Raw genomic sequence first — 56,225 nt, 5'->3', positions numbered from 1 at the left:
CATCTAACACCCGCGACTTCAATAACTTCGAAAAGTTTAAAAAATCCGACGAATAAATTTCACCATTCACAAACAATGACTTACGAAACACGGCCATTATCAGCGGATGAAAGGCAGTCTTTTTGACTGTTATTAATTGACAGCTTGCAAAGACTGGCCGATAACTTAGCACTACCCGAAGAGCTCGCGCCGCCGCGCACTTTTCTGCTCTCCGGCTACTTATGTAATTGGATCCTGAAGGTCGCAACTGCGAACCGTGCGGTAGCTTTGCCTGAATGAAAGCGCGCCGATTCGTTATAGCCAAGACGGCCACGGATATAACAATAACCAACAAGTTGATTCATTTTTGAAACACTTCTTCTGCCAATAAACATTGATGCATCTGGCTCGGCACTTTGCCTTGATCAGCCTACTACCTACTAGCAAGCATGACGGCTCGTCCCACGCTATCGGCCGTCCTGCTTAAACGATCGCTATGTATGGAGTACTCCAGCATGCTAACGGTTTGCCGCAACGGCTCTAACTGGTATTTATTGCAGTGCAAGCCCCGCCAGGATGAACGGGCACAACTCAATCTGCAGCAACAGAACTATTCGACCTTCCGGCCGCAGCTGATGAGCGAGCGCAGTATTCGTGGCAAACGCCAACGAACACTGGAATCGCTGTTCCCCGGCTACGTGTTCATTCAACTGAGCCGCGACGACAACTGGGCACCGATTCGCTCGACCCGTGGTGTCAGCCGCATCGTCGAATTCAACCATGTGCCCGCCCGGGTCGATGAAGACGTGATCGCGCAATTGCGTGAGCGCAGTCAGGAGTCAATCGGCTTTCCTGCGGAACCGACACTCAAGCCCGGCGAACCTCTGCAAATCGTCCAGGGTCCACTGTCCCCGCTCGAAGGCGTGTTCCTGTCCATGCAGGGCGATGAGCGGGTAATGATCCTGCTCAATTTCCTCAACCGCCAACAGCACGTCAGCGTCCCGCTGAGTTACCTCGAACGCCAGCGACAATAGTCCGGATCCGCTTTGCCCTGACCCCGACCCCCTTAATCAGGAGCGTGATCCATGGCTCTGAAGCCTCGCTGTTCCCTGGTTTTAGTCGTCGCCTGCTGTGCCCCCGAAGCTGCCTGGAGCGTTGAGCCGCAAGCGATCAATGTGTACGGCTTCGATTTCACCCCGACCTTTGCCTTGTCGGAAAGCTACGACGACAACTTTCGTGAAGTCGAACACGATGTCGAATCGACCATGGTCACCCGCCTGGCGCCGGCCTTCGAGCTCAAAGCCGAGGACCGCAACAGTGCCACGCGGGTGATCTGGGAGCCGACCCGCTACATCTATCACAGCGCCTCGGACGCTTCGAACACCGCCCAGCGTCTGCGCGCCGACAGCATCATGGAGTTCACCGACCGGCATCGGCTGAAACTCGAAGCCGAGGCACGCAAGTACGAGCGCACCACCTCGACCGCCGTCGACGGCATCAACGACAAGATCGAGAGCCAGCGCGTCGGCGGCGTCTACACCTTCGGCGCGCGCAGTGCGCTGAACCAGATCGACCTCGGCGCCAGTTACGCACAACTGCGCTATGACAACTCCGACGGCATCAACGATGACAAGGAGCGCAACACCAGCAATCTGTCCAGCACTTGGTATCACCGCCTCGGCAGCAAGACCCGTGGCCTGCTCGAATACGACCACACCCGCTTCGATTACCTGCAATCGAACAGCCCGCGCAGCAGTCGCTCCGATGCAGTGCTGGCCGGAGCCGAGTGGGACATGACAGCGAAAACCACCGGCAAGCTGCGCGTCGGTTATGAGCGAAAGAATTTCGACCAGAGTGGTTCCGACGACCTGAGCAACCCCTACCGGCAAGTGGATCTGGCGTGGAAACCGCGCACCTACTCGACCTTCACCTTTCTCGCGCGCCAGGCCATGGCCGAAGGCGACGATGGCTCCGACGCGGTGAAAGCCACCTTCACCCAGATCGGTTGGCGTCACGGCTGGACCGAACGCATCACCAGCGTTGCCGAAGTCGGCATGGGCCATTACGTCTACGAAGGCCAGGACCGTAGCGACGATTTGCAGGACTACAAACTCGGCGTGAATTACGCAATGCGCCGCTGGCTGGACGTCGAAGTCGCCTACCGCCACCGCGACAACGACTCCGATGCCGACAACGAAAGCTTCACCCGCAATGTTTTCCAGATCACGTTCGACGTCAGTCTTTAGGAGGGTTGGGCCATGCACACGCGCCTGATTTTATTGTTGTTGCTGCTCTGGACAGTGCCCACGGTCGAGGCGGCGGACACCGACACCCATTACCGCCTGGCCGCTGGCGATGTCTTGCGCATCATCGTGTTCGGCGAGCCGGAACTGAGCTTCAAGAAGATCCGCCTCAACGATGCCGGCACCTTTTCCTACCCGTTTCTCGGCGAAATCGTCGCCAAGGGCCTGACGCCCAATCAGGTCGAACAGAAAATTGTCGATGGCCTCAAGCAAGGCTATCTGGTCGATCCGAAAGTCAGCCTCAGCCAGATCGAGTACCGCCCGTTCTACATCAACGGCGAGGTGCAAAAGCCCGGCAGCTATCCGTTTCAGCCCGGCCTGACCCTGGAGAAAGCCATCGCCCTGGGTGGCGGCCTGACCGAACGCGCCTCGATGAAACGCGTGACGATCCTGCGCGGCAGTGGCGGCCCGCCGGTCACTGAAAACGTCTCGCGCACCACTGTCATCGCCCCCGGCGACACCATTTCCATTGCACAAGGCTTTTTCTGATCATGGACAACAGCCCAAGCACCTACCTCGAACGTCCGCTCCAGGGCCACTTGCCAACGCAAGCCGCCGACGAGTCGGACACCCTTGATCTGCTGCATCTGTGGCGGGTGATCTGGTCGGCGAAGTGGAACATCGCCTGGCTGGTGCTGCTCAGTTGCGCGCTGGCCGTGGTGGCGCTGTCGTTCATCACGCCGCAATACGTCGGCAGTGCGACGTTGCTGATCAAGGACAAGACGCCACCGGTGTTGAGTTTTCAGCAGGCCGCCGAATCCGGCGGCGCCACCACCACTGATTACTTGCAGACCCAGCAAGCCCTGCTGCAATCGAGGGAACTGGCCGAGCGCGCCGTGCGCAAACTTGGCCTGACTACTAACCCGATCACCGATCCACGCCAGCAGGCGCAGAGTTGGTTCACCCCGCGCCAATGGCTGGCGGAGCTAAATCGCGACCAATGGCTGCCATGGCTGGATCTGCTGCCGCCGCCGAAGCCGCCAGCGACCGAAGAGCAAGTGTTCAACGACGTCACGCAAAACCTGATGCTGCACACCAGCGTCAAGTTTGTCGGCAAGAGTCAATTGCTGGAGATCGACGTCGAACTGCCCGACCCGGCACTCGCTGCGGCGGTGGCCAACGCCCTCGCGCAAGGCTTCATCGACAGCCAGCAGGACACCAGCCTGAAGTCTTCGCAAAACAACACCAGCTGGATGAACACCCGCCTGGTCGAACTGCGTGACAACCTGCGCGTGGCCGAAAACAAGTTGCAGGCCTATCGCGAGGAACAGGGTCTGGTCGATGTCGACGGCGTCGCCACCATCAGTGCCAACGAGCTGCAAATGACCGGCAATCGCATGATCGACGCGCGCCGCGACCGTGCTGAAGCGGAGAGCCAGTTCCGTCAGGCGCAAGCCTTGAGCAACGGCGACATCAGTCGTTTGTCCAGCGTGCCGGCAGTGCTGAGCAATCCGCTGATTCAGCAGTTCCAGGCTGATCTGGCCAAGGCTCAGGCCAAAGTCGAAGAGTTGTCCGGCCGTTATGGGCCGAAGCACCCGGCGCTGATCTCCGCCCGATCCGAGCAACGTACGGCGGCCAACAGCCTGCGCCTGCAAGTGCAGCAAGTGGTTGCCGGTATCGAGCGCCAGTATCAACTGGCAGTGGCCAGCGAAGACGCGCTGCGCAAATCCTTCAACAGCAACAAGGCGCAGATTCAGGACATTTCGCGCAAGGAATTCCAGCTGCGCGAATTCCAGCGTGAAGTCGACAGCACCCGCGCGCTCTATGAAACCTTCGTCACCCGCCTCAAGGAAACCGCCGCCACTTCGGACATGGATTCGGCCAAGGCGCGCATCGTCGACCCGGCGATCGCACCGCTGGAAGCGAGCAAACCGCGCAAGAATCTGATTCTCGCGATTGTCGCGCTGGTCGCAGCGATCGTCGGCGTTGCCCTCGCCTTCCTCTTCGATACGCTCAGCAACACCTTCAAGACCGACGACACCGTCGAGAGTCTGCTCAATGTGCCGTTGCTCAGCGTCGTGCCGCTGGTGATGAAGAAGAGCCGGCGACAGTTGGCGCGGCTGTTCGAAGACAACGACCACCCGCGTTTCTGTGAAACCATCCGTAATCTGCGCACCTGGCTGATGCTGCAGAACAACGAACGCCCGGCGCAGGTGGTGCTCGTCACTTCCTCGGTGTCCGGCGAAGGCAAAAGTACCATCGCCAACAACCTTGCCTCGTCACTCGCGCCACTGGAACGGGTGCTGCTGATCGATGCCGACATGCGTCAGCCGACACTGTCGCTGAACTTCGATTTCCCGCCGCAGAGCCCCGGCCTCGCCAACCTCATGGCCGGCAGCGCACGGCTGGAAGACTGCATTCGCAGTGTCGGTAATCTGGACATGCTCCCGGCCGGCTGCCTGACGCCCGCAGCGCTGGACCCGTTCGAGGCACCACGCTTGAAAGCCTCGAGCAGTTCGAGCAACGCCGTGGCCCCCGCGCAGGACTTGCTCAGCTCACCGCGCCTCGGTCGGCTGTTGCAGATTCTCAAGTCGCGCTACCGGCACATCATCATCGATTCGCCGCCAGCGGAAATCGTCAGTGACGCGCTGTTGCTGGCGCAGCATTCCGATGCGGTGATCTACGTGGTCAAGGCGCAGAGCACGCCGGTCGGCCAGGTGCGCAAGAGCATTGCCGTGTTGCAGCAGAGCCAAGCGCCGGTGTTCGGCGTGGTGCTCAATCAGGTCGATCTGCGCAAGGCGCGCAAGTACGGCCATGGCCATTCCCGTTCCTTCTACGACTACGACTTCGCCCCGCGCTGATCCTTCGGGCCGTGCCGCCCGGCCGCAGCCTGTCCTTCCCTGTTCGACGAATCGGAGATCGCGCCGATGACCTCGCAATATTCCGCGCAAATGGCACACCGTCGCGGCCTCACCTTCTGGGGGCAATGGTTGTGCGCAATGACCCTGGTCAATCTGTTGCTGATTGTTCTGGTGCACTGGCGCATCGGCGCCTTGCCCAGTGAATACCGGCTACTGATCATCCTCACGGTGCTCGGCTCGATGCCGGTCTACAGCCTCGTTCAGGTCTACCACAAACGTCATGGCCTGCTGGTCGGGCTCGGCCGTTTGCTGGCCGGCTGGCTGATTCTGCTCGGACTGCTGATGAGCATCGCCTTCGTCACCCAGACCAGCGCGTTGTTCTCCCGGCAGGTGGTGATTGTCTGGGCGGTGGTCGGTTTTCTCGCCCAGGCGGCGACGTTTCTGCCGCTGCATCTGTTCGTGCGCATGTACACCAAAATGATTTGCAACGAGCGCCGCGCGGTGATCATCGGCACCTGCCCGACCGCCCATGAACTGGCGCGCAAACTCCTCGACCCGGATCGCGCGTTACTGCTCGGGTTTGTCGCTGCGAAAGCCGACAGCGGCCCGGCGCCGAGCATCCTGCCGCTGCTCGGCGAGGTCGAGGACATTCGCGAAATCATCATGCGTTTGCAGGCGCGGCGGGTGTACATCGTGCTGCCGATGGCCGAGGCGGCGACGATCGAAGCGCTGTACATCAACCTCCTCGACATGAACGTCGACGTGGTGTGGATTCCGGACCTGGGCAGCATGGTCCTGCTCAATCATTCGATCTCCGAAATCGAGCGGATGCCGGCGATCTATCTCAACGAAAGCCTGCTTACCTCGCACCCCGGCAGCCTGTTCTGCAAGGAACTGTTCGAACGCAGCGTCGCAGCGGTGGCGCTGATTCTGCTCAGCCCGCTGCTGCTCGGCGTGGCCATTGCGGTCAAGCTGACGTCGCCGGGGCCGGTGCTGTTCAAGCAGAACCGCCATGGCTGCGACGGCGAAGTGATTCGCGTGTGGAAGTTTCGCTCGATGCGCGTGCACAACGATCAGCAAGTGCGTCAGGCCACCCGCGACGACGACCGCGTCACACCGCTGGGACGCTTTCTGCGACGCAGCTCCATCGACGAATTGCCGCAACTGTTCAACGTGCTGTTCGGCCACATGGCGCTGGTCGGGCCGCGTCCGCACGCGGTCACCCACAACATCTATTACACCGGCAAGGTGCGCGCCTACATGGCACGGCATCGGCTCAAGCCTGGCATCACTGGTCTGGCGCAGATCACCGGGCATCGCGGCGAAACCGAGACCGTGGAAAAGATGCAGCGCCGGGTCGCTCAAGACCTCAATTACATCAATCAATGGTCGCTGTGGCTGGACATCAAGATCCTGCTGAAGACGCCCTTCACCCTGTTCTCGAAAAACATCTACTGACAGCGGCCAGCGCTCTGGCCCACCCCGCCACGCATGAGGTTTTCCCATGAATGTGAGTGTATTCGGTATCGGTTATGTCGGACTGGTCCAGGGCGCCGCGCTGGCCGAGGTCGGCCACAACGTGCTGTGTGTGGATGTCGACGCGGCCAAGGTGCAGGCCTTGAATGACGGCACTCTGCCCATCTACGAGCCGGGTCTGAAAAGCCTGGTGCGGGACAATCATCACAGCGGCCGTCTGCAATTCGGCAGTGATCTGGCCGCTGCGGTAAAGCACGGCGATGTGTTGCTGATCGCGGTCGGCACGCCGCCGGACGAGGACGGCTCGGCGGATCTCAAACATGTCCTCAGCGTCGCCCGTACCATCGGCGAACACCTGCGCGGCGAGCAGATCATCGTCGACAAATCCACGGTGCCGGTGGGCACGGCGGACCGGGTGCGCGAATGCATCAGCGCCATCCTCGGCGAAAGCGGGCGTGGTGCACTGACCTTCGATGTGGTTTCCAACCCGGAATTTCTCAAGGAAGGTTGCGCGGTCGACGACTGCATGCGCCCCGACCGGATCATCATCGGCACCGACAGCCCGCGTGCCGAAGCTGTGATGCGCGAGCTGTACGAACCGTTCAATCGCAACCGCGAAAAAATCATCGTCATGGATGTGCGCAGCGCCGAGCTGACCAAGTACGCCGCCAACTGCATGCTGGCAACCAAGATCAGCTTCATGAACGAGATGGCCGGGCTTGCCGAAAAGCTTGGCGCCGACATCGAAATGGTTCGCCATGGCATCGGCTCGGATCCGCGCATCGGCTACCAGTTCATCTACCCCGGTATCGGTTACGGCGGTTCGTGTTTTCCCAAGGATGTGCGCGCGCTGATCCACGCCGCCCACGGCGTCGACATCGATGCGCGCCTGCTTCGCGCAGTCGAGTCGCGCAACAACGAGCAGAAAAGCACGCTGTTCCACAAGATCACCGAGCACTTCAACGGCGCGCTGGAAGGCAAAACCTTCGCGCTGTGGGGCCTGAGCTTCAAGCCCAATACCGACGACATGCGCGAGGCCCCCAGCCGCGTGTTGATGGAAGCGTTGTGGCGAGCCGGCGCCAGCGTGCAGGCATTCGACCCGAAAGCCATGGAACAGGCGCAGCAGCTTTATGGCCCGCGCGATGACCTGACGCTGGCCGGCACCAAAGAGGCGGCGCTGAAAAATGCCGACGCGCTGGTGATCGTCACCGAGTGGCAAGCGTTTCGCGCGCCGGACTTCGAACTGCTCGCCCGCCAGCTTAAAAATCCGCTGATCTTCGATGGCCGCAATTTGTTCGATCCGCAACGCCTCAGCGCACGCGGTTTCACCTACATCAGCGTCGGCCGGCCAACCTGCGCCGCTGAAGCACAGGATCTCGCGTCATGATCCGCCTGGAATTGCTCGACCGTTATTCGCCGGCCCTGCTGGAATCCAACCGGGCCTTCTCCTTTCTCAACTTCGCCTCGATCGGCAGTTTCATCCGCCAGCCGCCGTCGTCGCTGGCGTATTTTTGCGACGGCATGCTGATGTCCGGGTTCATGTCGCGCATCACCGGGCGCGCGGTGCAGCGGGTCAGTTTCGATTTCACCTCGATTGCCGATCCTGTGTTGCGTCAATCCGAGCAGCGCGGCAAACGCGTCTACGTGGTCGGTGCGCGGCAGGCGGAGCTTGATCGTTTCGTGGAAAAGCTCGGCACGCAGTACCCGCGCCTGCAACTGGTCGGCGCGCACAACGGGTACTTCGATGCCGAGCAAGGCGCCGCGCTTCAGGCTGATATCCGTCGGCAGCGGACCAACCTGTTGCTGGTCGGCCTCGGCGCCGGCCTGCAGGAGCGCTTTGTCCTCGATGCGCTGCGCGGTGGCTTCAGCGGCGTGGCGTTCACCTGCGGCGGTTTCATTCGTCAGGAAGCCAATGCCGGCGAGCGTTACTACCCCGACGCGATCAATCGCCTGCACCTGCGCGCCTTTTACCGCATGTATCGCGAGCCGCACACGATCAAGCGCTACCTGCTCGACTACCCGAGCAATGCCCTGCGCCTGACCGAACTGATTCTGCGCCAGCAAGTGGCGATCAATGTCACCGCCCCATGAGGATTGTGCCGATGCATATTCTGTTCACGCTCAAGGATTACCAGACTGGCGGCGGCGTCGAGTGCGTGCAGCAGCGCCTCGCCGAGCAGTTTCTGGCGGACGGCCGGCGGGTGAGTTTTTTCGTCATGAACGGCGACTCGCCCAACGTCGACGGCGCGCCGAGCATGGCCGGTGGCGGCAGTGGGCTCGCGGGCTGGCTGAAGTCGATCGTGCTGTTGCGCCGGCTGATTCGCCGCGAAAGCGTGACGCATCTGATTGGCGCCAAGGAGCAGGCCAACCTCTGCACCTGGTTCGCCACCCTGGGCAGTGCCTGCAAAGTCATCTACACCCGCCACGCCGCGCTGGATTGCGCCGAGCAGAACACCGGGCGCGCCAGCCTGCGCCTGTTGTACGCGCTGTACCTGTGCGGCAGCGGCAAGGTAGTCGCGGTGTCCCACGGTCTGCGCCAGTCGCTTGCCGGGTTGATGCCGTGGGGCCAGCCGCGCATCCGTTATTGCCCGAACGCGGTGATCAGCGAGCAACTGTTGCGTGCGGCTCAGGCGCCGTTGCCCGGTGGCGTGCCCCATCATTATTGGCTGGGTGTCGGCCGGCTAGTGGAAACCAAGGGCTTCGCGCTGCTGCTCGACGCCTACGCGCTGGCGGCGCAACAACGCCCGCTGCCCTATCTGGTAATTGCCGGCGACGGGCCGTTACGCGCAGCGCTTGAAGCGCAGACACAACGGCTGGGCATCGAACGCCTGGTGCATTTCACCGGGCATCTGCGCAATCCCTATCCGCTGATCCGCCATGCGCAGTTGCTGGTGCTCAGCTCATTGCACGAAGGTTTGCCGACGGTGTTGGTCGAGGCGCTGGCGCTGGGTACGCCGGTGATGTCCACCGATTGCGGCAGCGGGCCGCGCGAGTTGCTCGACGATGGACGCCTCGGGCGTTTGGTCGTCGTCAACGATGTGCCAGCCCTGGCCGAGGCGCTGCTCGACAGTCTGGCCAGCCGCGAACCCGAGCCGCCGCCCCGACGCTCAGTCAGCGACGCGATCCTGCCCTATACCAGCCAGTACGCCGCGCAGGCTTATTACCAGGTGTGGAACCGATGAAAAAGCTGCTGATCATTCTCCAGGACCTCGGCGCCGGCGGCGCGGAGAAAATGATGGTGCGCCTCGCCGGTGCCTTGGTTGAGGCCGGCAACGAAGTCACGCTGCTGATGCTCACCGGTGCCGGCATCAATCAGCCGGCGCTCGATCCGCGGGTCAGGCAAGTGCTGCTCGACAGTCCGCGCAGCGCGGCGGCTGTGCCGGCACTGACACGGTTTTTACGCAGCAATCAGTACGACGCGCAACTGGCCGCCCTCACCCACGTCAACGTCGTGGCGATTGCCGCCGCCGCGCTGTCCGGGACGCTGGCGCGGCTGCATGTCAGCGAGCGCAATGCCTTTTCGCGGGACAAACACGTCAACCCGGCATTGTCGGTCAAGCTCGCCTACTGGCTGGCGCCGTGGTTGTACCGGCTGATTCCCAACCCGGTGATCTGCGTGTCACAAGGCGTCGCCGAGGATCTGGTCGACACCACCATCGCCCGCGCGCGCGATGTGACGACCGCTGACAACCCGGTGCTCGACAACGATTTTCGTGACAAACCCGCCGCCGCGCCCAGCCATCCCTGGCTGAAGGACAAAACCACCCCGGTGATCGTCGCCGTGGGTCGACTGGCGCAACAAAAGGGCTTCGACACTCTGATCGACGCCTTCGCCCGTCTGCCGCAACGCGATGCGCGGCTGATCATCTTCGGCGAAGGCGCCCTGCGCGGCGAACTGCTGGCCCAAGCGACAGCGCTCGGCGTCGCAGAGCGTTGCGATCTACCGGGATACGCCAGTGACCCTATCGCCGAGATTGCCCGAGCGGACTGTTTCGTCCTGTCGTCGCGTTTCGAGGGCAGCCCCAACGCGTTGGTCGAAGCCCTGTCGACCGGCACGCCGGTCGTGGCGACCCGCTGCCCGTACGGCCCGCAGGAAATCCTCGGCGATGGCGCCGTCGCCCCCTTGGTCGATGTTGACGATCCGGCCGCGCTCGCCAGCGCAATCAGCGCACAAATGGCCGCGCCACGAGCCCTGCATCGCCAGCGGCGGATTGATGCCGCCGCGCGCTTCGTCAGCGGCCGCGCGGTGCAGACCTACCTCAAGGCGTTACTCGGGAGGCGCTGAGATGAACCGCCTGCAAGTGCGTTATTCGACACTGGCCGATGCCTTCACCTTGTTTGGCGTGCTGTTCTATACGCAAGTGATCGGCTTCTTTCTGCGCCTGGGGAATGTGAGCACGCTGGACGATGCCCAGCAGGATCTGGAAGGCAATCTGGCCAATCAGGTCTGCGGCTTGCTGACGTTGCTGGTGCCGCTGTTCTTCTTCATTCGCCACAAAGTGTTCCTCAGCAAGAGTTTCTACCGGCAGAACCTGTTTTTGCTGTTGTTTCTCGGCTGCGTGGCGGCGTCGATCAGTTGGTCGAGCGAGCCGATGCTCAGTTTCAAGCGTTTCATTGCGCTGCTCAGCGTGGTGTTTTTTGCCGGTTTTATCGCTTGGCGCTACAGCATCGAGCGGATCGCTTTTCTGTTCGGCTGCGTGATCGGTGCAGCGGCGCTAGTCGGGTTGATCTTCGCCGTGATTCGCCCGGACATCGCCTTTATTTCCGGCGGCATCCGTGACGGGGCCTTTCGCGGGGTGTTCGCGGAAAAGAACGCTGGCGCACGCCTGAACGCGATTGCGATCCTGTTGCTGCTGCCGATGATCCGCCAGCGCAACCCGCTGGCCATGCTGTATGGGCTGTTCGCGCTGATCGCCATCGGTCTGGCGCAGTCAGCCACGGCGATTGCGCTGATCGTCGCCGGCACCGCCAGTTACGCCTACTTCATCACGCTGATCCGGCTGCGCATCAACCGCTCACTGCTGGCCTTCACCGCCGCCACGTTGGTGTTCTTCCTCTTGTGTGGGGTGCTTTACGCCAACTACGCCATGCTGCTGGAACTGGTCGGCCGCGACCCGTCACTCACTGACCGCACGTTGATCTGGGAGCTGTTGCAGCCGCTGATCGATGCGCAATTTCTCAAGGGCTATGGTTTCGGCGCGTTCTGGGCCAGTGCCGATGCAGATGCGTTCATTACGCGCTGGGGCTACATCGGCAACGCGCACAGCGGCTACGTCGAAACCCTGCTCAATGGCGGCCTGATTCAGTTGATCGCCCTGCTGCTGATGTTTGCCCAGACCCTGAGCAAGCGCTATCGCGCAATCACCGCAGATCAGTCCGCGCGCTATCAGGCCTGTGCGCTGGTGATCATCGGCCTGTTCGTCGTTACCAATTACGTCGCCTACGTGATCCCCAACTATCGCTCGGGTGAGTTCCTGATTTTCTGCGTGCTCAGCCTGACCTTCCGCCACCACCTCGTCGCCCGTCCGCAGCCGCTGCCAGCGGCGAATGCTCGGCCAATGCGCGGCACTTTCCGGGAACAACGCCCATGCTGAATGATCCCTCGGCCGTCACCGTGTGCGTGGTGGTTCCGCTGTACAACGCCGCCGCCAGCATTCAACGCACACTGGACTCGGTGTGCGCACAGACCCGCCCGCCGGACAAAGTCATTGTCGTTGATGACGGTTCCAGCGATGCCGGGCCAGAGATCGTCAGGCAGTACGCCGCGCCCTTCCCCATCGTGCTGTTGCAGCAGCCCAACCAAGGCCCGGCCAGTGCACGCAATCGCGGCGTGTTCAGCGCCGAAGAAACCTTTATCGCTTTCCTTGATGCCGACGACCGCTGGCATCCGGAAAAACTGCAAAAACAACTGGCACTGCACGCGGAATTGACCCGACAGGGACGCAAAGTCGGTTTGATCGATTGCTTTCAGATGAGCGAATTCAGTGATGGCAAACGCCAATTGGAGGATCGCTGTAAACACGGCGAGCACTTTGCCGACTTCATGCGCGAGAACATCATCAACGGCACCTCCGGCGTACTCGCCCTGCGCGAGATCATCGTCGCCATTGGCGGCTTCGATCAGAGCCTGCGTTTTGCCGAGGACCGCCTGTTGTGGACGCGCATCGCCGAAATCAGCGAGATCCACAGCGTGCCGCAGATTCTGCACTGGCGCGCCGTCAATGCCGCCAACATCACCGCGCAACCGCACAAGTATTACCCGCACAAGCTGCGCTTCATCCAGCTGTACCTGGCGCGTTACGGCACCCGGCTGAACCAGCAGCAGCGGATCTATTTCGTCCTCGCCAATCACGCGGAATTTCTCAATGCCTTTTCCCGGCGCGGCGATCATCGCCGGGTCATCGAGGTGTTCCGGCAGATGCTCGGGCATTCGTGGCAGACGCTGTTGTTCTCCCGGGGCAAACCGACCCTGCGCTACCTCTACGCCTGCTTCAAAAGTCTGGGCAACAGCCGCTGAATTTCAGGGATCGCGCCATGGCCAACCGTCGCCTGATGACCCTCGCATGGATTTTCACCGAGAAGTTCGGCCTGATTTTCCTGTCGATGATTACCTTTGTCGTCTACGCGCATTTGCTGACGCCGACTGAGCTGGGCATCGGCACGCTGATCATCGCCGTGGTCGAAGTGGTCGGCATTCTGTTCTCGTCGATGCTGGAAGACCCGCTGGTGCGCCTGCAGCGGATGGAAGACAAACACATCAGCAGCGTGTTCTGGTTTGCGGTGCTGGTCAGCCTGCTATCGATCGCGTTGATTTCGCTGGCGGTCGTGCTCTATACGCCGTCCACCGCGCTGCGCTGGATGACCGCTGTGGCCTCGGTGAAAATCCTTTTCACCCTGATGGCGCGGGTGTATGTGGCACAGATGCGCCGCAGCGGCAATTTCAAGCTGCTGGCCTCGCGCACCTTGCTCGGCAAAGTGGCTGGCGGGGTTGGCGGCGTGGCTGTTGCGCTGCTGGGTTTCGGCCCGTGGGCGGTAGTCGCGCAGGCGCTGATCATGGACGGCGTTTCCACACTGGTACTGATGCGCAGCGAGCGTCGGCGCATTCCCTTGCTGATCGACCGCCAGGTGCTGGGCGAAGTGCTGCGCGCCGGTCTGCCGGTCTGCGTCAATGTCATGAGTTCGCAAACCCTGCAACGCGGCGTCAATCTGATTCTCGGCCTGACTGCCGGGGCGCACGCGGTGGGCATGTTCAATCTGGCCATGCGCATCATCGACCTGCCGCGCTCGGCGATCTGCAACGGCTTGATGAGTTACGCCCTGCCGGTGTTCGCCCGGCGCAGTGCCGAACCGGCGCGCCTGATCGGGGTTATAGGCGATTCCACGGCGATCAGCGGCTTCGTGCTCACGCCGCTGTTCTTCGGCATCGCCCTGACCGCCGAGGACATCATCCTGCTGATCTTCGGCGCGAAATGGGCCGATGCGATTCCTTTGCTGCAAGTGCTCGCCTGCACGGCGGCGCTGGGCAATCTGGCGCTGTATGCAACCACTGCGCTGGTGGCGGTCAATCGCACGCACCTGACGCTCAAGGCCGAAGTTGCCACCACTCTGCTCGCGCTGGCGCTGGTCTATCTGCTCGGAGCGACCTACGGCGGCATGGCGGCGGCGCTGGCATTGCTGCTGCGCATGCTGCTGATCACGCCGCTGCAGGTACGCGGCCTGCACGCCGCCATCGGTTATGACTGGCGCTGCTTCTTTCAGTCCAGTTACCGCAGCCTGTTCGCCTCGCTGCTGATGGTCGTCGTGGTGATGTGGGCGTCGCGGCAAACCGGCCTGTCCGGCTACGCGCACTTGGCCGGCGACATTGCCATCGGCACGCTGACCTATGCCTTGGCCTACAGCCTGCTGCACCCGCGCTGGCCGCAAGAATTCAAGTTGGTGTTCACCGCCCGCTGAGCCGGATTTCCTCGCAATGGAGCACGTCGTCATGCGCAAAACCACGTTGATCACGGGCGGTGCCGGCTACATCGGTTCGCACACGGCACTGCAATTGATCGAGTTTGGACACTCGGTTCTGATCCTCGACAACCTGTGCAACAGCAGCCGCGAAGCAGTCGCACGGCTGGAGCTGTTGAGTCATTCGCACGTCGATTTCATCGAGGGCGATATCCGCGACGCCGCGCTGCTGGAAGAGATTTTCAGCACCTACGCGATCGACGCGGTGCTGCATTTCGCCGGGCTCAAAGCGGTTGCGCAAAGCGTGCGCCGCCCCATGGATTACTACGCCAACAATGTGTTCGGCACGCTGAACCTGTGTCAGGCGATGGCCCGCGCCCACGTGTTCAATCTGGTGTTCAGTTCCTCGGCGACGGTGTACGGCGAGCCGGCCCGCATGCCCATCGTGGAAGAGCACGGCACCGGCAAACCGGTTAATCCCTACGGGCGCTCGAAGTTGATGATCGAAGAATTGCTCAGCGACCTTGCCCTCGCCGATTCACGCTGGAACATCGCTGTGCTGCGATACTTCAACCCGATCGGCGCGCACCAGAGCGGGCTGATCGGAGAAGCACCCAGCGGTCGACCGAACAATCTGCTGCCGTGCCTGACCGAGGTTGCCAGCGGCCAGCGCACTGCGTTGACCGTGTATGGCAACGACTATCCAACAGTCGACGGCACCTGTATTCGCGATTACATCCATGTGCTGGACCTGGCTGAAGGTCATCTCAAGGCGCTACAGGTTTTGCAGGGCGACGAGCATGGCCTGCACGTATGGAATCTCGGCAGCGGCACCGGCTACAGCGTATTGCAGATCATCAGCGCCTTCGAAGACGTCACCGGCCTGCGCATTCCCTACCGCTTCGCCCCACGCCGCGCCGGAGATATCGCCGAGTGCCGCGCCGACGCGAGCAAGGCCGGGCGCGAGCTGGGCTGGCGGGCACAACGCCAGCTGACGCAAATGCTCATCGACAGCTGGCGCTGGCAGACCAGCAACCCGTGGGGCTACCGCCCGCAACCGGCGCCGCTGCTGGCGGTGGGTAGCTGAACCGGCGCACATCCATGTTAGGGACGACTCATGAAAAGATCACGATGCTTGCTGTTTGTCTTGCTGCTGCTGAGCGCTGGCGCCCGCGCCAATATTCCTCAACCGGTGGCTGACGGACTGGTGCTGTGGCTGGACGGCAATGATCCCGCCTCGATGACTCTGGAGGGGCAAAATCAGGTCGTGCGCTGGCGGGACAAATCCGGCAAGGGCAATGACGTCGTCGTCGACAACCGCGCGGCGACGACATTGCCCACGCGCGTCGACAACGCCCTCAACGGCCACGGTGTGGTGCGTTTCAGCGGCACGGCGGCGTTCATGGGCCAGGCGATCCGCACAAGCAAAGGCCCGGTGACAGTCTTTATCGTCTCGCGGCGTCTGCCCGAGCAGGCCGGCGGCAAGGCCTGGCAGCGACTGTTCAGCTCGCGGCCGCAACTGGCGGACAACGACAACGTCGCGCCGAATTTCGGCATCAGCGTGCAGCAGACCAGCGCCTACGAGCCAGCCCTGGCCTTGCTGGAAACCAGTGACGTGCCGATCGGCCCGTTCGCGGTGGCGCGCAACGTGGTGGGCACCTCGGAAATCCTCCGTGGCGACATCGCCGAAGTGCTGGTGTATGACCGTCCATTCAGCAATCAGGACGAACGCCGTAACGTGTTCGAGTATCTGGCGCAGAAATGGGCGGTCGCCATTCCGCAGCAGGCCGATGCCTGGACCCGCGTTGGCCCGTTAGGGCCGACTCCGACGCCGGTTACGCCCGATCTGCCGCTGTCGGATCAGGCCAATGCCGGCGGCTGGAAACTCGATACACGGCTGTCCGACGAATTCAACGGCAGCGCGCTCGATGCCGAACGCTGGCACGTCAACAACGCCACCGGCACCGATTCCCTCGGGCGCAAACCGGCGCTGTTTTTGCCGGAGAACGCCAAGGTCGGCAGCGGTAATCTGAACATCACCTTCCGCAAACAGACCCTCCCCGAGAAATACGTCGCCTTGGGCTACAAGGACTACAGTTCGGCGATGGTGCGTACCCATGAACGGGGGATGTACGGCTATTACGAAGCCCGGGCGAAGCCGATGAACTCTGCCGGCTCCAGTGCGTTCTGGCTGGCGTGGACCGGGCTGCCGGAAAACGCCACGGAAATCGACATCTTCGAAATCGGCGGCAAAACCCCCAACGAAGCGTTCGACCGCCGGTACAACATGAACGCCCATGTCTGGGCCAGACCGCAGAATGATCAACACCTGAGTTCCGGCAGCACGTGGAATGCCCCTTGGCGGCTGGCCAGTACCTTTCATGTCTACGGTTTCGACTGGCAACCCGAGACCTTGCGCTGGTACGTCGACGGCGTATTGGTCCGGGAGGCGAAGAACACCTACTGGCACTTCCCCATGCAAATCGTTTTCGACAGTGAAGCGATGTGGGACTGGTTCGGCGTGGTCGACGATGCTGACCTGCCGTCGGTGTTTCGCATCGATTACGTCAGGGTCTGGACCCGCTCGCCGCAGTAGTGCTGTGTTCAACGGGTTTGGACCTTCGCTTGCATCCGCCACAGCGTGCGGAAACCTCCCTGACGCTCGCGCAGTTCTTCCGGCGTGCCGTCCTGCACTAACTCGCCTCTCTCCAAGCGCCATCCCCCGCCCCTCGATACCCGCAAACATCACTCGATCCTGCTCGCAAAGGTTGACGTGCGCCAAGCCAACCGAGCGGCTGCCCTCGCCCTTTGCTCTACCATCCATCGGCTGTGTTGGAAAATCATCAAACCCAAGTGCAAGTCCGTTATCAGAATCGATAACCACTCCAGCAACAGACATCCTCGAGGACACTCATGGCTAATGATCCCTCCAACTCCGACCGCACCAGGTTCAGGCCGGAGCATGCGGTCGAGACAACCTTTCCTGCCAGCAATCCGATTTCACCGTGAGTCTTGACCGGCGCAGCCTCAATCTTGTCGCGGCAGCGTTCGCGCTGACGGCGTTGTCCTATGGCCTCGCGCGCTTCGCTTACGGATTGCTGCTGCCGCAGATTCGTCAGGATCTGACGCTCAGCGTGACCGCTGCGGGATGGATTGGTGGCAGTGCGTTCGCCGCTTACTGTGTGGGCATCGTTGCGACGTTTGTCTGCAATGGCAAAATCAGTCCGCGCGGGTTGACGGTGATGGCCGGCGCCGCCGCGACGCTGGGCATGGGGCTGGTGGTGATGGCTTGGTCGGGCTTGGCGTTGGGCTGCGGGGTCGCGCTGGCGGGATTGAGCACGGGTCTGACCTCGCCGCCATTGGCCAGTGCGGTGGCAGCGCGTCTTGATGATGCGGATCGCCCGCGGGCCAATGGTTTTATCAATGCCGGGACAGCGGCGGGAATCGTTTTTTCCGGTTTTGCGGCGATATTGGCGGCCGGGCAATGGCGCCAGCTGTATGCCCTGTTTGCCTTGATCGGCATCGGCGTTACGCTCTGGCTCTGGTTTGCGGTGCCGCGACGGGTCGAGCGTGACGTCGCGCAGAGCTTCTCGCTGGCAATGCTGCGTCGACCCGGCGTACTGCCTTTGTGCGCCAGTGCTTTCCTGATGGGGTTGGCGAGCACGGCGATCTGGACATTCGGTGCCGATATCCTGCGCAGCGAGGCTGGGTTCTCCGATCGGTCGATTGCATGGGCGTGGATCGTATTGGGCGCCGCGGGAATCAGCGGCTGCATGACGGGCGTGCTCACTGGCCGCTTCGGTGTCGCACGCATGCAGCATCTGGCGCTTGCCGGGATCGCCCTCGGGACGTTGGGCCTCACTGGCGCATCAGTTTCAGCCGGATCGGGCCTCGCCGCGATGTGCCTGTTTGGCGCGGCCTACATCGTTTCTTCAGGCGTTTATCTGCTGCAAGGCATTCGTTTGTTGCCGGACCGCCCGGACCTGGGACTGGGCATTCCGTTTCTGCTTCTGGCGCTCGGTCAGACCGCTGGCACGCCGGTTTTCGGCGCTGTGCTGGAGGCTGCCGGCGTAATCGTTGCCCTTTGTGTTTTCGCGGCGGCCGCATGCGCCGCTATGGTGCTGTGCCCAAGAGATGGTGAAAGTCCGCGCAGACAGATGTGCCAATCCACCGAAGGCTTGGGTCGCTAATGATTTTTATCGTCAGGAGTACAAACCATGGCCGTAAACATCAGCAATCTCACCCTCTCCACCCCGGTACCCGTCTCGGCAACCAATCCGGTGGCACTGGAACTCAACGGCGCCGAGGCCATTGCGCAGTTCCCGAGCATCGTCACGGTGCTGCCCGACGGATCCCTGCAACTGTCCGCGCCGACCAAAGGCGCCTCAAGCAAGAGCACCCACCGCACCCGCTGTGAATGGAAGGAATCGTTCTACTGGTCGCTGGCCAGTGCCGCTGACCACCTCAACTATCAGGAGATGACCGTGACCAAGGTCAACTCTGCGCAGAAAGTCGTTATTTCGCAGATGCATGTGAAAAACGACGACAGCCCCGCCATCAAGGTGTTCTGGCAGAAAGGCAACATCACCATGGGCTTCCGCCAGAGTTTCAACCAGCCCACCCCGGTCAACACCACGGTGCTCAAGGGCGTACCGCTGGGCGCGAAATTCAAGGTGACCATTCGCGCCAACTCTGCCGGCGTAGCTCGAGTCACCGTCGACTACAACGGCGTTGTCGGTACATCAGGTGATTTGCAGCTCGACTCAACCTGGAATTCGCAGGTGTTCAATTTCCACGGCGGGGTCTACAACCAGATCGACTACACCGACGCCACCCCGCCAGAGGATGGCTCAATCTGCATCATCAGTGATTTGTTGATATCGCATACTTAGGCGCTGAAACGAGCAAGGGCCTGCATAGCTTTTGCATGCATGGCCCTTGTCGGAGCTCAGCCCGATGATTAGTTTTCAGCCTCCTCTCGAACCTCAAAACAGCCTGCGTCCTAACGTCGCAGCCGTCAGCTATTGGCAAATCCTGCGTAAGCCGTAGAATCCCGCGCTCTCGCATCGCGCGTCTGGTCACAGACGCGAACTTGCAGGGGCTGGCCATGTCGTCCGACGCCACCGCCCTGCCCGATCGGCAGACCCCCTGCACAACACCTGTTCCAGCCTGGCAACCGCACGCGCAGTGGCGCACGTTGCGCTGTTCGATTTTCTTGAGGTTTTTATGTCTCCGCGTTTGCTGGCCATGGCGCTGGCGCCCCTGCTCGGGCTGTTCATTATTGCTCTGGGCAATGGTTTTCTGTCTTCCCTGACCACCCTTCGCCTGGACGCCGCCGGTGCCTCGGCGACGATGATCGGAGTTGTTTCGTCGGCCTACTTCATCGGCCTGACGCTGGGCGCGGTGTTCAACGACCGGCTGATTCTGCGCATCGGCCATATTCGTGCCTACGGCAGCTTCGCCTCGCTGATCGCCGTGACGATTCTGTTGCAGGGTCTGTTCTACGACACCTGGGGCTGGCTCGTCCTGCGGCTGATCAACGGCTGGGCCACGGTCGGTGTGTTTCTGGTGATCGAAAGCTGGCTGCTACTGGCCGGTGACGAGAAGATTCGCGGGCGCTTGCTCGCGCTGTACATGATCGTCCTTTATGGCGCTGGCGTTTTGGGCCAGGCGACGCTCGGGACCATCACCGGCATGAGCGACAGCGCGCCGTTCATGGTCGCCGGCATGCTTGCTGCGTTGTCGGTGCTGCCGATCGTGATCCTGCCGCGCGTGTCGCCGCTGCTCGATCAGGTCGAACCGCTCAAACCCCGGCAACTGCTGGGCGTGACGCCGACCGGGCTGGTCGGCTGTTTCGGCTCGGGGGTGACCATCGCGGCGATTTACACCTTGTTGCCGCTGTATCTGCAACGCAGAGGTCTGGACGTCGGTGAAGTCGGCAGCATGATGGCGTGGACGATTCTCGGCGCGATGTTGCTGCAGTATCCGGTCGGACGCTGGTCCGACCGCACCGATCGCTTGCAGGTGTTGACGCTGCTGACGGTGGCGTGCACCGCGTTATCACTGGTGATTGTGCTGCTGCCGCTGTCTTCGACAATGCTCGCGGCGATGCTGTTTCTGCTCGGTGGCGGTGTCTTCGCGCTGTACCCGGTGGCCGTCAGCCACGCGGCCGACCGCGCCCCGGCCGAAGCGCTGGTGCCGATGATTCAGGGTTTGCTGCTGATCAACTCGCTGGGCTCGGCCATCAGTCCGATGATGATCTCGCCGGTGATGAACTCGTTCGGCGCCAACGGCCTGTTCTGGGTATTTGCGGTGGTCAACCTGAGCATGGTCAGCTTTTTCTTTTGGCGCCGCGGCAAACGCCCGGTGCCGGCCAACCCCGCACCTTTCACGGCGGCAGCAACCTACTCGCCGACGGGTGCGGAGTTGCGGGTCACCGAGGATTTGCGTGTGGCCGCTGAGGAGCATCCGGCGATGATGGATGCGATCAGCGGAGAATTGGTGACGCAGCCGCGGTAACTGGTGATCAGCAACTGCCCGGCGGAATACCGTCCTTGTTGAAGTCCTTCAAGCGCTCGCGCTCTTCTTCGGTGGAATGCGCCGGGGTTGTTTGATCCGGTACTTCTTGCGGCACTTCGGGTTTTTCTTCAGTCATGGCTTTGCCCTCGTTGTCGATGCTATTTCGGCATCGGCGAGGGCCGGCAGTTCCGGATTTTCAACTCCACCGCAGCCATGCGCTTCAGTTACGGCGAGCATTACCTTCAGCGAACAGCGCCAGATGCTTGCCTCAAGAGCGGGCACGCTCAATCAACATCCTCTGCAACGTGTTGTCCTTCACCCAGTAATGGTGGAACAGCCCCGCCAACGCGTGCAGGCCGATCAGCCAGTAGCCGGCACTGCCAATCCATTCGTGCCAGTACTTGAGTTGTTTGGCCAGGTCCGGATCAATAGCCACCGGCGCCGGCACATGGAAGCCGAAGTAAGGAAACGGCTTATCGCCCGCCGCGAGCATCAACCACGCGAGGAGCGGTGTGACAATCATCAATCCATACAGCGCCAGGTGCGTCAGGTGCGCGATTGCGGTCTGCCACGCTGGCGGCTTGGGGATGATCGGCGGACGCGGGGTCAGGCGGCCGATCAGGCGAATCCACACTAACGCGAAGATGCTTGCGCCAAACAGGCCATGCATACCCATCAGCAGGCCGCGTGCTTCGCTGCCTTTGGGCATATAGCCTTTGATTTCGACGCACGCATACACACCAACGAACAACGCCAGCATCAGCCAATGCAGGATGATTGAGAGTTTTCCATAACGGGTTACAGCGGTGTCGCGAATCATAGGAAACGCCTCGTGATTGTTGTGGAGCGACGATCATCTCGCTCGAAATTATCGATCCGGTTGCCCTGAATCAAGGCTGACCATGCTTGCCCAGCCTTAAGGGAGTCTGAAGATCGGCGCTGCGGTTAACGGTTTTTCATCTTCAGACTTCGTTAAGAAATGGCTTGGATACTGCGCTCAAACCCATTGAGGGAGGCGTTCTGCCCATGCCCGAATTCGACTGGAACATCCCGCTGCCCCTGCACTTCGGCCAGGCCGAATCGTTGCCGATGACGCTGAGAAACGCGTTGCCGGAGGACGAGCTGCGCGCGCCCTTCGAAGCCTTTATCCAGCAGCGTTTTCGCACGGCTCACGGTGCCGAAATCCGCCATTTCATGCCCGAGCTGTTCGGCATGCACAACAGCGATGGCCAGTTGTGCGCAGTGGCCGGGGTCCGTCGAGCGCATCTGGAGGCACTGTTTCTCGAGCGCTATCTGGATGAACCGATCGAGCCGTTGATCAGCGCCGCCGCCGGTCGTGCAGTGGATCGCAAGGTCATTGTCGAAGTCGGCAACCTCGCCGCCAGCGATACCGGCAGTGCGCGCCTGAGCATCATCGCCATCACCTATCTGCTGGCCATGGGCGGCCTGGAATGGGTGACCTTCACCGGCAACATAGGGCTGGTCAACAGCTTCCATCGCCTCGGTTTGAAGCCCGTGACATTGTGCGCCGCTGATCCACAGCGACTGGGTGACGAGCGTCAACACTGGGGCAGTTATTACGAAAGCAAACCCTGGGTGCACGTCGGCAACATTCGCGCGGGATTTGTTCACTTGCGCAATATTGGCCTGTTCACTCGCCTGGGTTTGCCGACTTCTGTTGAAGGAGCCTGCCATGTCGCTTGAATTGCAACGCTTCCAGGAAACCCTGCGCGACCATGCCCGGCGCAATGACAACGCCTCAGCCCTGTGGGGCGACACGCTGAGAATAGATTACGCCACGCTGTATGCCGAGGTGTTGTATCGCCAGGAGCGGCTGCGCGATGAGCAGGTGCAGGTGATCGCGCTGGCGCTGGACAACGGCGTCGACGCGATGCTTTGGGATCTGGCTGTGTTGTTCGAAGGCTTGACCTGCGTAACGCTGCCACCGTTTTTCAGTGCCGCGCAGCGCGCCCATTGTCTGGAGCAGAGCCAGGCCGAACGGGTGATCGCCGAGCCGCAACTGCAAGCCGAGCTGCTGGCGGCGGGCTATGAATTACGAGGTGAATTCTGGTGTCGCTCGTTCAATGGCCCGAGTCGCATGCCGGCGGGCACCGCGAAACTCACGTTTACCTCCGGGACCACCGGCACGCCGAAAGGGGTGTGCCTGAGCGCCGACAGCTTCCTGCGCGTTGCCCGGGAGCTTGATCAGGCAAGCGCAGCCACTGGACCGGAGCACCATCTGGCGCTGTTGCCTTTGGCGATCCTGCTGGAGAACCTGGGCTGTTATGCCGCGCTGTACGCCGGTGCGGTGTTGAGCCTGCCAAGCCAGACAACCCTCGGCATTCAAGGTGCCAGCGGCATCGATGTTGCGCGCCTGCTCGGTTATCTGGGCAAGCGTGCGCCGGAGAGCCTGATACTCGTGCCACAGCTGCTGCAAGTTCTGGTCAGCGCCGCTGAACAGAAGGCTTTCGATCCGCAAACCCTGCTCTTCGCCGCGGTCGGTGGCGCGCGGGTGTCAGCGGATCTGCTGCACCGCGCGCAACGGGTCGGGTTAGCGGTTTACGAGGGATACGGCTTGTCCGAGTGCGCCTCGGTCGTATGCCTCAATCGCCCCGGCGCGCGCCGTCCGGGCAGCGTCGGGCGCCCTCTGCCCCACCTCGAGGTGCGGTTGGCCGAGGACGGTGAAGTGCTGATCAAGGGTTCGGTGTTGCTCGGTTATCTGGGGGAGCCGGCGTATACCGATCAATGGTGGCCGAGTGGCGATCTCGGTGAGTTCGATCCGGAAGGTTTTCTCTATCTCAAGGGCCGCAAAAAACACCAATTCGTCACCAGCTACGGGCGAAACGTCAACCCGGAATGGGTCGAGTCAGAACTGACCCAGCGCCGCCACATCGCTCAAGCGTTCGTCTATGGCGAGGCGATGCCGCACAACCACGCCCTGCTCTGGCCGCATCGTCCGGACTGCACCGATGCCGAGCTGGCCGCTGCCGTCGCCGAAGCGAACGAGGCGTTGCCCGATTACGCCCAGGTGCATCAGTGGACGCGCCTGGCGCAGCCCTTCACCGCCGCCAACGGCCTGCTCACCGCCAATGGCCGGCCGCGCCGCGACGCCATCATCGCGCAGTACCGCACGCAACTGACCGAATCCGCCACTTCCGAGGAATCCGCATAATGAGTTTTTCGACACCCTGCAAGAAGCCACGCAACGCGAACGCCACGAACTGTTCAACCTGCCGATCATCGTCGATGCATTGCAAGGCAAGGTCAGCCTCGACAGCTATCGGGCCTTTCTTGCCCAGGCTTACTACCACGTGCGCCACACCGTGCCGCTGATGATGGCTTGCGGTGCACGCCTGCCGACGCGCCTGGAATGGCTGCGCAAAGCGGTGTGCGAATACATTGAAGATGAATACGGCCACGAACAATGGGTGCTCAACGACATTGCCGCCTGTGGCGGTGATCGCGACGCCGTGCGCGATGGTCAGCCGTCATTGTCAATCGAGCTGATGGTCAGTTTTCTCTACGATCTGATCGCCCGGGGCAATCCGGTGGGTCTGTTCGGCATGGTAAACGTGCTCGAAGGCACCAGCATTGCCCTGGCGACCCACGCGGCGGGGAGCATTCGCGATCGCCTGGCGCTGCCGGAAACGGCATTCAGCTATCTGAGCTCCCACGGCGCGCTCGACATCGAGCACATGCAGACCTATCGGCGGTTGATGAATCAGCTGGAAGACCCTGACGATCAAGCGGCGGTCATTCATGCTTCGAAAGTCGTCTATCGGCTCTACACCGACATGTTCCGTGATCTGCCCCGCGACGCTGAGGCCCAATATGCAGCTGCATGAAGCCCGCGTGGTGCTGACAGGTGCCAGTGGCGGCATCGGCCTGGCCATCGCCAGTGCCTTGTGCGCCGCCGGTGCCGGGGTATTGGCCGTGGCGCGGCATCAGGAGGCGCTGTTGCCGCTGCTTGAGCGGTATCCGCAGAACCTGTGCTGGGTCGCCGCCGACCTGACCTTCCTCAGCGATCGGCGCAAAGTGTTGGCCGCCGCCGACGCCATCGGCGGCATCAACCTGCTGATCAACGCCGCCGGGGTCAATCACTTCGCCATGCTCGAACAGCTCGATGACAGTGACATCAACGCGATGCTGGCGGTGAACATCAGCGCGCCAATCTGCCTGACCAAAATGCTGTTGCCGCTGCTCAAGCAGGCTGACAGTGCGATGGTGGTCAACGTCGGCTCGACCTATGGCTCGATCGGCTACCCCGGTTACGCCAGCTATTGCGCGAGCAAATTTGCCCTGCGCGGATTCTCCGAGGCGTTGCGCCGCGAGCTGGCCGACACGCGGGTCAGCGTGTTGTATGTCGCGCCCCGGGCCACCCGCACCTCGATGAACAGCGCCGCTGCGCAAGCCTTGAACGATGCCCTCAAGGCCAGCGTTGACGATCCGCAGACCGTGGCGTCGGCAGTGATGCATGCGATTGCCGGCGACCGTCGTGATCTCTACCTAGGCTGGCCGGAGCGATTTTTCGTCCGTTTGAACAGCTTACTTCCGCATCTGGTGGATCGCGGTCTGCGCAAGCAATTGCCACTGATCCGCCGTCTCAGTGAAAAACCTGACAACGAGGCTTCAAAGCCATGAAAAAACTCTCCACATGCCTGCTGTTTGCCGCCCTCAGTCAAAGTGTCTGGGCGCTTGAGCCGGCTGATCAGCAACGTCTCACCGGCATCCAGCAGAACTGGGCGCACATTCAATACGAGGTCGCGGAAAAGCAGCGCGCCGCAGCGTTCGAGCAATTGGCCAGCGAAGCCAACGCGTTCGCCACGCAACGTCCGAATGTGGCCGAAGCCTGGATCTGGAAAGGCATCGTCACCAGCAGTTGGGCCGGTGCCGAGGGCGGGCTCGGTGCCCTGGGCAAAGCCAAGGACGCCAAAGCGGACCTGGAAAAATCCCTGACGCTTGACCCTAAAGCCCTGCAAGGCTCGGCATACACCAGCCTCGCTGCATTGTACGACCGCGTACCGGGCTGGCCGATCGGCTTCGGCGACAGCGACAAGGCCGAGCAATTGCTCAAACAAGCCCTGCAGCTCAACCCTGATGGCATCGACAGTCTGTACTTCTGGGGCGACCATCTCTACCGTCAGAAGCGCTACGCTGAAGCCAAGGCAGCGCTGATCAAGGCCAGACAAGCCGCACCCCGTGCGGGCCGCGAAAGTGCCGACGCCGGACGTCGCAAAGAGATCGACACCTTGCTGGTGGACGTGAACAAGAAACTCGACTGAAAGGAGTGCGCGTGCGTTTATTACTGATCGAGGATGACGTAGCGCTGGGTGAAGGCATCTATCAGGCGCTGGGCCGCGAGGGATACACCGTCGACTGGCTCAAGGACGGCAGCAGCGCCTTGCATGCCCTGCTCAGCGAAACGTTTGATGTCGCCGTGCTGGACCTCGGTCTGCCGCGCATGGATGGCCTTGAAGTGTTGCGTCGTCTGCGTGACAGCGGTTCGAACCTGCCGGTATTGATTCTCACCGCTCGCGATGCCACCGAAGACCGCATTGCCGGACTCGACGCCGGTGCTGACGATTACCTGGTCAAGCCGTTCGACCTCGCCGAACTCAAAGCCCGCCTGCGCGCCTTATTGCGCCGCAGTGCCGGGCGCGCTCAGGCGCTGATCGAACACGCCGGCATCAGCCTCAACCCCGGCACCCAGCAGGTCAGTTATCAAGGCCAACCGGTCGCGCTCACCCCCAAGGAATATCAGCTGCTGCACGAACTGCTGTCGCCGCCGGGGCGGGTGATGACTCGCGATCAATTGATCCAGTTGCTCTACGGCTGGAACGAAGAAGCGGAAAGCAACACCCTGGAAGTGCACATTCATCACCTGCGCAAGAAGTTCTCCACCGACCTGATCCGTACCATCCGCGGCGTGGGTTATCTGGTGGAGGAGCGTCGATGACCTCGATCCGCCGGCGCACGCTGACCCTGATCATCGGCCTGTTACTGGCCGGTCTGGCGGTACTCAGCCTCTTCAACGTGCATGACAGCAACCACGAAATCGCCGAGGTCTACGACGCGCAATTGGCGCAGAACGCACGCCTGCTGCAGGGCGTGATGCGTATGCCGATGGCGAGTACCGAGCACGCGCAGTTGTATCAGGCGTTCAATCAGGCTCTCGGGGAAGCCAAGCCCCGGGTTGACGGACATCCTTACGAAAGCAAAATCGCCTTTCAGGTGTGGAACCCGCAAGGCGAGGTGCTGGTACATACCGCCAGTGCGCCCTCCTTCACTGCGCCGCCGACGAGAACGGGGTTCAGCGACGTGGTCGACCTGAAAGGTCGGCAATGGCGAGCGTTCATGCTGGAAGACAAGCAGAACGGCCTGCGCATCTGGGTCGGCGAGCGCGACGATGTGCGCACCGACCTGGTCGACCGCATCGTACGCCACACGCTGTGGCCGAACATGCTTGGCAGCCTGATCCTCGCCGCGATGATCTGGCTGGCCATAGGCTGGGGACTCAAGCCCCTGGCAGACATGGCGGCGACTCTGCGCGCCCGTCACAGTGGTTCACTTGAGCCGCTGCAACTGACGCCCCTGCCCAGTGAGCTGGAGCCCATGCAGGCAGCGCTCAATCGCATGCTCGCGCAGATTCAGGAAGTGCTCGGCCGGGAGCGTCGCTTTATCGCCGATGCCGCGCATGAAATGCGCACGCCGCTGGCGGTGTTGCGGGTGCATGCGCAAAATCTGCAGGAGGCCGGTACCGAAGACGAGCGTCGTGAGTCACTTGAGTTTCTGATCTCCGGAGTCGACCGCACGAGCCGACTGGTCAACCAGCTGCTGACCATGGCGCGTCTTGAACCCAAACCCAACCCGCCGCCACTGCAACGCATTGATCTCAGCGAAACCGTACGCAACAGCCTGGTGCAATTGACACCATGGTTGCTGAGCAAACACCTTGAATTGATCTTCGAGGTCAGCGACCAACCGTTTCATGTCCTCGCCGACCCCGCCGCCATCGACATTGCGCTGAATAACCTGATCACCAACGCGGCGAATTTCTCCCCCGAACACGGTGCGATCACCGTGCACCTGAGCGAGTCCGATGGCTTCTGTCATTTGACGGTCGACGATCAAGGGCCGGGAATCGATGAATCGGACAGAGAGCGATTGTTCGAGCGTTTCTACAGCCGTGGCACGGCGCATGGAGCCGGGTTGGGGTTGACCATTGTCAACACCATCGCGATGCGACTGAACGGACGGATTGAACTGACAAACCGCGCAGAGGGCGGTTTGAGGGCGACGTTATCGATTCCGGCAGGGGAATAATCATCCGATTGATTCAGCTGTATGCCGCCGGCCCCAAATACCTGCTGCTCAGCGCTCTGCTCTACGCGCTTGGATCGTTGATTTACCTGGGCACGCTGAAAACACGTCAGGGTCAGCCGCTCAGCGGTCCGGAAACGGGTGTGTTGATCATCATCTGGGCCGCCGCGATTTACGCTGGCCGGATGTTGTGGGCCGGAACGCTGACTTTGTAAGGTGCACCAGCGTTTTCGCTAGACCGCCAGTACGCTGCAGGGAACCTGGTACAGAATATGTTCGGTGGTACTTCCCAGCAGTTTTTCCAGCCCGTGACGTTGAACCCTGCCCATCACAATCACATCCACATCGTGCTCTTCGGCAAACTCACTGATCACCGCCACGGGATGCCCCTCCTGCTATGCCTGTGCTCGTCCGTCACACCGAATTTCCTCGCCAAAGCGCTGTAATGCGCTTGCAGTTCCTTGCGCCGGGCATTCATCAATTCCGAAACCGTCCAGTTGTTCACCACTTCATCCAGATAGTTTTGCGAGACGTCATAGGCATATAACAGGTGCAACTCTGCACCGAACTGAGTGGCGAAGGATGTGGCCTGTTCGACGATCCGGTCATTGAGAGCGCCCCCATCATCTTCGCTTGCAGCTACATCCACTGCCGCTACGACCTTGCGCGGCAGACCCGGGCCAGCAGCGCCCAACAAGTAGACCGGCACCGGACAATCACGCAGCAGCTGCCAATCCAATGGGGTAAACAAAGCGCGTTTGAGTAAGGATTCGTGCTGCACTTCCTTGATCAGCAAATCGGGCTGGTTCACGGTGACGTGATCGAGGATCTCCCGTTTCATGTCTTCGGACCAGCCAACCTCCGTCGTCACCCGCAAACCTTCGGCTCGCAGGCTGGCAGCCTGGCTTGCCAGCCACTCGTGATGGTCCTGTAAATAGGCCGCACGGGCCCTTGCCCGATCCCCTTCCTCCAGCAGCGACAGGAAATCCCACCATTTGATCAAGGCTGCGATATGCAGCGACGCGCCGCTGGCTTTAGCCAGGGCGGCGGCCTGGCTTATCGCCGGAGAATGGCGCAGGGCCGGGTTGATGATCAGCAACAAGTGTTGATATTGGCTCATGTTTGTCTCCAGAGAGATGGACATCTGCGCTCATGTCACTCGCAGCTGACCCGGGCGGAAAGAATCAGACAACAACGTCAATCGAGGTTGCGCCATAGCTCGGCGACGTCCTTGATAAATGTCATATGCAAGGCGCATGGTGCTCGTCCCCCCCACTGAGAAACCTGAATATGGAGGCTTGTCCACCACCCTTGCGCAAGCGCCTGGGAAACCGACAAAGCGGCGATGAAACTGGCGAGCGGCATTGATCTGGATCAATCGCTGCGACGACAAACTGGATCGAAATAGGGTCATGATTCGGCGGCGCCCGCGTTTCGGATCAGCGACAGTCACAAGCTGCTCGAACGCGTGAAAGTTACAGATGCGGCCACAGGGGTGGCAGGTCCGCAACCCACCCTCATTCTTGCTTTGCGAGGTTCACGATATGGTCATCAATGATTCAGCCATGACAACCGCCAATGTCCCCGACGCGATCGATGACAGTGGCGCACTGTTTCACGAAGCCGATCGGCTCAGCGAACGGGCCTATGCCGTCCTTGAAGAGCCGTTTTCTACAGACACCATGCACAAGTTCACTGAAGCGAGGAAACGCGCCGATGAGAAATATCGGCACGCCTGGCAACAATGGCAATACGCACACGGCGGGCGCAGTCACTGATGGATTATCCCCAACCGATTACCATCAACTGCTGCGATGACCGGGCAGGCTGTGGCAGGCATTGCCTTGACCATCAACAAACTGCAAGAAGCCCGGTTCATCAGGCATTCGGCCGTGCCGCCGATGAAGCCGTCGAGCGCTTGATGGTGACAGATACCGAGCACCAGCAGGTCGAACGCGTGCTGCCGGGCGAAGTCTTCGATCACCCGGTACGGGACACCTGAGAGCAGGTGGCTATGCTCTTCATCGAGACCATAGCGCTCGGCCAGCGTATCGAAGGCTTCCTGCTGAGTGTCGTTGATCGCATCGCGCAAACTGTGATCCAGACTCAAGTTCGGCACACTCATCGCCGCATCACCCACCACTGACCAATTGGCGACGTTCAACAAGTGCAACGATGCATCGCATTTAGCTGCCAATGTCGATGCAACGCCAAGTATCCGGTCATTGAGCCCTTGGGTCAGATCCTCGAGATGCGACAGGTCAATGGCCGCCAGGATCTTCAAGGGTTTCGGATGTGCGGCCTCGGTGACCAGATGCACGCAGGCGGGACAATCTCGTACCAATAGCCAGTCCAATGGCGGATGAAACGTTTGATTGAGCGCTGAAACATGGTGAGCATCCTTGATCACCAGATCGACATGAATGTCATTGATGTACTCAAGCACATGCGCCGGGGTGGCCCCGGCCCAGACCACTTCGGTGCTGACTTGCACGCCGGCGCCACGTTGAAACCGGGCCTGCTGCTCCAGCCACTGGCGATGCATCTGCAAATAGCCTTCACGCGCTTGCGCCATGGCGTCGTGGTCGATCAGGCCGGCCAACGCCAGGGACTGGACATGATCGAACGCTACGATGTGCAACAACGCGCCACTGGCCCGAGCGAGCGCCCGGGCGCGATCAAACGCCGGGGTGCGGGTCATTTCGGCGGGTGCGATCAACAGAATGCGTTTGAGCCTGAACATCACGTGTATTTCCAGTCAGCGCCATTGGACGATTCTGCAACTCTGCCAACCGCCACGCTTGATATGCATCAAGTCTCCCCATCAAGCCTGCGACACAAGAGCGGCGCAGAGGCCGTTGCCTTTGTGATTCCCCTCCCCGCCGTTCGTCCGTAATCACGCTGGCACGCCAAACGAAAGGCACGTGCGCTGCGAAGACTTCTATGCTTATCACACTCACTGGAGGCTGCTTATCCATGCTTGAAGCCCACTCGCCCCCGCCGATTCTTAAAACTGCCTGTTCCAACTGCAGCGTGGTTGAGTTGTGCCTGCCGCTCGGCCTGACGGGCCCGGAGGTTGATCGACTCGATACGCTGATCGTGCAGCGATACAAGGTGAAGAAAGGTGTCGCTCTCTACCGGACCGGGGACCCGCTGCGCTCTCTGTACGCTGTGCGAATAGGCTCGTTCAAGACCAGCGTGGTCTCCGTCGACGGCCGCGAGCAAGTGACCGGTTTTCATATTCCCGGCGAAATGCTCGGGCTCGACGCCATCAGTATCGATCAACACGCGTGTACTGCGTATGCGCTGGAGGACAGCGAGGTCTGTCCGATTCACTTCGCACAGCTGGAAAAACTCGCGCAAAGCCTGCCATCCCTGCAGCACAATCTGAATAAACTGCTGAGCCGGGAAATTGTGCGCGATCACAGCATGTTGATGCTCATGGGCAACATGAACTCAGATGAGCGCCTCGCGGCTTTCCTGCTCAACCTCTCACAACGCCTCAGCTCCCGTGGCTATTCCTCGAAAGAGTTCGTGCTGAAAATGCGCCGTGAAGAAATCGGCTCCTACCTTGGGCTGCGTCTCGAAACCATTTGCCGCGGCATTGCCCACTTGCGCGATCAGGGTTTGGTGGAAATCACCGCACGCGACGTAAAAATCCGCAACATGGACGGCCTCAAGCAGATGGTGTCGGGCTGCAACCGCCAGCAGCATTGAGCCCGTCCATGAGTTCCTGCCATGCCTTCGCCATCCCTCGGGCAAGCCATATCGAAGCGATGGGCGCGCTGTTTCGATGCACTTGAAATCACCTGTCTTTCTAACCGTTGAACGTCGCTTGAAAAGCTGCGTACTGCCGATGCCGGCAAAACCTCGTGCGTCGGCTGAGCGGTGATGCGTTGCGCAAATCGAGGGAACTCCGATGGCCGACTCAAGCAAGAAAATGAGCCTCATGGGGCTCACCACACTGGTGACGGTGAACATGATGGGCTCAGGCATCATCATGTTGCCGACGAGCATGGCCCAACTCGGGGCTGTTTCATTGCTGTCATGGATCGTCACCGCTGTCGGCTCGATGGCCATCGCGTATTGCTTTTCCCAGTGCGGCATCTTCTGCCTGCGCTCTGGCGGGCTATCCGCCTACACCGAAGAGGCGCATGCAAAGTCAGGCTTTTTTCTGTGCTCTTACCTGTACTTCCTGTCGCTGGCCATTGCCAACGTGGCGGTGGCGATCTCTGCGGTGGGATACATGACATCGTTCATGCCCTGGCTGGGAAGCGGCGCCATTCCTTTATTCGTTGGGACAGTCGGCCTGCTCTGGCTGACCACCGTGGCGAATTTCGGCGGCCCAGGCATCACCGGCAGGATTGGTGCGGTTACGGTGTGGGGGGTGATCATTCCTGTAGCGGGCTTGAGCATCATCGGTTGGTTCTGGTTCAAACCCGATCTGATCATCGCCGCCTGGAACCCGAATCAACTGCCGATATCCGAGGCCATCAGCAAAGCGATTCCCCTGACACTCTGGGCGTTTCTCGGCATGGAGTCGGCAGCCCAGGCCTCAGATGCGGTCGAAAATCCCAAGCGCACCGTACCGCTGGCCTGTCTGTTCGGGACATTGGGCGCAGCGGTGGTCTATGTGCTATCGACGACGGTCATTCAGGGCATTATTCCCAACGCCGAACTGGCCAACTCATCTGCTCCTTTCGCGCTCGTTTATGCACATATGTTCAATCCCCTGGTCGGCAACATCATCATGGCGCTCGCGGTAATGGCCTGTGTTGGCTCGCTGCTGGGCTGGCAGTTCACGTTGGCGCAAACGGCCAAGGTGACCGCTGATCAGGGCATGTTCCCGAAACTGTTCAGCAAGGTCAGCGCACGCAACGCCCCCATCGTCGGGATGCTGGTCTGCGGCGTACTGCAGACCTTGATGGCGCTGTCGACCATTTCGCCGAACGCAAGCGCGCAGTTTGGAAAACTCGTCAGCCTCGCCGCGGTGACCAACCTGATTCCCTACGTGACGGCAGCCACCGGGCTGCTGGTCATGATGTACAAAGCCAGAGTCAGCGCCGCCGTATACACGCGCAATACCCTGCTGTTAGTGGTTGCCGTGGCCTATTCGTTGTATGCGCTGTATGCCTGCGGCAAGGACGCGGTATTCGGCGGCATCCTGGTCCTGGTGTTCGGCTACCTGCTTTACGGTTTCCTTGCCAAACGTTTTGTCGCTGCCCCTGCGTCTGTCGGCCCCCGGCCTGATAACCCTTGATCGAAGTCTTCGGTACAGCACAGATATCTGAATTCGAGGAACCGCGCGCATGAACGTGAAACTGATCAGAGCCCACCACCTGCTGCTCGTCTGCGTCCTTGCGCTGCTACCGGTAGTGACCCATGGCAATACGCTGGAGCGCATCCGTGCCAGTCAAGCGATCACCCTTGGCTACGTGCCTGACTTCATGCCTTTCAGTGATCAGGCCGCCGATAAAGCCAGCGGCTATGCCATTGATCTCTGCCTGAAAATAGCCGAGAACGTCAGGATCGATCTGAATGTGCCGACGTTGAAAATCCAGTACCAACCGGTCTCGCTCAACGACGAGATGAGCGCCGTCAGTTCCGGCAGGATCGACATTCTTTGTACGCCGACCCCACCCACGCTGGCGCGGCGCAGGGTCGTCAGCTACTCGGTGCCGATTTACACCGCCGGTCTCTCGGCCGTGGTGCGCCAGGATGCTTCCGAAACCTTGCTCAATGTGCTGAACGGCAAAGTGGCCCATACCGGGCCAACGTGGCGAGCCACGGTGAACCGTGGTCTGGCCAATCAGACGTATGCCGCCATCGCCGGCGGGGTCACCGAGACGTGGATACAACAGCAGATGCGATTGCTGGGTGTGGTCGCCACGCTGGTCACCGTAGAGAACGCAGAAGCCGGTCTGAATCTGGTTGCCAATGGCAAAGCCGATGCGTTTTTCGCTGAACGCATGATGCTCAAGCATCTGCTGACCAGAAATTATCCATCGGGCAACCTGGTGCTGCTGGAGCGGATTTTCGAGTCCGCACCGACGGCGATGGCAGTGGATCGAGAGGATGAGGATTTCCGTCTGCTGGTCGACACGGCGCTGAGTGAAATGTACCGATCCGGCGAAATTGAACAGGCATTCGACAAACATCTGGGCGGCGCCGGCGATGCGGCCAGGAAGCTGTTCAAGATCTATGCAATACCGTAGCGGGCCAGCGAACAGGCTGGCTCGCTACGCTGCGATCATGCTCACCGCACAGGCTCTTTCCTCACCGCCAGAATGCTCCCCGGCACCGAATACAAGGCGCGCTCGGTGGTGCTGCCGATCACGCGTTCGATGCCCACGCGATGAACCGTGCCCATCACCACCACGTCGGCCAGGTACTGCTCGACAAACTCATTGATGACCTGCACTGGATGGCCCATGACGAAGTGTCGACGCTCAGGTGGCACACCGTGACGATCGGCAAGGGCGATAAAAGCCTGATGCAGTGTCTGACGCAGCTCGTTCGCCAGATCTTCGTTCCAGCCACCGTTGATCATTGGTGCATCGCCGTTGAAAGCGGCGGACAAATCGTAGGCGCATAGCAGGTGCAACGGCACGTCGCATTGCAACGCCAAAGCGTTCGCCGATCGTATGATGACGTCGTTCAAGCCATTGATTTGGGTATCTGGATCAAACGGGTCAACGGCCGCGACGACACGATGCGGCAACGCATAGCGAATCTGATTGACCAGATGCACGGGGATCGGACACTCACGCAGCAGGTGACAATCGAGCGGCGTGATGAACACGCGCTTGAGCGCCGGTTCCAGTCGCACATCCTTGATCAACAGGTCGGGCTTGAGCACATGGACGGTCTTGAGGATGTCCAGCAGCGGATGGCTGGAGAAGACCACATCAACGGTGCCGTCCAGCCCCTGGTTGCTGAGCTGCTCGAGCTCATCGGCCACCCAGCGACGGTAGCGCCGCTGATAGCGCTGAGCATCCACGTCATCGATTTTTTCCTCCCACAGATGGGTGATCGGCACCGGCTCAACGAACGCCCGCACATCCAGTGCCGCCCCGCTCGCCTTGGCCAGCGCGATGGCACGCAGCATCGCCGCCGATTGATGCAGCGTCTGGTCGGCGACCAGCAACAGACGTTCATATTGGCCCATCACACACCTCCGCTCGGCACCGGCGCGGTGGGCCGGCAGGCTTCAAGACTGCGCCCGCTCGCCCTGGCCGGGCGTTGATTTACATCAAGCCCGGGTCAATGAGCGAGGCGCATGGCAGCTGTCTGATGTAGATCAGATGTCGCCATGGGCAACCGCGTAGAAGGGAGGCAAGCGGACGCTTTTTCAACGCCCGCCAGCCTTTTGAACCGGATGGAGAATGACCATGCTCACCGTCAAAGACCACAACGATCAGGCCGTGGCCGCTTACGCGGCGGTTTCCGGTCAATACTGGATTGAGGCGCTCAAGGACGGTCGCCATGTATTGATCCGGCCGCTCACGGAGAAGGATCGCTTGCGCGAATACGACTTCATCAAGCGCCTGTCCCCCGAATCCAGGCACATGCGTTTTCTCGCCCAGATCGGCGAACCCGGCACCGCTCTGCTCGACCAGTTGATGGACACCGATAACAAACAGCGCACCGCCTTCATTGCACTGGTTCACGAGAACGGCAAGTTGATCGAAATCGGCATCAGCCGCTATGCCGGCACAGGCGGACATCAATGCGAGTGCGCGGTGACGGTCGCCGATGAATGGCAGCACCTGGGCTTGGGCACGTTGCTGATGGAACACTTGATCAAGGCAGCCCGCCGCAACGGATTCCGCCAGATGTACTCGGTCGATGCCGCCAGTAACGCGGCGATGCGCGATCTGGCCAAAAGCCTGGGCTTCGAGACCCACAATGATCCGGACGACGCACGCCAGGTCATTCATCGTCTTGACCTGTAAATGAATCGCCCCGAGGTGAGTCGGCCAACGATTCACCTCGGGGCGTTCGTGTTTCAGGATTGCAGTGTGGGTTGCGGCTTGATCGCCAGCACACTGCAAGGTGCCCGATGCAGCAGCTGTTCGGCGGTGCTGCCTAACAACTTGCTCAAGCCGTGGTGCTGCACTGTGCCCATGACAATGACGTCGATCTGCTTGTTGATGGCGAACTCGCAGATACTGCGCACCGGCGCGCCCTCGATGAAGTGCCGGCATGAGGCCGGCACGCCGTGGCGCTCGGCCAGGGCCGTAAATGCCTCATGCTGCGCAGTGCCCAGCGTTTCATGGATCCCGGTGGCCAATGGCAGTGCGCCGAACCCCATGTCCGTGGCGTAAGCCGCCGTCCAGTCGTAAACATGCACCACATCAAGACTGGCATCGCACTGCGCGGCCAGTTGGGTGGCGGCATCGATGATTTGATCGTTGAACAGGCAGTCCTGCTCTTCGCTGCGCAAGACATCGACGATGGCCAGCACACGGCGTGGGCGCGGATGAGTGTCGTCGGTCACCAAATGCACCGGCACCGGGCAATCGCGTAACAGTTGCCAGTCCAGCGGGGTGTAGAAAATACGCTCCAGCACGGACTCGTGCTGCACATCCTTGATGATCAATAGCAACGGCATCTCGTTGATGAACTGCAGGATCTCGGCGAAGGGATCCTGAACCCACATCACCTCGCTGGTGACCATGATCTGATGCCTCGCCAGCAATGAAGCCTGCTCTGTGAGCCACTGCCGGTGAGTGCGCAGATAACTATCGCGGGCGAGGCGGATCTGCTCGGGGGCAAACAGCCCTGCCACGGCCAGCGCCTGCAAGTAGTCGAAGGCCACGATGTGCAACGGCAATTGCATGGCCTGGGCCAGCGCAGCCGCGCGCTCGAACGCTGGCGTGTGCTCCATGGCTGAAGGAGCGATCAACAGTAAACGCGGAGTCTGTGACATGGGATACCTCGGCATGCGGCCAGCCAGGAGAAACAGTCTTCAGGGTGAATGCTGTGGCCACTGGCAGCTTGATCTTTGTCAGCAAGAGCACCGATTGCGCTCAAAACAGCACAGTGCCCGCCCACATGGCCAAGGTCAGCAACAACTGCCCCGGGATCACGCAGGCAGCGAAACGCCTGCCGCCGCTGACCCACGCCACCACGCATTTGCTCAACGAGTTACTGCTGACGGCAATCAGCGCTGGCACGACTATCGAGTCATAAGGCACCTGGCCCGCCTTGGCCAGGCTTGCGATGGACGCTGTGGCAGAGTGCGCATCGGCAAAGCCCGAAAGCATTGCGGTCAGCCACAAGCCTGCCTGACCAAAGTGGCTGAGCATGGCCGAGGAGACGAATGTGATGCCGGTAAGGGTCAGTGTCACGATGACCGCGAGTTTCAGATTGAACGCCCCTGCCGTGTCGACCGGTTTGCTGCGGCTCCCTCGCGTGGGGTCGGGAAACATCAGGCAGGCGCCGTACAACAACGTAGCGATCAGGCCGAAAAGCAGAGGCGTCCATATACTGTTCAGCAGATTCGGATCAACCATCATGAGGATCAGTCCGACCTGTATCACCGTTGCCAGATTGGAGAAAATCGCAGCCGCGCTGAGGATGCGGATATTGCCCGGCTCATGGGCAAGGCGTTGGCCCATGGTCGCGATCGTCACGGTACTGGAGGCGAAGCCGGATGCAATCGCGCTGATGACGTAGCCATAGCGCGAGCCCAAAGCCCGCACGGCAATGTGGCCGAACGCGCCGACCAGCATCAGCAACACCGTCACGGTACAAATGGTGCGCAGATTGATCGCGGCGTACGGGCCGATATATCGGTCCGGTGCCAATGGCAGTATTACCAGCGCTGCGATCAGCAAGATCAGGCCATCACGCATTTCCGCGTCGGACAACTGGCTGTTGGCAAAGTGATGCAGCGTCTGGCGATAGGCCAAAAGGCCCGCAATCACCACGCCAAGGGCAATTGCCAGCGCCGGCGCGGTTGCGCACAACGCGCCCAGGATCAGCACCGCGATCAACGCCACCTCGCTGGTCAGCCCAGGGTCGTCGCTTTGACTACGCCAGTACGCAACGCTGGTCAGCAACGTGACACAGCCGGCGACGATCCCCAGCAGCAGGCCACCGCCGACCTGTAGCGCGACATACCCCAACAGCGCGGTAATGGCGAACGTGCGCAAGCCGGCGCAGTGTCGCGCATCGCCGGTGCCCTTGTGCCGTTCACGCTCAAGACCGATGAGCATGCCGATCCCCAACGCCGCAGCGGCGCCGGACAGATCAAAAACCTCATTCATGATGGGTAGCGTCCCGCAGGGTCTGCGACCCTGCTCTGCATTCGGCTTACGGCGAGCATTCAACGCTCACGGCCATTCGGCGCGCCGTTGCCGGCCGCGCTGGCAACGGCTGGGCAAACGCATTCGGCCACTCGTGAGGGGCGTTGATACGGGCCTCAAGCACCTCGACAAATTCCTGCGCAGCCTTAAGGCTCCTGAAGCCCACATCCCAGTCATCCATGTGCACGACCCAGCCATGGGGAGCGTGTTTTTCAGCGATCTTGATGTTCATGGAAACCCCGGTTTCAGCGGCACGCCAAGGTGCTTTCAAGGAGTGATTGCGACTTTCATGACCCCGTCGCGTTGATGAGCGAACAACTCATACGCCTGCTCGATGTCGTCCAGTTTGAAACGGTGAGTCACCAGCGGTGACAGATCGACGGCGCCGCTCTGCACCACCGCCATCAGGCGCCGCATGCGCTCCTTGCCGCCGGGGCACAGGGTGGAAACGATGCTGTAATCCCCCAATCCGGCGGCAAACGCGCCGAGCGGGATGTGCAGATCGCTGGAATACACCCCGAGGCTGGACAAGCGCCCGCCCGGGCGCAGCACCCGCAATGCCGACTCGAACGTGCCTTGGGTGCCCAGCGCTTCGATGGACACATCCACGCCACGGCCATCGGTCAACGCCATGATCTGCTCCACCACATTGCCGTCCTTGAAATTGACGGTATGGGTCGCGCCCAGTTGGCGCGCCATGGCCATGCGTTCGGGAACCGCGTCGACACCGATAATCGTGGTGGCGCCCTTCAGGCGCGCTCCGGCCACGGCGCAGAGGCCGATGGGGCCCAACGCAAATACCGCGACAGCGTCGCCGATGGCGATCTCGCCGCGCTCGGCCCCCGAGAACCCGGTGGACATGATGTCCGGGCACATCAGCACCTGTTCATCGCTCAACTCATCAGGGATCGGGCACAGGTTGGCCTGTGCATCCGGCACCAACACGTACTCGGCCTGGCAACCGTCGATCGTGTTGCCAAACTTCCAGCCGCCAATGGCCTTGAAGCCGTGCCGGGTGTCCGGGCCGTCCTGCGAACCGCAACCACACAGACACGCGTAACTGTGCCCGCTTGGGGTGATGGCACCGGCGATCACTCGCTGCCCTTCGATAAAACCGCGTACTTGCGAGCCCAATCGCTCAATGATGCCGACCGGTTCGTGGCCGATGGTCAGTCCTCTTGCCACAGGGTATTCGCCGCGCAGGATATGTACGTCGGTGCCGCAAATGGTGGTGGTGGTCACGCGGATCAACGCATCCAGCGGCCCGACCTCGGGAATCGGCTTGTCATCGAGCACGATGCGGTTTTTTTCAACGAATATTGCGGCTTTCATGGTGGCCATGATGACTTTCCCTCCGCCGACAGGTGAGCGCAGAGCAGAGCTTGAGCCGCGGCGACAGGGTCGTAGTTGATAATGGTCAACTATCCGAGGATCAGTGGTCTTGCTCGACCGTACATCCGCTCACGACCACGCGCTGATGTCTGGTTGATAAATATCAACCCCGCCCTGCTGGCTCGCTCCAGGATAAGCGCATGCGCCACTACTCACTCCAGGCATGCAGCGCAATGCTTGGGTGACTACCTCGGGAGTTCTGTCATGTCTGAGCAATCGCGTTTCATGCTGGTCGTGTCGCCGCTGATGAAAAACAGTCCCGCATTCGACCGCGCCGCCGCACTGGCCAAAGCGTCGGATGCCGCACTGCATATTGTCGCGTTTGATTATCTGGAGGGCCTGGCGACCGCAGGAATGCTCAACGAGCAAGCCCTGGAGCAGATGCGTCTGGGCTATGTCGAACGCCATCATCAATGGCTCGAAGACCAGGCCCGGCCGCTGCGCAAGATCGGAGTGACCGTCACCACCGAGGTCGTCTGGGTGGACAATCCTTTGAAGGAGATCCTCATCCATTTGAAGGAACAGCCGATGGCCGCGCTTGTAAAGGCTCTGGAGCACGAATCATTTCTGTCGCGGCTGATGTTCACGCCGCTGGATATCCACCTGTTGCGCGAATGCCCGGTGCCGCTGCATTTTGTCAGCCACGCTCAAAACGCACTGCCACGCCGAATCGTCGCGGCGGTCGACCCCTTCCATCGTGATGGCCAATACCAGGGCCTCAACGACCGGATCCTGCGCGAAGCAGCAAGACTGGCCGGTATCTGCAATGGCAGCCTGGACGTAATTTATGCTCATGACCTGTCATCGATCAGCGCTGCCGAATTCGGCTTCAATAACGCGTCCGCGATCTTTTCTTCCAGCGCAGCCAAGAAACTGTTCGACGCCCAAGGCGAAGCTTTCCAGGCGCTGGCTGCACGCAACAACATTCCGGCAGAAAACCAGCACATGATTGTGGGCGATCCCGCCAAGGTGCTTTCCAGCTATGCCGATGCTTACGACATCGATGTGATCGTAATGGGCCGCGTCACTCATCGAGGAATAGGCAGACTGGTTGGCAGCACGGTCGAGCATCTGTTGTACAAAATGCCCTGTAGCGTATGGGTGGTAGCGCCGGAAACGCTTACTCGCTGATGGATGCAGTCGACGCTGAAGAAAGGAGTGGAACTTCAGGCACCAGACGGCGACGGAATGGCCAGTCAGTAGCGTGGAAAACATTCCCACGGCACAAAAAATAAGGGCTTGCATGACATATGTCATGCAAGCCCTTGATATTTATGGTGCCCGAAGCCGGAATCGAACCGGCACGCCCTTACGAGCGGGGGATTTTAAGTCCCGCGCCAGAATCAAGCGGGCTGCGGCTTGGATGCGATTTTTTGGGCCGCAATTCGATTCGAAAGACTGACATTCGGCCCAATGTTTTCGCATACCGCAGAATGATTGCGGCCCGAAAAAAGACCTCAAATTTTACGTAAAGATTAAAATCCTATCGGGCACTGAGAAGCTGGCATTATGCCGACTTTGCATAATCCAGCGCTTTGCCCTTCTCCGGCGTTCTGCCGACATTGAATCCCCCTGCTACTCTGGTTTCGTCCAAGGAGGAAACCAATGCCAAACTCTGATCTGCTCCCTTCCCTACTCTTCAAAATCAACGAAAACCAGCTCGCCCTTGAAGCCGCCATCATGGAGCTCACCCTCTGGGTCGAGCAGCGCGGATCCGCCGACGTCGCGGAAAACGTCCGTAGCTCTCTGGCCGCGCTCGATCGAAATGAAGAATTCATCAAAATGACCTTGGCCGTTTTGATGACGCCCGATTGACAGCTCGTCGCCTCACTCTCGCCCACGGGCTTCGCCTCGATTACTGTACATACATACAGCACTCGTACAGCGAACCCGTTTCATGAATTTCAACCAAGCAAAATCCCTTCGCCTTGATCGCTGGCGAGCCACTCTCGATGATCACGACTTCCGTATGCAAAGCCCCGAAGCGCACCGGGCGACCTTGCGAGAAATGGCGATGGATTTGCTGAGCGAAGGCCTGATCGACGCGCTCGAGCAATTCGACATGAACGAAATGGCCGACGCAGCTTATTGGCACGCAGTGGAAGAACTGCAGAGCTTGCCTGGCCAGTACCGGGGCGCATCAAGCTATGACGTGGTACGGGCCGAGAGTAATGAATTGCTCGGCACCATAAGTCGCTCAATATTCAACTTCGCAAAGATTGAGCCGCGCGGCACTTACTCTGGCTATGACGGAAAGGTGTACTCCGAACCTGACGGAGTTTGGTTGTCGCTTGGAATCTCTCGCAGGATCGGAAAAATCACCGGGCTTTCTATGGAGATGAACGGCTGCCTGTACCGGCTGATTGAAACCGAGCGAATGATTGACGGCGTTACCCACCGCGCTCTCGCGGATGCTGACGTCTACCGGGCGCTCGTCGATGCGGCGCAGGTCGCTCAAGAGGAGCGGGATCTTCGGGCGTTTGAAAAGTTACGCCCTCACATCGAGTCGGCGGCGTTCTGCATTTGTCCTGAGTGCCTCGATCGCTTCGGTGCCAGGGATGACTGCACGACATGCGCCGGAAAAGGTTTTGTGACGAAGCCAGCGCCAGCGGGTCTACGCTGAATCAGATCCCCCCGAGGGCACGGCAATGTGCGGACGACTCACCCAATACAGCGGCATTCACGACTTCGTAGCGGCGCTCAGCATGCCGAACGCGCTGATCAACTCGGTGGGTGAGCAACCGCTCGAGCGGTACAACGCCGCGCCGACCACTCAATTGGCCCTCTTCCACCAGGAAGGTGAGTTTCTGCACGCGGACATGGTTCGCTGGGGATGGCGCCCGCATTGGGCGAAAGACCGCGCCGCGCCAATCAACGCCCGCGTGGAGAAAGTCGCCCACGGCCCGTTCTTCCGCGCGATCTGGCCGCACCGGGCAATCATCGCGATCAACAACTGGTTCGAGTGGGTAGACGAAGGTGGGCCGAAGAAGCAGCCCTACCTGATCAGGCATCGCGACCAGTCCCCGATCCTCTGCGCCGCGATCGGCCAGTACCCGAACGAAGAGCACGGTCCCGGCGAGCACGACGGCTTTGTAATCATCACCGCCGACAGCGCCTGCGGCATGGTCGACATCCACGACCGCCGCCCGGTCGTTCTCCCGCCAGAGCTCGCGCGGGAATGGCTGGACCCGGCCACGCCCAAAGAACGCGCTGAACAGATGGTGTTGCATGAGGGCGAACCATCCGAGGCTTTCGAGTGGTTCAAGGTTGACCGCGCCGTGGGTAACGTACGCAATCAGGGGCCGGAACTGATCAAGCCGGCCGAATGATTCATCGTTGCGACAAGGTTTTCAGGTGCTCCACCAGAGCAGCTTCGAAAATGATGTAGAGCCTTTCAGCATCGCCGGAGCGCAATGCGCCGGCGGTTTCCAGCCCAAGCACGAAACCTTCAGCCCGTGCTCCCGCCTTCACTGCAGTGATCATCGAATCTGTCCGGACGATCTGCGCCAGCAGGCGATCGGCCTCTCGCTGCATTTTGTCGCCTATCACTACGCCTTCCACAACTATTTACCCTTTATATTCAGCGCGACATCCAATACATCACTGCCAGGACGACCGTAACCCAAACGAGGGTCATCAAGAACGAAAGCCCTGCAAGTCGCTTGTCCACGTTCATAACGCCATCATCAAAAAGGAATGATGGTTCAAGACCAAAGGCCCCGCAAGTGTGGCTCAGAGCCATCAATTTCAGCACGGCGCGCTCAAGCCAGTACCTTGCGCGCCTTCTCCCACAGCGCCAGCCTATCGGGCAGACCGTTCAGCCCGCCATTGATGCGCCGGGTGATGGTGTTGAATTGATCCCGATCGGCCAAATCATTCAGCCCCTTCTGTTTCCAGAACCACGCTGCCGACATCGCGGCATGCTGCGGCAGTTCGAGCAGCTCGGGTTGGCTGATCAGGTCGAGCCCCAGCGCCTCGCCGCACTTGGCGTAGTTCGCCCGGCCTGTGATTTGAATCAGGCCGCGACCGCAATATTTCCGGCCATCGCCCGGCACGGTATTGCCCAGGTCCTCACGACCTTCGTACCCGCGCTGGGCAGCGGTCGGCCCCCAGATTTCACGGACATAGCACAGCTGTCCAGACTCATGGCCAATCTGCGCAATGAACGCGGTGGCGCGCTTTGTGCCCACGATCTGGTAGTGCTGCATGGCGGTGTTCAGGACGGAAACAAAAACGCCCGCTTGAGTGCGGGCGTTCGGGAGGATCTGCAGCAACTGCTGCTGGGTGATCGGCATGTCGTTCTCCAGGCAAAAAAATACCCGCTCGATGGCGGGTTACGGTTTTTGATGCGGCTCAGATCGCTTCGGCCTCACTCAGTAACGGCGCAGCAATGATTTCCGGGATGGGCGGTTCGATCGGCCATATCGGTGCCTGATACCAGGTCGGCTGCACAGTGACCTTGCCCAGTGCAAACTTATAGGTCTTCCACGCTTTCAGGTTCAGCGTCAGTGCGGCCTGCTCGGCCTCGTCTTCTGCCGTGGCTTCGCCGATATCAATGCCGAAATTGATCGTATCGATGCGGTCTTGAATTCGCGAGATCTGGGCAATCGCCTGTGCATTTCGTGAGGCGAGCAATGCCTTCGCGGCTGCCAATTCAGCGGCCTGAATGGCGGCGTCCTTCATGGCCTTGGTAATCAGTTGAGTCCAGTCGATGTTCATGCTTGTTCTCCTGGCTCTGGCAGAGGCATCGGCAAGGGAATCACGCCGTCACGCACATCCTCAAGCGGCGACGGGAATGCCTGCTCTGGGCTGTAATTGATCGGGAGCGGAAGGATCAGAGTAAGCTCAAGCTCCCCGTCGACGCGGCTGACATCGCCGGCAAACCATGTCGATTTGATCGCGGCACTAGGCAAGGTGTCTCCCTCTGCAACGCGACTGAAGTCGAATTCCTCGCCATTTACAACGATGGCGTTTCCGCTACGGATAACGCTCAAGGTCGCATCCATGCGCATCGGTGAAAGATTAATACGCATCAAAACCACCTCCCTACTGCTATGAACGTGTAAGTGTAAGTGGCGAGCGGAAGTGCGACGGGGCTCAAGTGGCGAATGATGCCGAACGTCCCGGTAGTCGGCATGATTACTGTCTCGCTGAACCCCGGGTATTCTCCGCCAATAATCAGATGAGCCCAGGGAGCAACCGCAAAGTTAGCCGGCAGTGTGTCGGCGGGCCGATCAGCAGCCCCTTTCCAGTAGAGCCCACCCAGCGCACTACTGATTGCCACGATTACTGACTTCGTTGAAATACAGACCATAAAACCGTTGGCGAACTTCCAATATTCCCCGTTGGCATTACTACCGTACTCCATGAGCGCTCCGGTTGGAGCGCCTCCGGACTGACTGACAGTGCCCAGAATCGTCAGCCCCAATGCCGCCCGAGCGAGAGCGGGCGTAGTAGCACCAGTTCCCCCTTTCTCGATAGCAACGGTTTTATTCGTCCCGCTGAGATCTGCTTTGGTGGCCTGCAGCTTCCCCAGTGCCGACAAGATGGAATCGGCTGCTGCAACAGCTCCCGGCGTTGCGACATCCACGCCCTCCAGCGCGGTGCCGCGAACGCCAGCTGCGGTCATGTACTTATTCGTCTGCCCCTCGGGCAGGCCATCTGTATCGGTGAGATTGAGCTCATCACGAACGCCGGCGGTGGTGGGCGTAGTGCCCAGCACCGCCAGCACGCCGCCGTAGTCGTTGAGGATTTTTCGCACCTGATCCGCCAGGTCCTTCTGATACCCCTGCACCGGCACGATCGAGTAAAGGCCGTCAGCTGCTGTCGGGCCTTCGTAGTTCGGCGAGATCGACAAAGCTGTGTTGCTGGCGATGTTGGTCACCTCGTACCAACGTCCGTCCGGCCCGCGAAAGCCATCGCCAACCCGGCTGTTGGCAATAAACGCGGTGCCTGTGCCAATCACCGCATTGGAATTTTGGGTGACAGAAACCGTTCCTGATTTGTACCAGGGCATGGTGTGCATCCTATAAATGGGGTTATGCGGCTTGTTTTGCGAACACTGCCGGCAGGAAGAAAGCGAAGGGGTTCGATGCCGCAATGGTGATGGCGTAGAGCGTGTTGTTGGGGAAATCCCACCAGCAATAAAGATCGCGAGGGATGCCGCTGCCTGAAGTCATCGGCATGCCGAATGTGTTGAGCAACATGTACTCGTTCTCAGGGAAGTTGAACGGAACGCTGTAGAAGATCCGCGTCAGGCCCTGAGGCGTGGTGTCATAGCGGACATACGTCCAGTTCTGGAATGCACGGGTAAACGTTGCGTTTGGCGTGCCTGAGTCAAAAAGCAGTTTCCCGGCGCCATCCCACAAGCGCATCCCATATTGAGCAACTGGCTGGGCACCAAAGGCGGCAACAAAATAACGCCCATTCAGGCCGGCAACGCTGACGTCGTATGCCCTGACATAAAAGCCAGTCCAGTTACCCGCAGAGCCGATAAGACTCATGCGGCACAGGCCCGCCACCCCATTGATAGTGTCCGGTCGCACGAATACGAGCGGAGGCTCTTGAGATGTGACTGGGCGGGCAAACGTGGTAACCGAGCCAAGCCCAGACTCTTGGTTTGGTGCGTATCGCCCTGAAGCGATGACCATCAGTCGCGCAAACTCTGAATCCAAAGTGACGACGTTATTGTTGTTTGTGAACTGAACGCCGTAGCTCATCAGCTCCACCTCATTACTATCAAGCGCATGGTTCCGGAAGACGTGGTACTCGCCGCGTACGTCCGGGTGTAGTTGTAGACGCGGACGACTCCGTCGAGCATCTCGGTTTCGAACTGCATTTGGTTCTGCGAATAGGTACCGATCGGGATCACGATTGCTGTTCCGTTGCCAGGACCTACGCCGGGAACGGCGAAATCCTGCGTTCCTTTGCTGGCTCCAAGCGCGAAGGTCACTTGCACTGAAAGCACGACGCGAATCGTGAATGAGTTCTCATCCAGCTGGAGCGCCCCATCGGCGCCCCATATCCTTATGCCGAAGCTCATGCGTTCAGATTCCCCCACTGGTAGCGCTTCACGCCGTTCTCATCGAACACCTTGCCGCCGTTGTTGTTGATGACCTGGCGAGCGCCACCGCCCAGCGGGCTGTTCAGCTCGAAGTTGCCAGCCTTGTCGATGCGCCAGCCCTGAACACCTGCGATGTAGTTGTCTGACTGGATGAAGAAACCGATCTTGGCGTTTCCGATCGAGGCGTCTTTCACAAAAAGGGTATTCAGGAAGACCTGCCCACCCTCTACCGCAAACGGCACCGAAATGGCGCCGCCGGCAATGGTGTTGACGATGGCGAAGCGGTCAGCGCTGACGAGGAACTGGCTCTGCAATCCTGCCCCGGTGTTCTCAATGCCAAGCCCAATGCCCGCCGCGACGTACTGCCCATTGGCTGTGACCTGCATCTTCACCGACCACATCGTGTTCAGCTTACCCGCCGTGTCCGCATAGGCTGTGGACGTCTGCTGAATCGCTGCCGAGTTCTCCCCAACGGAAACATTCAACTGGTCGATCTTCGTCGCGGTCGCCGATTCGTTCGTGGCCACCACCTGCTCAAGCTCGGTGATGTTCGCCGCGTTCTCGCCGATTTTCGCGTCGAAGTTCGTTACACGGCTCGACATTGCCTCGTTTTGGGAGGCGCGAACCTTCGATTCGGACGCAATCGCCGCCGTGTTGGTATAGCTTTTGATCGCGTCCGCGAGATCGCCAGCACCGTCATCGTCTCGATAGGAGGCGCGAAGGGCCTCGAAGGCTGTAGCTTGAGCCGTGACCTCGCCGTCGAGTTCGATAATCTCGGTAGTGTTGGTTGCCACCTGCAGGGCAAGACCGTTCGCCGCTTCGATCGATTGACCGACATCCAGCCAGTAATCGGCATTAGGCGGCGGAGTGCTGATCGGCACCTGCTCGGTCGCTTGGTAGATGCGCCCATCTTCGACCACCATTTGCCCGGCCTCATAGACCTGGTCAGGCTTGTAAGCAGAGAGGCCATCTAGCGCGTCGATTTGATCCTGAAGGCCGGGGATTTTGTCGATTTCGCTCAGGACGTCCTCGCCCAGCTCGGTGCGAGTGATCTTGCCGAGAAGCGCCGCCAAGTATGCCGAGACATCGTTCGAGGTCTGCGCGGGCACGTAGAGGAACGAGCTTTTCCCGTACGCATTGGAGGAGCGGACGAAATAGTAGTAGTTCGTCCAGAAGCCCAGACCAGTGTGCGTAAAAGAAAGCCCCTGCCCTAAATATTCGGCGTCATCCGAAGTAGCAGTCGGCGACGTGCTAAAGAAGTACTCATAGGTGCCGCCATTCAGCCCGTTCTGCGCGTTGCTGGGAATCAGCACGATGTTGTCGATCGAGGACTGCACCACACAGCTTTCCGGAATGGGCGGGCCGTTGATGCTGACGGTGATCGTCACCTCTCCTGATCGCGCCATCGGGCCGGCAGCCGCCACGCTCATGGTGTAGTTGCCGGACGGCAAGCCATTGATGGCGCATTCCGTCGATGTCGCAGGCACGTTGTGCGACTGAATCGCGGTTGCCCCCTGCCGCACGATGACGATGTACTCCTTCACCACGCCAGCAGGAGGCGTCCACGACAGAACGCCCTGCGTCACCTCGGCCGTGGTGTTCTGCGTCCACGCGAGATTCGTTGGCGTGCCCAATCCGCCGGATGGCAGATTGATGAAGCCAATCGGGTTGTACGGCTGGCCGACAGCGTCATCGAAGATCGCAGGCTCGTACTGCTTGACCTGAACCGTGCAGCCCTCGCGATCGCCCATCGACCAGTCGGAGACGATGAACTCGCCAAGGATGTTCAGCGACGGCAGGTTCACCCGAACCACGCGGCCCGGCCGGCAGTTGTAGCCGGCAAAGTTCATCGGGATGCTGATAGCGCCACCGGCGCGCCGCCGGCGCAGCTCCATGTTCGCCAGGCGCTGCGCTTGGTACGGATTGGTGACATAGGAATAGGTCAGCGTCTCCGCCGCCTCGCCACCATCTTCAACGATCCATTCGGCTACGCTGACTTCCGGGTAATCCGTCTCGGTCCACGACTGCTCCGGATCAATGAAGGTGCCGCGTACGGTATTGATCGCGGTGTCATTGGTCGGCTCAGTGCTGCCGGTGACTGTGCCGATCACCATGTCCTCGGTGATCTCGAAGTCGTACGGGCCGTAATAGGCGCCAGCCTGGAACATCCAGCGGCCACCAACACGAATCAAATGCCCGCCAGACGCCGCTTCCAGCTTCTGGAGAACGCCGGTGCGCTGCTCGTCCGCGCCGATCACGCAGCCGGTGCGATACCGCTGGCTCGTCGAGCCGTCGGCATTGGTCACGCCTTCGTCGCAGACGTTGGCCGCGCTGGCGAAGGTCTCGAAAACGATTTCATCGTCCGGCACGTTGCAGCGGTTGCGCAGGAACCAGAGCAGGTGCAGCGCAGTGTTTGCGCTGTAACCCGCCGCGCCGGTGCGCGGATCGTAGATATCATTCCGGCCACGAACCACAAAACGCGTGTCGGGGATGCCCGATGGAAACTTCTCTGCGCTGTAACGCAGGGAAACCCGCACGTAGGACAGGCCGCGACCGATCTGCGAGTCTTTCCAGTCGGGGCAGTTTGCCTTCAGGAATGCGTTGACTTGAGTCGGATTGACGACCAGCTCGTAGCTGGCCAGCGGGCCGAACGCGCCGATCTCTTCCTCGCCGAGGTAGATGTTTTCGAGGGCTTCGATTGCGCCCTCACACAGCACGTACACCAGGTGCAGCCATTCGCCCTCGCCCTGATCGCCGGACTGCTCTTGCGCCCACACCAGCACGCCGCCGGTCGAGACGCGACCGAGGATGAACCGCACGGGTGCCTTCGAGGAGCGTACGGTCTGGGCAGACGGCTCGTTGTCGCGCAGGGGCGATTTGGTGTTCAGCTTTTCCTGCTGCTCGGCGGCGTAAAAGGCAAGCGCTGCGCCCGCGACCGCGCCCCATGGTCCGCCCTGAGCAAAACCAACCACCGCGCCAATGACGACCGATGCGAGTTTTTTAACGCCGCCGCTCATTCAATTCTCCACGCGGCCAGTGGCTCGCACTCAACCCGGGCGGCGCCGTCATCGGTCGCCGCCCAGTAATCTCCTGCCCAGAACACGGCCATGCTTCGGCCGCCGGGCGCGTCGTACAGCACGACATCACCGCGCTGGATGAACGGCAGCGGCACCCGGGCAAAATGGGTATCCCATGCAGCCTCAAGGCTGCCGTGCTGTTTCTTCAGCTGCCGCTTGGCACCGGTTTCCGTCGTGTACTTGCCGCGATAGTTCTCTGCCGGATCGACACCACACACCGAAGCCGTGCAGTCGGCGGCGAACAGGCAGCAGTCAAATTCGCCCCATGAAAAAGGCCGCTCTTGGGCGGCCTTGATCGTTTCGTTCAGACGGGTTGTCCAGTCTCGGTAGCGCATGGCTAACTTCCATAAGTGAATGTCGGTGCGTCCTTCTTCGAGCCCCAGTAAATAGGCCACTCGGACATTTGGGCGATGGCGTAGAAGAACCTGTCGCCCTGATGGCGCGCACGGTGATTTTCGTCGGTGAATCGCTCGGTCCCGGTGCGGCTCCACTCGGCCATGCGATCGATAACCGGGACAGTGATGTTGTTGCCGTCCTCGCCATTGCCGGCGAAGGAGAACTTCGCAGCGTCCATCCGGCCGGAGAACAGAATATCCGCCGCGTAGTTGCCGGACTCGTCGAACACCACGAACATGACTTTGGCCATTCGCCCACGGCAGCCTCGGACGTTGGTTTCGGAAAGGATGTAGGCATCCAAGCCGCTCAGGGTCAGTTCCACCGACATGGGCGACCCGGAGTTGTCGCTCTCCTGCGACTGGCTGACTTGGCCAAAATTGCCCACGCCAAGGTAGGTGATGCCGTCGATCACCAGATCACCGGTACCTGTATGCGCGAAGACCATGCCGTCGACGAAGTCGAGCTGCACGGCATACAACGGCATGAATCGGCCGGTGGCGATGATGTTCACCACGCTCTGGCTGAACGGGAATGCTGATGGCATCAGAACGCCTCCCTGAATTGGTAGCTGCCGTTGGCGATCACCGGCTTTACGGACATGGCCCAGGTGTCGGTGGTCATGCGCATTTCGGAATAGGGGTTGAGGTACTCGACGGCGGTACCGGCCGTGAGCGTCCTGCGGATCCGCTTGTTGAGCGACACCGTCACCCTGCCCTGTGCATTCGCCGATGCCGCATCGGTTACCTCGAACATCTCGCCCGCGATGGTGATGTAGTCGCCTTCGGCGAACACAGCGGCGTTCGCCGGCGCGCCGCCGATGACCATCGACCGCGCTTGCGCGTTGCCGGTGACCACTGAGAGCGCGCCGACGCTGTTGGTGCGCCGGCGGGTGAAGGCAGGCAGGTTGAAGGTGCCGAACATCCCATCCAGTCGCCCTAGAAACGCCGACAACTCGCGCTCTTGGGCTCTGGTCAGCAGCCCGAAGGTCAAGGTGCACTGCCAGTAAGCGCCCGGGTAGCCGACGATCTGCTGGGCATTCGAGAGCGTCGAGGTGAACGCCCTGCTGTTGTTGACGATGCCCCACGTCATTTCTGACGGGCGCAGCGAAGCCGGCCACGTGAGAGCCATGCAGTACTCCTTCGAAAATAAGCGGGGTTAGGTCTTGTTGAGCTGGCTCAGCGTTCCGCCAGGCCCGAGCAACTCGCCGAATGACTGACCGTAACTCGCCTTCATCCGCGCAACGTCGAGGTCGATCAGGCCAAAAATTTCCTGACCGACCTCATCGCCACACCTGAGAACAGCCATGATGCGTCCCATGATCTCGGCATTTAGATTAGCCATGGCGCGCAGTTCGCTAGGAGGAGTCCCCTCGCCTATGCCAGCGAAGACAACGGAATAAGTCGCCTCGCCGATCGCTTGCACCAGTATTTCCATATCCATGTCGGAAATTTTCACCTGTTTCTCCTTATGAGCTGCATAGCCGGGCCGTTTCGCTTCAGGTCACCGAGCATCAGTTGATACGCCCTATTAGACGCGCGCGTCATTGCGTCCTCCATCCTGGCGAGCTGGTCTTGATCCGGGTTGCCGTTGACCGTCAGGTTATTCACGATTGGCGGCAGAGACACTGGAGTCGCCTGCGCTCCGCTCTGTGTAACCGATGAGCCAGCGGCCGTCGCACCCACGTAACCACCGTCAGCATAGCCCTTGGTGTTCGCGTTCATGCGTTCGAGAAATTCCCGTGCGCCTGGCTGGCTCACCGCTTCCTTGCGGACAACGAACTCGCCGCCGTGCACAACGCCCTTCGGCTCGAACTTGCCGCCGTCGCCGGTATAGCCGCCGTCAGAGAAACCGAACTTAGAGCTGTATCCGGCTGCGGACGCGCCGAGCGTAGAGGACGTTGCGCCGGCGGATCCGGCTGCGAGGCCATTGCCGGCTGAAGCGCCAGCGGTAAGCCCGCTGAAGATTGTGCCGAAGATGCCCACCGCCGCCTGCCGGACCTGAATGCGGATCAGGTCGGCGATGATGCCGTCCGCCAGATCTTTGAACGACAGTTTGCCGGTCTTCACGAACTGGATGATGCCGTCTTCCATGTTGCTGAAGGCGTTGGTGAAGAGATTGCGAGTCTGGCCGGCGACATCGCGCGCCTGCTCCGAATAGGTCTGAAATGCCGACGAAGCGCCGATCGCCCAGTCCGATTGGGCCTTGTCCACGTCCGTGTAGTACTGCTGCTGCATGGCGAGACGGGTTTGCAGCGCTGAGCGGAGTGCATCAGTCTCTTCGCTGTACAGCTTTTCGCTGATGCGCCCCTCGTTGCGCTGCTGCTGCAGAGCGTCCATCTGCGATTGGTACTGCTGCTCAATGCTGAGCTGTTCCTGCAAGCGCTGACGCTGCTGGTCGCCCAGCCCCATGCCGGCGAGGTTGTTGTCTAGCCCGGTCTGTGCCTTCGCCAGTTGGCTGGCCAGATTGGTCTGAAATGCCGCGAGCTTCTGCGTCTCCTCCGTGGAGATCTTCTTGAGCTGGTTTTCCTTCTCAAGCGCGGCGTTCTTTTTCAACTGAACGGTGATCAGTTCCTGGTTCGCGACCAAAGCCTTCTGGTCGGCCGTCAGGATCTGCTTGCCCTTGATGTCGGCGAGCTCCTGCTCCCACTTCACCAGCGCCTGCCCGGCGGCACCAAGCTTGTCGACCTCGCCCTTCTGCACCCCGATCAGCGAGTTCTGCTGTTGCAGCACGGCGTACTGTTGTCGGGCCTGATCAAGCGCCTTCATGCCGGCGTCTTCGCGGTATGCCTTGGGCTTTTTCTCTGCTGCTTCCTTGTAGATCGAGTTCTCACGAATCGCTTTGAGCGCTGTCTTCTCCTGCTCGGCAGTGATCGTATAGCCAGCCGCACGCGCAGCATTGATGCGCTTTTCCTCGACCTCCAGCGCCTTGTTCATCTTTTGGCGCTTGGTGAAATTATCCTCGATGCTTTTTTGGAAGCCTTCGTAGGCAGCCTGGCCGTCACGCTGAATCTGCGCGTTCTTTGCCTCGGCATCAGCAGAATCCTGCTGCGCTTTGCTCTTTTTTTCATACGCGGCAATCTCGGATTCGATAGCCTTGATGCGCTCGCGGGTATCATCGTCTTCAAAGCCAGTATCCAGCAGGCTTTTCCTGTACGCGAGTTCCTGCCGCAGCTTGGTCAGATCGGGTCCGGCGCTCGACTCTCGGCCGATTCCTAAAATTGCATCCCAACCGCTTTTGGCCGCGCCAGCCAGATCGTTCCACGCCCTTTCAAGGCTTCCGAGATTTTCCTTGATCGTCGCGGCGCGCTGGCCCAGCGCCTTGGCGAGCGCCTCTTGAGCTATAGCTGCCGCTGCCTCTTTCTCTCCCATCTCCTGCGCGGCACGAATCTGCTCGTAGACCGCAGCCGTGAGGAAGTTGTACTTGTTATTGAGCTCAGCAACCGCCTTCACAGGATCATCAGCGAGCCGGACGAACTCTGCGATCGTCTCAGAAACCGCTTTGCCAGTGGCTTTTTCGTATGCAATTGCGGACGTTGCGATTTGCTCAAAGCTTGAACTTGCGATCTTTCCGGTGCCGGCCAGTTGGGCCAGTGCCGCAGCGGCGTCTGCTGTGGTGCCGACGGTGCCGCTGACACGCTTCGCCATCTCGGCCAGAGCGAGAGTGGTAGTGCCAGCGGCATTGCCAGTGGTGACGATGGAGAGTCGATAGGCATCCTGCTCTTTCGAGCCTTGATAATACGCCACGCCAAGCACGCCAACTGCTGCAGCAGCCACAGTGAACGGGTTGACCAAGCCAAGGATATAGCCGCCCAGTGCTTTTGCGGCAGGCCCAACACCGCCGAACATATCTTTGAGTTGGCCACCCTGTTGTAGGAAAACGGTGAGAGGCGCCTGCCCTCCCTGTAGCGATACGGCAATATCGGTGAACTGCGCTGGAACACCTCGCAGCGCAGCGGCAGTTGCCTTTGCCGTCATGCCGGTTTTGCCAAGGTCCGTATTGAAGCGCCCGAGATCTGCTCGCGTGGTGTTGATCTTCGTTTGATACTCGGAAAAGGTATCCGCGTCGATCAAGCCGAGCTTCCGGTTTTTGGCGAGTTCCTTCTCTTGCTTGTCCAGTTCGCCCAGCTTTCGGGTGACAGGGTCAATGCTGCCCAGCAGTTCTTCCAGCTGTTCTTTTTGCGTTTTGACCTTTTTGCCCGTGGCTTCCGATGACTGGCCGACGCTGTCGATTCCGTCTGCCAGCTTGTCCATCACTGGCTTAGCACGAAGACCTGCCCCCTCCAGCGCCTCAAGTGCCTTTCGAGTGTCGGCAGCCTTTTGCTCGGCGTCCCGGCTGTCGATCTCCAGAACCAAGCGGGATGTCTGAGCCATTGTTTTCTCCAGGCGAAAAAAAGCCGCCCAAGAAAGGCGGCCTGCACTGCGGTTCGTAGACTAGGCGACCTATTTGCTCGCCTCTAAATACTGGTTCACATAATCCATGGACTCACCAATCTTCTGATTCATCGCGGTGAGGCTATCCATTTGTTGCGGCGTTACATGGTTGAAAAGATCCTTTGGATCAACCGATGAAGTGAATTTTTTAGCCTTGGCGCGGAAATTTTCGTAGGTTTTCATCGCCCGTTTACACGGGCCTATATCATCCTTTTTTACTGACGCTTCGCACTCTTTTTGCAGGTCTAGCGTCACCCTTGCAGATGCAAACGCCTCGTCATAGGCCGCTTTTACTGCATCCGCCGCCATCGCAGCAGTGCAAAAAAACAAAGCCCCTGCGACTGTGTAAATTTTCTTCATGAGCACTCCCCTAGGATGGCAGCAATCTACCACCATCCGCAGGAAGCACCAAAACCCCGCAAGTGCGGGGTCTTGGCTCAATTGAGATCAAGCAACAATTGCATAACCACCGGGTGAGCAGCCATTTGCGCGGTAGATGCTGTAAATTTCCGACCTCCGAGTATCGAGCGCAGCGAAAGAACTTCGCCCCTCATTGATCTGGTCGAAAACCCTCATCAGTACGCGCGAATCAAGAGTGCGCGCCGAAGCCAGAATCGCCTCGCGATCATCCATGAGGCAAAAATGACGGCTCATCAGCAGGTAGATGTGGGCGACTTCCTCATTGTTGAAGAACAGGCCGTCGGTGTCGGGCCGACCGATCCATTCGCCTTCCAGCGCGTAGGCTGCAACAAAGTTGCACGCCTCGCCCAGGCACTCAGCTGGGATCAGCGCAGTGCGGTGCACATTGAAGCGAGAGCGCAGACGACTTTTCATGGTCTGCTTGAAGCTGCGCTGGAGCGAATGAGGAATTGGTGAAGCCTTCTGATCAATCACACGATCTAGGACATGTTCGCCGCTGGTGCCAATGACGGCTCCGACGAGATCTCCCATAACTGCATGCTGGTCAAGGTAATGGCCTTGCTCGCGAATGGATGGCAATACCTCGGCGGTAACCCATTTCCGGAATGCGTGAGGCTTGCTGCCTTTCTTGACGGCATCACGGCTGCGCAGAATCAGCGTATATAGCCCTGACTCGTTCACCACGTTGGCCTGCCCCTGACGACCTATGTTGAACATAGACCGCTCATCCTCATCCAGCGACTGCACTGCTTGGGTTGTGTTCGCCACATCAAGAACTCGGCA

General features: G+C 60.3%; 57 protein-coding genes, 1 tRNA gene and 1 pseudogene (1 of these 59 cut by a window edge). 34 read left to right on the top strand and 25 right to left on the bottom strand.

Annotated elements, in window-relative coordinates:
• Positions 1–494: 494 nt before the first annotated feature.
• The 17 genes from rfaH (at position 495) to AB4O12_RS07425 (ending at position 21,031) form a co-directional block, all read left to right on the top strand.
• Positions 495–1,013: a transcription/translation regulatory transformer protein RfaH gene (gene rfaH / locus AB4O12_RS07505; RefSeq protein ID WP_056785643.1), complete on the top strand. Its 519-nt coding sequence runs from the start codon at positions 495–497 to the stop codon at positions 1,011–1,013.
• A gap of 51 nt (positions 1,014–1,064) precedes the next feature.
• Positions 1,065–2,225, top strand: coding sequence for an outer membrane beta-barrel protein (locus tag AB4O12_RS07500; RefSeq protein ID WP_460061155.1), 1,161 nt, complete (start codon positions 1,065–1,067; stop codon positions 2,223–2,225).
• 12 nt (positions 2,226–2,237) lie between these two features.
• Positions 2,238–2,771, top strand: coding sequence for a polysaccharide biosynthesis/export family protein (locus AB4O12_RS07495; protein ID WP_236168959.1), 534 nt, complete (start codon positions 2,238–2,240; stop codon positions 2,769–2,771).
• 2 nt (positions 2,772–2,773) lie between these two features.
• Positions 2,774–5,083, top strand: a complete 2,310-nt coding sequence (locus AB4O12_RS07490) for a GumC family protein (RefSeq protein ID WP_056785636.1) — start codon at positions 2,774–2,776, stop codon at positions 5,081–5,083.
• A 66-nt stretch (positions 5,084–5,149) separates the two neighbouring features.
• Positions 5,150–6,541, top strand: coding sequence for an undecaprenyl-phosphate glucose phosphotransferase (locus AB4O12_RS07485; protein ID WP_375123648.1), 1,392 nt, complete (start codon positions 5,150–5,152; stop codon positions 6,539–6,541).
• A 46-nt stretch (positions 6,542–6,587) separates the two neighbouring features.
• Positions 6,588–7,946 (top strand): UDP-glucose dehydrogenase family protein, encoded by a 1,359-nt coding sequence (locus AB4O12_RS07480; RefSeq protein ID WP_375123647.1) that lies wholly within the window; start codon positions 6,588–6,590, stop codon positions 7,944–7,946.
• Positions 7,943–8,650, top strand: coding sequence for a WecB/TagA/CpsF family glycosyltransferase (locus AB4O12_RS07475; RefSeq protein ID WP_375123646.1), 708 nt, complete (start codon positions 7,943–7,945; stop codon positions 8,648–8,650). The genes AB4O12_RS07480 and AB4O12_RS07475 overlap by 4 nt, the downstream gene beginning before the upstream one ends.
• Before the next feature lie 11 nt (positions 8,651–8,661).
• Complete coding sequence (locus AB4O12_RS07470; protein ID WP_095179850.1) at positions 8,662–9,741, top strand: glycosyltransferase; 1,080 nt, start codon at positions 8,662–8,664, stop codon at positions 9,739–9,741.
• Entirely contained in the window at positions 9,738–10,844 is a 1,107-nt protein-coding gene (locus tag AB4O12_RS07465; protein ID WP_150635431.1) for a glycosyltransferase, read from the top strand. Before AB4O12_RS07470 ends, AB4O12_RS07465 begins: the two co-directional genes overlap by 4 nt.
• Position 10,845: 1 nt before the next feature.
• Entirely contained in the window at positions 10,846–12,153 is a 1,308-nt protein-coding gene (locus tag AB4O12_RS07460; RefSeq protein ID WP_252885930.1) for an O-antigen ligase family protein, read from the top strand.
• Positions 12,147–13,076 (top strand): glycosyltransferase family 2 protein, encoded by a 930-nt coding sequence (locus tag AB4O12_RS07455; protein ID WP_305383005.1) that lies wholly within the window; start codon positions 12,147–12,149, stop codon positions 13,074–13,076. Before AB4O12_RS07460 ends, AB4O12_RS07455 begins: the two co-directional genes overlap by 7 nt.
• A 17-nt stretch (positions 13,077–13,093) precedes the next feature.
• On the top strand, positions 13,094–14,512 hold the full coding sequence (locus AB4O12_RS07450; RefSeq protein WP_353187771.1) for an oligosaccharide flippase family protein: 1,419 nt from the start codon (positions 13,094–13,096) through the stop codon (positions 14,510–14,512).
• A gap of 31 nt (positions 14,513–14,543) precedes the next feature.
• Positions 14,544–15,599, top strand: a complete 1,056-nt coding sequence (gene galE, locus AB4O12_RS07445) for a UDP-glucose 4-epimerase GalE (RefSeq protein ID WP_460061149.1) — start codon at positions 14,544–14,546, stop codon at positions 15,597–15,599.
• 30 nt (positions 15,600–15,629) lie between these two features.
• Positions 15,630–17,108 carry a family 16 glycosylhydrolase gene (locus tag AB4O12_RS07440; protein WP_460061146.1) on the top strand — a complete coding sequence of 493 codons (1,479 nt, stop codon included), beginning with the start codon at positions 15,630–15,632 and terminating at the stop codon, positions 17,106–17,108.
• A 409-nt stretch (positions 17,109–17,517) separates the two neighbouring features.
• Positions 17,518–18,702: an MFS transporter gene (locus tag AB4O12_RS07435; RefSeq protein WP_460061144.1), complete on the top strand. Its 1,185-nt coding sequence runs from the start codon at positions 17,518–17,520 to the stop codon at positions 18,700–18,702.
• Positions 18,703–18,729: 27 nt separating this feature from the next.
• Positions 18,730–19,404: a polysaccharide lyase family 7 protein gene (locus AB4O12_RS07430; protein ID WP_056785602.1), complete on the top strand. Its 675-nt coding sequence runs from the start codon at positions 18,730–18,732 to the stop codon at positions 19,402–19,404.
• Between the two features lie 334 nt (positions 19,405–19,738).
• Positions 19,739–21,031, top strand: a complete 1,293-nt coding sequence (locus tag AB4O12_RS07425; RefSeq protein WP_095179835.1) for an MFS transporter — start codon at positions 19,739–19,741, stop codon at positions 21,029–21,031.
• Between the two features lie 7 nt (positions 21,032–21,038).
• Here the strand turns inward: AB4O12_RS07425 and AB4O12_RS07420 are convergent, their stop codons facing one another.
• Positions 21,039–21,167 (bottom strand): hypothetical protein, encoded by a 129-nt coding sequence (locus AB4O12_RS07420; protein ID WP_290127647.1) that lies wholly within the window; start codon positions 21,165–21,167, stop codon positions 21,039–21,041.
• A gap of 132 nt (positions 21,168–21,299) precedes the next feature.
• A complete protein-coding gene (locus AB4O12_RS07415; protein WP_150742029.1) occupies positions 21,300–21,851 on the bottom strand; it encodes a cytochrome b in 552 nt (183 codons plus the stop codon).
• 206 nt (positions 21,852–22,057) lie between these two features.
• Between AB4O12_RS07415 and AB4O12_RS07410 the strand changes: the two genes are divergently transcribed.
• The 8 genes from AB4O12_RS07410 to AB4O12_RS07375 are packed head-to-tail and all read left to right on the top strand — an operon-like array spanning position 22,058 to position 28,566.
• The gene (locus AB4O12_RS07410; RefSeq protein ID WP_056785596.1) at positions 22,058–22,735 is read left to right on the top strand and encodes a thermostable hemolysin; all 678 of its coding nucleotides are present in this window, start codon (positions 22,058–22,060) and stop codon (positions 22,733–22,735) included.
• Positions 22,725–24,203: an AMP-binding protein gene (locus tag AB4O12_RS07405; RefSeq protein WP_460061140.1), complete on the top strand. Its 1,479-nt coding sequence runs from the start codon at positions 22,725–22,727 to the stop codon at positions 24,201–24,203. The genes AB4O12_RS07410 and AB4O12_RS07405 overlap by 11 nt, the downstream gene beginning before the upstream one ends.
• Before the next feature lie 16 nt (positions 24,204–24,219).
• Positions 24,220–24,876, top strand: a complete 657-nt coding sequence (locus tag AB4O12_RS07400) for a TenA family transcriptional regulator (RefSeq protein ID WP_460062416.1) — start codon at positions 24,220–24,222, stop codon at positions 24,874–24,876.
• On the top strand, positions 24,863–25,672 hold the full coding sequence (locus tag AB4O12_RS07395; protein ID WP_460061138.1) for an SDR family oxidoreductase: 810 nt from the start codon (positions 24,863–24,865) through the stop codon (positions 25,670–25,672). Before AB4O12_RS07400 ends, AB4O12_RS07395 begins: the two co-directional genes overlap by 14 nt.
• A complete protein-coding gene (locus AB4O12_RS07390) occupies positions 25,669–26,313 on the top strand; it encodes a tetratricopeptide repeat protein (RefSeq protein WP_252869431.1) in 645 nt (214 codons plus the stop codon). The genes AB4O12_RS07395 and AB4O12_RS07390 overlap by 4 nt, the downstream gene beginning before the upstream one ends.
• Before the next feature lie 11 nt (positions 26,314–26,324).
• Positions 26,325–26,987, top strand: coding sequence for a response regulator (locus tag AB4O12_RS07385; protein WP_016774538.1), 663 nt, complete (start codon positions 26,325–26,327; stop codon positions 26,985–26,987).
• The gene (locus AB4O12_RS07380) at positions 26,984–28,354 is read left to right on the top strand and encodes an ATP-binding protein (protein ID WP_252878075.1); all 1,371 of its coding nucleotides are present in this window, start codon (positions 26,984–26,986) and stop codon (positions 28,352–28,354) included. Before AB4O12_RS07385 ends, AB4O12_RS07380 begins: the two co-directional genes overlap by 4 nt.
• Positions 28,355–28,362: 8 nt before the next feature.
• Complete coding sequence (locus tag AB4O12_RS07375) at positions 28,363–28,566, top strand: hypothetical protein (protein WP_056785583.1); 204 nt, start codon at positions 28,363–28,365, stop codon at positions 28,564–28,566.
• An 18-nt stretch (positions 28,567–28,584) separates the two neighbouring features.
• On the opposite strand, the pseudogene AB4O12_RS07370 reads toward AB4O12_RS07375, so the two are convergent.
• Positions 28,585–29,471 (bottom strand): annotated as a pseudogene (locus AB4O12_RS07370) (universal stress protein).
• A gap of 445 nt (positions 29,472–29,916) precedes the next feature.
• Here AB4O12_RS07370 and AB4O12_RS07365 point away from each other — a divergent pair.
• Complete coding sequence (locus AB4O12_RS07365; protein ID WP_224787233.1) at positions 29,917–30,129, top strand: hypothetical protein; 213 nt, start codon at positions 29,917–29,919, stop codon at positions 30,127–30,129.
• Here the strand turns inward: AB4O12_RS07365 and AB4O12_RS07360 are convergent.
• Entirely contained in the window at positions 30,123–31,094 is a 972-nt protein-coding gene (locus AB4O12_RS07360) for a universal stress protein (RefSeq protein WP_460061135.1), read from the bottom strand. The genes AB4O12_RS07365 and AB4O12_RS07360 overlap by 7 nt on opposite strands.
• A gap of 233 nt (positions 31,095–31,327) precedes the next feature.
• On the opposite strand from AB4O12_RS07360, the gene fnr reads away from it, so the two are divergent.
• From fnr to AB4O12_RS07345, 3 genes are all read left to right on the top strand, one after another.
• Positions 31,328–32,068 (top strand): fumarate/nitrate reduction transcriptional regulator Fnr, encoded by a 741-nt coding sequence (gene fnr / locus AB4O12_RS07355; protein ID WP_460061133.1) that lies wholly within the window; start codon positions 31,328–31,330, stop codon positions 32,066–32,068.
• A gap of 202 nt (positions 32,069–32,270) precedes the next feature.
• On the top strand, positions 32,271–33,611 hold the full coding sequence (gene potE, locus AB4O12_RS07350; RefSeq protein ID WP_423661230.1) for a putrescine-ornithine antiporter: 1,341 nt from the start codon (positions 32,271–32,273) through the stop codon (positions 33,609–33,611).
• A 49-nt stretch (positions 33,612–33,660) separates the two neighbouring features.
• Positions 33,661–34,566 (top strand): amino acid ABC transporter substrate-binding protein, encoded by a 906-nt coding sequence (locus AB4O12_RS07345; RefSeq protein WP_460061130.1) that lies wholly within the window; start codon positions 33,661–33,663, stop codon positions 34,564–34,566.
• Between the two features lie 41 nt (positions 34,567–34,607).
• Here AB4O12_RS07345 and AB4O12_RS07340 read toward each other — a convergent pair whose 3' ends face one another.
• Positions 34,608–35,519, bottom strand: coding sequence for a universal stress protein (locus tag AB4O12_RS07340; RefSeq protein ID WP_460061128.1), 912 nt, complete (start codon positions 35,517–35,519; stop codon positions 34,608–34,610).
• A 223-nt stretch (positions 35,520–35,742) separates the two neighbouring features.
• Between AB4O12_RS07340 and AB4O12_RS07335 the strand changes: the two genes are divergently transcribed.
• Positions 35,743–36,306 (top strand): N-acetyltransferase family protein, encoded by a 564-nt coding sequence (locus tag AB4O12_RS07335; protein WP_460061126.1) that lies wholly within the window; start codon positions 35,743–35,745, stop codon positions 36,304–36,306.
• A gap of 53 nt (positions 36,307–36,359) precedes the next feature.
• Here AB4O12_RS07335 and AB4O12_RS07330 read toward each other — a convergent pair whose 3' ends face one another.
• From AB4O12_RS07330 to AB4O12_RS07315, 4 genes are all read right to left on the bottom strand, one after another.
• Complete coding sequence (locus tag AB4O12_RS07330; protein WP_460061123.1) at positions 36,360–37,283, bottom strand: universal stress protein; 924 nt, start codon at positions 37,281–37,283, stop codon at positions 36,360–36,362.
• Positions 37,284–37,383: 100 nt separating this feature from the next.
• Entirely contained in the window at positions 37,384–38,625 is a 1,242-nt protein-coding gene (locus AB4O12_RS07325; protein ID WP_315434985.1) for an MgtC/SapB family protein, read from the bottom strand.
• Between the two features lie 46 nt (positions 38,626–38,671).
• On the bottom strand, positions 38,672–38,896 hold the full coding sequence (locus tag AB4O12_RS07320; protein WP_150742046.1) for a hypothetical protein: 225 nt from the start codon (positions 38,894–38,896) through the stop codon (positions 38,672–38,674).
• A gap of 35 nt (positions 38,897–38,931) precedes the next feature.
• Positions 38,932–40,005 (bottom strand): NAD(P)-dependent alcohol dehydrogenase, encoded by a 1,074-nt coding sequence (locus AB4O12_RS07315; RefSeq protein ID WP_460061120.1) that lies wholly within the window; start codon positions 40,003–40,005, stop codon positions 38,932–38,934.
• 255 nt (positions 40,006–40,260) lie between these two features.
• Between AB4O12_RS07315 and AB4O12_RS07310 the strand changes: the two genes are divergently transcribed.
• Positions 40,261–41,187, top strand: a complete 927-nt coding sequence (locus tag AB4O12_RS07310) for a universal stress protein (RefSeq protein ID WP_460061118.1) — start codon at positions 40,261–40,263, stop codon at positions 41,185–41,187.
• Between the two features lie 144 nt (positions 41,188–41,331).
• Here AB4O12_RS07310 and AB4O12_RS07305 read toward each other — a convergent pair.
• Positions 41,332–41,467 (bottom strand) — tRNA-OTHER (locus tag AB4O12_RS07305).
• Positions 41,468–41,661: 194 nt separating this feature from the next.
• Here AB4O12_RS07305 and AB4O12_RS07300 point away from each other — a divergent pair.
• The 3 genes from AB4O12_RS07300 (at position 41,662) to AB4O12_RS07290 (ending at position 43,385) form a co-directional block, all read left to right on the top strand.
• Positions 41,662–41,871: a hypothetical protein gene (locus tag AB4O12_RS07300; protein WP_122602544.1), complete on the top strand. Its 210-nt coding sequence runs from the start codon at positions 41,662–41,664 to the stop codon at positions 41,869–41,871.
• Between the two features lie 82 nt (positions 41,872–41,953).
• The gene (locus tag AB4O12_RS07295; RefSeq protein ID WP_353187756.1) at positions 41,954–42,679 is read left to right on the top strand and encodes a hypothetical protein; all 726 of its coding nucleotides are present in this window, start codon (positions 41,954–41,956) and stop codon (positions 42,677–42,679) included.
• Positions 42,680–42,704: 25 nt separating this feature from the next.
• A complete protein-coding gene (locus tag AB4O12_RS07290) occupies positions 42,705–43,385 on the top strand; it encodes an SOS response-associated peptidase family protein (RefSeq protein ID WP_460061114.1) in 681 nt (226 codons plus the stop codon).
• Between the two features lies 1 nt (position 43,386).
• Here AB4O12_RS07290 and AB4O12_RS07285 read toward each other — a convergent pair whose 3' ends face one another.
• The 15 genes from AB4O12_RS07285 to AB4O12_RS07215 form a co-directional block, all read right to left on the bottom strand.
• Entirely contained in the window at positions 43,387–43,590 is a 204-nt protein-coding gene (locus tag AB4O12_RS07285) for a hypothetical protein (RefSeq protein ID WP_442101774.1), read from the bottom strand.
• Positions 43,591–43,817: 227 nt separating this feature from the next.
• Positions 43,818–44,351 carry a glycoside hydrolase family 19 protein gene (locus AB4O12_RS07280; RefSeq protein ID WP_353187753.1) on the bottom strand — a complete coding sequence of 178 codons (534 nt, stop codon included), beginning with the start codon at positions 44,349–44,351 and terminating at the stop codon, positions 43,818–43,820.
• Positions 44,352–44,409: 58 nt separating this feature from the next.
• Positions 44,410–44,775, bottom strand: coding sequence for a phage tail protein (locus AB4O12_RS07275; RefSeq protein ID WP_460061112.1), 366 nt, complete (start codon positions 44,773–44,775; stop codon positions 44,410–44,412).
• Complete coding sequence (locus tag AB4O12_RS07270) at positions 44,772–45,089, bottom strand: hypothetical protein (protein ID WP_460061110.1); 318 nt, start codon at positions 45,087–45,089, stop codon at positions 44,772–44,774. Before AB4O12_RS07270 ends, AB4O12_RS07275 begins: the two co-directional genes overlap by 4 nt.
• Positions 45,089–46,072, bottom strand: coding sequence for a hypothetical protein (locus tag AB4O12_RS07265; protein ID WP_460061108.1), 984 nt, complete (start codon positions 46,070–46,072; stop codon positions 45,089–45,091). Before AB4O12_RS07265 ends, AB4O12_RS07270 begins: the two co-directional genes overlap by 1 nt.
• Positions 46,073–46,094: 22 nt before the next feature.
• A complete protein-coding gene (locus AB4O12_RS07260; protein WP_460061106.1) occupies positions 46,095–46,775 on the bottom strand; it encodes a hypothetical protein in 681 nt (226 codons plus the stop codon).
• Positions 46,775–47,086: a hypothetical protein gene (locus tag AB4O12_RS07255; protein WP_056786843.1), complete on the bottom strand. Its 312-nt coding sequence runs from the start codon at positions 47,084–47,086 to the stop codon at positions 46,775–46,777. The genes AB4O12_RS07260 and AB4O12_RS07255 overlap by 1 nt, the downstream gene beginning before the upstream one ends.
• An 8-nt stretch (positions 47,087–47,094) precedes the next feature.
• Positions 47,095–50,136, bottom strand: coding sequence for a phage tail tip fiber protein (locus AB4O12_RS07250; RefSeq protein ID WP_460061104.1), 3,042 nt, complete (start codon positions 50,134–50,136; stop codon positions 47,095–47,097).
• Positions 50,133–50,531 carry a DUF6950 family protein gene (locus AB4O12_RS07245; protein WP_315436109.1) on the bottom strand — a complete coding sequence of 133 codons (399 nt, stop codon included), beginning with the start codon at positions 50,529–50,531 and terminating at the stop codon, positions 50,133–50,135. The genes AB4O12_RS07250 and AB4O12_RS07245 overlap by 4 nt, the downstream gene beginning before the upstream one ends.
• Before the next feature lie 2 nt (positions 50,532–50,533).
• Positions 50,534–51,136 (bottom strand): hypothetical protein, encoded by a 603-nt coding sequence (locus AB4O12_RS07240; RefSeq protein ID WP_460061102.1) that lies wholly within the window; start codon positions 51,134–51,136, stop codon positions 50,534–50,536.
• Positions 51,136–51,720, bottom strand: coding sequence for a hypothetical protein (locus AB4O12_RS07235; protein WP_460061100.1), 585 nt, complete (start codon positions 51,718–51,720; stop codon positions 51,136–51,138). The genes AB4O12_RS07240 and AB4O12_RS07235 overlap by 1 nt, the downstream gene beginning before the upstream one ends.
• A gap of 27 nt (positions 51,721–51,747) precedes the next feature.
• The gene (locus AB4O12_RS07230; protein ID WP_460061098.1) at positions 51,748–52,047 is read right to left on the bottom strand and encodes a hypothetical protein; all 300 of its coding nucleotides are present in this window, start codon (positions 52,045–52,047) and stop codon (positions 51,748–51,750) included.
• Positions 52,044–54,962, bottom strand: a complete 2,919-nt coding sequence (locus AB4O12_RS07225; RefSeq protein WP_460061096.1) for a phage tail tape measure protein — start codon at positions 54,960–54,962, stop codon at positions 52,044–52,046. The genes AB4O12_RS07230 and AB4O12_RS07225 overlap by 4 nt, the downstream gene beginning before the upstream one ends.
• Positions 54,963–55,031: 69 nt before the next feature.
• Entirely contained in the window at positions 55,032–55,382 is a 351-nt protein-coding gene (locus AB4O12_RS07220; RefSeq protein ID WP_460061094.1) for a hypothetical protein, read from the bottom strand.
• A gap of 87 nt (positions 55,383–55,469) precedes the next feature.
• Positions 55,470–56,225 carry the 3' portion of a BRO-N domain-containing protein gene (locus tag AB4O12_RS07215; protein ID WP_460061091.1) on the bottom strand. The gene runs 285 nt beyond the window's last position, so 756 of the gene's 1,041 nt are visible here — the last part of the coding sequence; the start codon falls outside the window, past its right edge; it ends in the stop codon at positions 55,470–55,472.

This window comes from Pseudomonas sp. S2_A05, from assembly GCF_054668485.1.
The sequence above is the reverse complement of the archived record's forward strand: the minus strand, read 5'-3'. Positions and strand labels throughout refer to the sequence as shown.

Excerpts from the sequence above, each read along its gene's own strand:
- AB4O12_RS07310 (WP_460061118.1), top strand. The coding sequence starts at position 40,261 with ATGTCTGAGCAATCGCGTTTCATGCTGGTCGTGTCGCCGCTGATGAAA.
- AB4O12_RS07495 (WP_236168959.1), top strand. The coding sequence starts at position 2,238 with ATGCACACGCGCCTGATTTTATTGTTGTTGCTGCTCTGGACAGTGCCC.
- AB4O12_RS07270 (WP_460061110.1), bottom strand. The coding sequence starts at position 45,089 with ATGCGTATTAATCTTTCACCGATGCGCATGGATGCGACCTTGAGCGTT.
- galE (WP_460061149.1), top strand. The coding sequence starts at position 14,544 with ATGCGCAAAACCACGTTGATCACGGGCGGTGCCGGCTACATCGGTTCG.
- AB4O12_RS07365 (WP_224787233.1), top strand. The coding sequence starts at position 29,917 with ATGACAACCGCCAATGTCCCCGACGCGATCGATGACAGTGGCGCACTG.
- AB4O12_RS07235 (WP_460061100.1), bottom strand. The coding sequence starts at position 51,720 with ATGGCTCTCACGTGGCCGGCTTCGCTGCGCCCGTCAGAAATGACGTGG.
- AB4O12_RS07345 (WP_460061130.1), top strand. The coding sequence starts at position 33,661 with ATGAACGTGAAACTGATCAGAGCCCACCACCTGCTGCTCGTCTGCGTC.
- AB4O12_RS07260 (WP_460061106.1), bottom strand. The coding sequence starts at position 46,775 with ATGAGCTACGGCGTTCAGTTCACAAACAACAATAACGTCGTCACTTTG.
- AB4O12_RS07340 (WP_460061128.1), bottom strand. The coding sequence starts at position 35,519 with ATGGGCCAATATGAACGTCTGTTGCTGGTCGCCGACCAGACGCTGCAT.
- AB4O12_RS07225 (WP_460061096.1), bottom strand. The coding sequence starts at position 54,962 with ATGGCTCAGACATCCCGCTTGGTTCTGGAGATCGACAGCCGGGACGCC.
- AB4O12_RS07440 (WP_460061146.1), top strand. The coding sequence starts at position 15,630 with ATGAAAAGATCACGATGCTTGCTGTTTGTCTTGCTGCTGCTGAGCGCT.
- AB4O12_RS07455 (WP_305383005.1), top strand. The coding sequence starts at position 12,147 with ATGCTGAATGATCCCTCGGCCGTCACCGTGTGCGTGGTGGTTCCGCTG.
- AB4O12_RS07425 (WP_095179835.1), top strand. The coding sequence starts at position 19,739 with ATGTCTCCGCGTTTGCTGGCCATGGCGCTGGCGCCCCTGCTCGGGCTG.
- AB4O12_RS07395 (WP_460061138.1), top strand. The coding sequence starts at position 24,863 with ATGCAGCTGCATGAAGCCCGCGTGGTGCTGACAGGTGCCAGTGGCGGC.
- AB4O12_RS07475 (WP_375123646.1), top strand. The coding sequence starts at position 7,943 with ATGATCCGCCTGGAATTGCTCGACCGTTATTCGCCGGCCCTGCTGGAA.
- AB4O12_RS07460 (WP_252885930.1), top strand. The coding sequence starts at position 10,846 with ATGAACCGCCTGCAAGTGCGTTATTCGACACTGGCCGATGCCTTCACC.
- AB4O12_RS07220 (WP_460061094.1), bottom strand. The coding sequence starts at position 55,382 with ATGAAGAAAATTTACACAGTCGCAGGGGCTTTGTTTTTTTGCACTGCT.
- AB4O12_RS07325 (WP_315434985.1), bottom strand. The coding sequence starts at position 38,625 with ATGAATGAGGTTTTTGATCTGTCCGGCGCCGCTGCGGCGTTGGGGATC.
- fnr (WP_460061133.1), top strand. The coding sequence starts at position 31,328 with ATGCTTGAAGCCCACTCGCCCCCGCCGATTCTTAAAACTGCCTGTTCC.
- AB4O12_RS07500 (WP_460061155.1), top strand. The coding sequence starts at position 1,065 with ATGGCTCTGAAGCCTCGCTGTTCCCTGGTTTTAGTCGTCGCCTGCTGT.
- AB4O12_RS07415 (WP_150742029.1), bottom strand. The coding sequence starts at position 21,851 with ATGATTCGCGACACCGCTGTAACCCGTTATGGAAAACTCTCAATCATC.
- potE (WP_423661230.1), top strand. The coding sequence starts at position 32,271 with ATGGCCGACTCAAGCAAGAAAATGAGCCTCATGGGGCTCACCACACTG.
- AB4O12_RS07320 (WP_150742046.1), bottom strand. The coding sequence starts at position 38,896 with ATGAACATCAAGATCGCTGAAAAACACGCTCCCCATGGCTGGGTCGTG.
- AB4O12_RS07430 (WP_056785602.1), top strand. The coding sequence starts at position 18,730 with ATGGCCGTAAACATCAGCAATCTCACCCTCTCCACCCCGGTACCCGTC.
- AB4O12_RS07360 (WP_460061135.1), bottom strand. The coding sequence starts at position 31,094 with ATGTTCAGGCTCAAACGCATTCTGTTGATCGCACCCGCCGAAATGACC.
- AB4O12_RS07275 (WP_460061112.1), bottom strand. The coding sequence starts at position 44,775 with ATGAACATCGACTGGACTCAACTGATTACCAAGGCCATGAAGGACGCC.
- AB4O12_RS07420 (WP_290127647.1), bottom strand. The coding sequence starts at position 21,167 with ATGACTGAAGAAAAACCCGAAGTGCCGCAAGAAGTACCGGATCAAACA.
- AB4O12_RS07465 (WP_150635431.1), top strand. The coding sequence starts at position 9,738 with ATGAAAAAGCTGCTGATCATTCTCCAGGACCTCGGCGCCGGCGGCGCG.
- rfaH (WP_056785643.1), top strand. The coding sequence starts at position 495 with ATGCTAACGGTTTGCCGCAACGGCTCTAACTGGTATTTATTGCAGTGC.
- AB4O12_RS07250 (WP_460061104.1), bottom strand. The coding sequence starts at position 50,136 with ATGAGCGGCGGCGTTAAAAAACTCGCATCGGTCGTCATTGGCGCGGTG.
- AB4O12_RS07480 (WP_375123647.1), top strand. The coding sequence starts at position 6,588 with ATGAATGTGAGTGTATTCGGTATCGGTTATGTCGGACTGGTCCAGGGC.
- AB4O12_RS07485 (WP_375123648.1), top strand. The coding sequence starts at position 5,150 with ATGACCTCGCAATATTCCGCGCAAATGGCACACCGTCGCGGCCTCACC.
- AB4O12_RS07335 (WP_460061126.1), top strand. The coding sequence starts at position 35,743 with ATGCTCACCGTCAAAGACCACAACGATCAGGCCGTGGCCGCTTACGCG.
- AB4O12_RS07410 (WP_056785596.1), top strand. The coding sequence starts at position 22,058 with ATGCCCGAATTCGACTGGAACATCCCGCTGCCCCTGCACTTCGGCCAG.
- AB4O12_RS07240 (WP_460061102.1), bottom strand. The coding sequence starts at position 51,136 with ATGCCATCAGCATTCCCGTTCAGCCAGAGCGTGGTGAACATCATCGCC.
- AB4O12_RS07300 (WP_122602544.1), top strand. The coding sequence starts at position 41,662 with ATGCCAAACTCTGATCTGCTCCCTTCCCTACTCTTCAAAATCAACGAA.
- AB4O12_RS07380 (WP_252878075.1), top strand. The coding sequence starts at position 26,984 with ATGACCTCGATCCGCCGGCGCACGCTGACCCTGATCATCGGCCTGTTA.
- AB4O12_RS07290 (WP_460061114.1), top strand. The coding sequence starts at position 42,705 with ATGTGCGGACGACTCACCCAATACAGCGGCATTCACGACTTCGTAGCG.
- AB4O12_RS07285 (WP_442101774.1), bottom strand. The coding sequence starts at position 43,590 with ATGCAGCGAGAGGCCGATCGCCTGCTGGCGCAGATCGTCCGGACAGAT.
- AB4O12_RS07450 (WP_353187771.1), top strand. The coding sequence starts at position 13,094 with ATGGCCAACCGTCGCCTGATGACCCTCGCATGGATTTTCACCGAGAAG.
- AB4O12_RS07490 (WP_056785636.1), top strand. The coding sequence starts at position 2,774 with ATGGACAACAGCCCAAGCACCTACCTCGAACGTCCGCTCCAGGGCCAC.
- AB4O12_RS07470 (WP_095179850.1), top strand. The coding sequence starts at position 8,662 with ATGCATATTCTGTTCACGCTCAAGGATTACCAGACTGGCGGCGGCGTC.
- AB4O12_RS07295 (WP_353187756.1), top strand. The coding sequence starts at position 41,954 with ATGAATTTCAACCAAGCAAAATCCCTTCGCCTTGATCGCTGGCGAGCC.
- AB4O12_RS07245 (WP_315436109.1), bottom strand. The coding sequence starts at position 50,531 with ATGCGCTACCGAGACTGGACAACCCGTCTGAACGAAACGATCAAGGCC.
- AB4O12_RS07280 (WP_353187753.1), bottom strand. The coding sequence starts at position 44,351 with ATGCCGATCACCCAGCAGCAGTTGCTGCAGATCCTCCCGAACGCCCGC.
- AB4O12_RS07315 (WP_460061120.1), bottom strand. The coding sequence starts at position 40,005 with ATGGCCACCATGAAAGCCGCAATATTCGTTGAAAAAAACCGCATCGTG.
- AB4O12_RS07265 (WP_460061108.1), bottom strand. The coding sequence starts at position 46,072 with ATGCCCTGGTACAAATCAGGAACGGTTTCTGTCACCCAAAATTCCAAT.
- AB4O12_RS07390 (WP_252869431.1), top strand. The coding sequence starts at position 25,669 with ATGAAAAAACTCTCCACATGCCTGCTGTTTGCCGCCCTCAGTCAAAGT.
- AB4O12_RS07330 (WP_460061123.1), bottom strand. The coding sequence starts at position 37,283 with ATGTCACAGACTCCGCGTTTACTGTTGATCGCTCCTTCAGCCATGGAG.
- AB4O12_RS07405 (WP_460061140.1), top strand. The coding sequence starts at position 22,725 with ATGTCGCTTGAATTGCAACGCTTCCAGGAAACCCTGCGCGACCATGCC.